This window comes from Nostoc sp. DedQUE07 (assembly GCF_034530975.2).
In the GTDB taxonomy this organism is placed as follows: Bacteria; Cyanobacteriota; Cyanobacteriia; order Cyanobacteriales; family Nostocaceae; genus Nostoc.
Map to the genome: position 1 here is coordinate 1 of NZ_JAVRCC020000013.1, position 57,671 is coordinate 57,671.

Annotated in this window: 36 protein-coding genes and 2 pseudogenes; 21 read left to right on the forward strand and 17 right to left on the reverse strand. The window is 43.4% G+C overall.

Annotation, left to right across the window (positions count from 1 at the left end):
* Positions 1-351: 351 nt before the first annotated feature.
* On the forward strand, positions 352-972 hold the full coding sequence (locus RMZ95_RS12750; protein ID WP_322675076.1) for a TMEM165/GDT1 family protein: 621 nt from the start codon (positions 352-354) through the stop codon (positions 970-972).
* Positions 973-1,140: 168 nt separating this feature from the next.
* On the opposite strand, the gene RMZ95_RS12755 is transcribed toward RMZ95_RS12750, so the two are convergent.
* Positions 1,141-2,034 carry a tetratricopeptide repeat protein gene (locus tag RMZ95_RS12755; RefSeq protein WP_322684075.1) on the reverse strand — a complete coding sequence of 298 codons (894 nt, stop codon included), beginning with the start codon at positions 2,032-2,034 and terminating at the stop codon, positions 1,141-1,143.
* 378 nt (positions 2,035-2,412) lie between these two features.
* Between RMZ95_RS12755 and RMZ95_RS12760 the strand changes: the two genes are divergently transcribed.
* The gene (locus RMZ95_RS12760) at positions 2,413-3,435 is read left to right on the forward strand and encodes a hypothetical protein (protein ID WP_322675074.1); all 1,023 of its coding nucleotides are present in this window, start codon (positions 2,413-2,415) and stop codon (positions 3,433-3,435) included.
* A gap of 146 nt (positions 3,436-3,581) precedes the next feature.
* On the opposite strand, the gene RMZ95_RS12765 is transcribed toward RMZ95_RS12760, so the two are convergent.
* The 5 genes from RMZ95_RS12765 to RMZ95_RS12785 form a co-directional block, all read right to left on the reverse strand.
* Complete coding sequence (locus tag RMZ95_RS12765) at positions 3,582-4,751, reverse strand: homocysteine biosynthesis protein (protein ID WP_322675073.1); 1,170 nt, start codon at positions 4,749-4,751, stop codon at positions 3,582-3,584.
* Between the two features lie 881 nt (positions 4,752-5,632).
* Positions 5,633-6,379, reverse strand: coding sequence for a hypothetical protein (locus RMZ95_RS12770; RefSeq protein ID WP_322675072.1), 747 nt, complete (start codon positions 6,377-6,379; stop codon positions 5,633-5,635).
* A gap of 207 nt (positions 6,380-6,586) precedes the next feature.
* Positions 6,587-7,738 (reverse strand): AI-2E family transporter, encoded by a 1,152-nt coding sequence (locus RMZ95_RS12775; RefSeq protein WP_322684076.1) that lies wholly within the window; start codon positions 7,736-7,738, stop codon positions 6,587-6,589.
* Positions 7,739-7,828: 90 nt separating this feature from the next.
* Complete coding sequence (locus RMZ95_RS12780) at positions 7,829-8,020, reverse strand: hypothetical protein (RefSeq protein WP_322675070.1); 192 nt, start codon at positions 8,018-8,020, stop codon at positions 7,829-7,831.
* Between the two features lie 284 nt (positions 8,021-8,304).
* The gene (locus RMZ95_RS12785) at positions 8,305-9,297 is read right to left on the reverse strand and encodes a hypothetical protein (RefSeq protein WP_322684077.1); all 993 of its coding nucleotides are present in this window, start codon (positions 9,295-9,297) and stop codon (positions 8,305-8,307) included.
* Positions 9,298-9,720: 423 nt separating this feature from the next.
* Between RMZ95_RS12785 and RMZ95_RS12790 the strand changes: the two genes are divergently transcribed.
* The 6 genes from RMZ95_RS12790 to RMZ95_RS12815 all read left to right on the forward strand — a co-directional run bounded on the left by RMZ95_RS12790 (position 9,721) and on the right by RMZ95_RS12815 (position 17,223).
* Entirely contained in the window at positions 9,721-10,890 is a 1,170-nt protein-coding gene (locus RMZ95_RS12790; protein ID WP_322684078.1) for a pyridoxal phosphate-dependent aminotransferase, read from the forward strand.
* 73 nt (positions 10,891-10,963) lie between these two features.
* Positions 10,964-11,401: a secondary thiamine-phosphate synthase enzyme YjbQ gene (locus RMZ95_RS12795; protein WP_322675067.1), complete on the forward strand. Its 438-nt coding sequence runs from the start codon at positions 10,964-10,966 to the stop codon at positions 11,399-11,401.
* A 183-nt stretch (positions 11,402-11,584) separates the two neighbouring features.
* A complete protein-coding gene (locus RMZ95_RS12800; RefSeq protein WP_322684079.1) occupies positions 11,585-12,637 on the forward strand; it encodes an aromatic ring-hydroxylating dioxygenase subunit alpha in 1,053 nt (350 codons plus the stop codon).
* A gap of 769 nt (positions 12,638-13,406) precedes the next feature.
* Entirely contained in the window at positions 13,407-14,120 is a 714-nt protein-coding gene (locus tag RMZ95_RS12805; protein WP_409882550.1) for a 2Fe-2S iron-sulfur cluster-binding protein, read from the forward strand.
* Complete coding sequence (locus RMZ95_RS12810; RefSeq protein WP_322684080.1) at positions 14,117-15,112, forward strand: xanthine dehydrogenase family protein subunit M; 996 nt, start codon at positions 14,117-14,119, stop codon at positions 15,110-15,112. The genes RMZ95_RS12805 and RMZ95_RS12810 overlap by 4 nt, the downstream gene beginning before the upstream one ends.
* Complete coding sequence (locus RMZ95_RS12815) at positions 15,109-17,223, forward strand: xanthine dehydrogenase family protein molybdopterin-binding subunit (RefSeq protein WP_322684081.1); 2,115 nt, start codon at positions 15,109-15,111, stop codon at positions 17,221-17,223. Before RMZ95_RS12810 ends, RMZ95_RS12815 begins: the two co-directional genes overlap by 4 nt.
* A gap of 57 nt (positions 17,224-17,280) precedes the next feature.
* Here RMZ95_RS12815 and RMZ95_RS12820 read toward each other — a convergent pair whose 3' ends face one another.
* Both RMZ95_RS12820 and RMZ95_RS12825 read right to left on the reverse strand, forming a co-directional pair.
* Complete coding sequence (locus tag RMZ95_RS12820; RefSeq protein WP_322684082.1) at positions 17,281-17,958, reverse strand: SDR family oxidoreductase; 678 nt, start codon at positions 17,956-17,958, stop codon at positions 17,281-17,283.
* Between the two features lie 11 nt (positions 17,959-17,969).
* A complete protein-coding gene (locus RMZ95_RS12825; RefSeq protein ID WP_322684083.1) occupies positions 17,970-18,950 on the reverse strand; it encodes a dienelactone hydrolase in 981 nt (326 codons plus the stop codon).
* Between the two features lie 209 nt (positions 18,951-19,159).
* On the opposite strand from RMZ95_RS12825, the gene RMZ95_RS12830 reads away from it, so the two are divergent.
* Both RMZ95_RS12830 and RMZ95_RS12835 read left to right on the forward strand, forming a co-directional pair.
* Complete coding sequence (locus RMZ95_RS12830; protein ID WP_322684084.1) at positions 19,160-19,555, forward strand: hypothetical protein; 396 nt, start codon at positions 19,160-19,162, stop codon at positions 19,553-19,555.
* A gap of 411 nt (positions 19,556-19,966) precedes the next feature.
* The gene (locus RMZ95_RS12835; RefSeq protein ID WP_322684085.1) at positions 19,967-21,730 is read left to right on the forward strand and encodes a WD40 repeat domain-containing protein; all 1,764 of its coding nucleotides are present in this window, start codon (positions 19,967-19,969) and stop codon (positions 21,728-21,730) included.
* A gap of 527 nt (positions 21,731-22,257) precedes the next feature.
* Here RMZ95_RS12835 and RMZ95_RS12840 read toward each other — a convergent pair.
* The 3 genes and pseudogenes from RMZ95_RS12840 to nrdJ (RMZ95_RS12850) form a co-directional block, all read right to left on the reverse strand.
* Complete coding sequence (locus RMZ95_RS12840; RefSeq protein WP_322675059.1) at positions 22,258-22,476, reverse strand: hypothetical protein; 219 nt, start codon at positions 22,474-22,476, stop codon at positions 22,258-22,260.
* 254 nt (positions 22,477-22,730) lie between these two features.
* Positions 22,731-23,804: pseudogene (nrdJ, locus tag RMZ95_RS12845) on the reverse strand (ribonucleoside-triphosphate reductase, adenosylcobalamin-dependent); the annotation flags it as partial.
* 310 nt (positions 23,805-24,114) lie between these two features.
* Positions 24,115-25,344 (reverse strand): annotated as a pseudogene (gene nrdJ / locus RMZ95_RS12850) (ribonucleoside-triphosphate reductase, adenosylcobalamin-dependent); the annotation flags it as partial.
* A 525-nt stretch (positions 25,345-25,869) separates the two neighbouring features.
* On the opposite strand from nrdJ (RMZ95_RS12850), the gene RMZ95_RS12855 reads away from it, so the two are divergent.
* The 3 genes from RMZ95_RS12855 (at position 25,870) to RMZ95_RS12865 (ending at position 28,257) form a co-directional block, all read left to right on the forward strand.
* Entirely contained in the window at positions 25,870-26,211 is a 342-nt protein-coding gene (locus RMZ95_RS12855; protein WP_322684086.1) for a KGK domain-containing protein, read from the forward strand.
* Between the two features lie 66 nt (positions 26,212-26,277).
* The gene (gene tilS / locus RMZ95_RS12860; RefSeq protein ID WP_322684087.1) at positions 26,278-27,276 is read left to right on the forward strand and encodes a tRNA lysidine(34) synthetase TilS; all 999 of its coding nucleotides are present in this window, start codon (positions 26,278-26,280) and stop codon (positions 27,274-27,276) included.
* Between the two features lie 240 nt (positions 27,277-27,516).
* Positions 27,517-28,257 (forward strand): Uma2 family endonuclease, encoded by a 741-nt coding sequence (locus tag RMZ95_RS12865; protein WP_322684088.1) that lies wholly within the window; start codon positions 27,517-27,519, stop codon positions 28,255-28,257.
* A gap of 355 nt (positions 28,258-28,612) precedes the next feature.
* Here RMZ95_RS12865 and RMZ95_RS12870 read toward each other — a convergent pair whose 3' ends face one another.
* Both RMZ95_RS12870 and hmpF read right to left on the reverse strand, forming a co-directional pair.
* Positions 28,613-29,728, reverse strand: a complete 1,116-nt coding sequence (locus RMZ95_RS12870) for a tetratricopeptide repeat protein (protein WP_409882555.1) — start codon at positions 29,726-29,728, stop codon at positions 28,613-28,615.
* Positions 29,729-30,185: 457 nt separating this feature from the next.
* Complete coding sequence (gene hmpF / locus RMZ95_RS12875) at positions 30,186-31,946, reverse strand: pilus motility taxis protein HmpF (protein WP_322684090.1); 1,761 nt, start codon at positions 31,944-31,946, stop codon at positions 30,186-30,188.
* A gap of 385 nt (positions 31,947-32,331) precedes the next feature.
* On the opposite strand from hmpF, the gene RMZ95_RS12880 reads away from it, so the two are divergent.
* From RMZ95_RS12880 to RMZ95_RS12905, 6 genes are all read left to right on the forward strand, one after another.
* Positions 32,332-33,510, forward strand: a complete 1,179-nt coding sequence (locus tag RMZ95_RS12880) for a response regulator (RefSeq protein WP_322675051.1) — start codon at positions 32,332-32,334, stop codon at positions 33,508-33,510.
* Positions 33,511-33,797: 287 nt separating this feature from the next.
* A complete protein-coding gene (locus RMZ95_RS12885; RefSeq protein ID WP_069073698.1) occupies positions 33,798-34,163 on the forward strand; it encodes a response regulator transcription factor in 366 nt (121 codons plus the stop codon).
* 13 nt (positions 34,164-34,176) lie between these two features.
* Positions 34,177-34,707 carry a chemotaxis protein CheW gene (locus tag RMZ95_RS12890; protein WP_094352320.1) on the forward strand — a complete coding sequence of 177 codons (531 nt, stop codon included), beginning with the start codon at positions 34,177-34,179 and terminating at the stop codon, positions 34,705-34,707.
* A 14-nt stretch (positions 34,708-34,721) separates the two neighbouring features.
* Entirely contained in the window at positions 34,722-37,661 is a 2,940-nt protein-coding gene (locus RMZ95_RS12895; RefSeq protein ID WP_322675077.1) for a methyl-accepting chemotaxis protein, read from the forward strand.
* Positions 37,662-37,783: 122 nt separating this feature from the next.
* Positions 37,784-43,468 (forward strand): response regulator, encoded by a 5,685-nt coding sequence (locus RMZ95_RS12900; RefSeq protein WP_409882559.1) that lies wholly within the window; start codon positions 37,784-37,786, stop codon positions 43,466-43,468.
* A 309-nt stretch (positions 43,469-43,777) separates the two neighbouring features.
* Positions 43,778-45,844, forward strand: a complete 2,067-nt coding sequence (locus RMZ95_RS12905; protein WP_322684092.1) for a prolyl oligopeptidase family protein — start codon at positions 43,778-43,780, stop codon at positions 45,842-45,844.
* 28 nt (positions 45,845-45,872) lie between these two features.
* Here the strand turns inward: RMZ95_RS12905 and RMZ95_RS12910 are convergent, their stop codons facing one another.
* Together RMZ95_RS12910 and RMZ95_RS12915 are read right to left on the reverse strand one after the other, a co-directional pair.
* Positions 45,873-49,664 carry a YlcI/YnfO family protein gene (locus tag RMZ95_RS12910; protein ID WP_322675605.1) on the reverse strand — a complete coding sequence of 1,264 codons (3,792 nt, stop codon included), beginning with the start codon at positions 49,662-49,664 and terminating at the stop codon, positions 45,873-45,875.
* Between the two features lie 523 nt (positions 49,665-50,187).
* A complete protein-coding gene (locus tag RMZ95_RS12915) occupies positions 50,188-50,655 on the reverse strand; it encodes a hypothetical protein (protein WP_322675606.1) in 468 nt (155 codons plus the stop codon).
* A gap of 385 nt (positions 50,656-51,040) precedes the next feature.
* Between RMZ95_RS12915 and RMZ95_RS12920 the strand changes: the two genes are divergently transcribed.
* Entirely contained in the window at positions 51,041-53,860 is a 2,820-nt protein-coding gene (locus RMZ95_RS12920) for a pitrilysin family protein (protein WP_322684093.1), read from the forward strand.
* Between the two features lie 178 nt (positions 53,861-54,038).
* On the opposite strand, the gene RMZ95_RS12925 is transcribed toward RMZ95_RS12920, so the two are convergent.
* Together RMZ95_RS12925 and yidD are read right to left on the reverse strand one after the other, a co-directional pair.
* Positions 54,039-55,055, reverse strand: a complete 1,017-nt coding sequence (locus RMZ95_RS12925) for a sulfate/molybdate ABC transporter ATP-binding protein (protein ID WP_322684094.1) — start codon at positions 55,053-55,055, stop codon at positions 54,039-54,041.
* A gap of 95 nt (positions 55,056-55,150) precedes the next feature.
* Positions 55,151-55,657, reverse strand: a complete 507-nt coding sequence (gene yidD / locus RMZ95_RS12930; protein WP_322684095.1) for a membrane protein insertion efficiency factor YidD — start codon at positions 55,655-55,657, stop codon at positions 55,151-55,153.
* 369 nt (positions 55,658-56,026) lie between these two features.
* Here yidD and chlP point away from each other — a divergent pair, with 369 nt between their 5' ends.
* Positions 56,027-57,247, forward strand: a complete 1,221-nt coding sequence (gene chlP / locus RMZ95_RS12935) for a geranylgeranyl reductase (RefSeq protein WP_322684096.1) — start codon at positions 56,027-56,029, stop codon at positions 57,245-57,247.
* Positions 57,248-57,671: the final 424 nt, after the last annotated feature.

Here is a 57,671-nt window from a genome sequence, read left to right on the forward strand (position 1 = left end):
CTCTTCCGATCTGTCCCTAGTCCCTACGATTAATTCAGAAATCAAATCGGATTGCTATATGTGCTGTTTCACTCTCAAGTTATACCTCTATATGTCTACTCTCTTGACTTGATACATAGAAAATATGTATGATTGCGATCGCATAGAAGGGGAGTAGCTGCTGGTATAAAAACATAAAAGCCAGTACATCTGAATCAACATACTGGCGATGAGCCTGGTTCAGATGGCAAATAATCAATATTTGAAAGCGAGACCTTCACTAAGTTCACACCGAAAAGTGTAAACTTGGTGAGGTCTTTTGGTTCTCATCAAGCTTCACATCGGTAAACGATTCTTCAGGAGCTTGAGAGAGTGTTAACAGCTTTTACCGCAGGTTTATTACTAATCACGGTTTCAGAGTTAGGCGATAAAACATTTTTTATTGCTGTGATTTTGGCAATGCACCACCCACGGCGGCTGGTATTTATCGGTGTGACAGCTGCTTTAGCCGCGATGACAATCCTTTCGGTGATATTTGGACAAGCAGTATCTTTGTTGCCAAAAGTTTATATTCATTACGCCGAAATAGCTTTATTTATTGCCTTCGGTATCAAGCTGTTGTATGACGCTAGTAAGATGTCCAATGCTGCTTGTGATACAGAAGTTGTACAAGAAGCTGAAACTGCGGTAAAACAAGCAGATTTGCAGTTACCAAAGCAAAAGACTGGTTTGGCAATTATCATAGAAGCCTTTGCGTTGACATTTATGGCAGAGTGGGGCGATCGCACCCAAATTGCCACCATTGCTTTAGCAGCAGGTAATAATCCCATTGGAGTGACAATAGGTGCAATTTTAGGACATGCCATTTGTGCTGCGATCGCAGTTATCGGCGGCAAAATGATTGCCGGACGCATTTCTGAGCGTCAACTCACCCTGATTGGCGGATGTCTGTTTTTAGTCTTTGGTGTAGTTGCAGCCATTGAAGGAGCATGAGGGGAAGAAGCAGGGGAGCAGAGGATCAGGGAAGGCAAGGGGACAAGGGGACAAGGTGACAAAAGTTAGAACTTGCAACAAGTCTTTCCCTTCCCCTTATCCCCAAATCTCTTCCTCATGCCCCATACTTCGGCTTCGCTCAGTACAAATGCCCAATGCCCAATACCCTTACTTGGGCGTACTTTCCGGTGAAGGCGCGGGAGATGCAACAGGATTAGGTGTGGGGGAAGCCGTTGCTGCCTTTTTAATTCCGTCTTTGTACTGAGCAGGTGCTAAAGCTACAGCACTATCAAACAAATGTTTTGCATCTGCGTCTTTGCCCTGTTGTTTCAGGAGCATCGCTTTTGCCACGACGGGGCGAAAATCCTTGGGATCTTTCTTAATTGCCTGGTCATATACAGAGCTAGCTTGAGCGTAGCGTTTCTGGGAAGCATGAACAGAACCTAACAGCACCTGCACCGCTACTATATCTACACTTCCAGGCTGAATTGTATTTGCTTGGGCTGCATTAGAGAGGGTTTCTTGCAACAAACCAATGGCTGCTTCGGGGCGTTGCTGACTGATTAACAGAGCCACCATTCCTCGCAAAGCATTCAAATCGCCCGGTTTAGTGGACAAAATCGAACGATAAGCTTGAGCGGCTCCTTCGCGATCGCCAATTTGCTGTTTGGCTTGAGCTAGTAGCACTGAATATTCTGATTGTTCGGGATTCAGCTTCGCTAGCTTTTCTAAGGGTTCAATGACAACTTGGATATCCGCTGGTTTAACCTCACTTTTATCTTTTTGACTCAGTAATTGCAGCCGCGCCTGTAACAGACCCTTAAGCGCAGTCTGATTTTCTGGTTCCCGTTGCAAAACCTGTTCATAACCCCGTGCTTCGTCTTCCAGTTTTGATTTTTGGTCAGCAGAGGGCGAACTACCTCTGGTGCTAGCGGTATTCTGACTTGAGGGTGGCGTATTATTAAATGCTCCAATTATGGGAATCACCGAAACACCCACAAAAGCAAGAATTGCCACCGCTAAGACGACTTGAACTATCCAACGATTGCGCGGTTGAGACACGGTTTTGTCTTTCTCCTAAATTTTAATGACATTATCATTTACACAAATCGTAAAGTTAAAAATTTCCAAAACTTTGCGGAATACCGCCAATTGCCTGTGAATTTTATAACAATTAACTATCCACACTGCTAAAGTAAGTGATGACTTTAGGAGGAGCCGTCAGAATTGTAGCTATGATATGCTTCCGAAACTAGTGTAAAGCCGCTAAATTAGACATTTAGTGTTTATACATTAAATTTAGCGCCTTTAGGATTGTATAGAGTACCCTAGTGTGATTTTGTGAAAAGCCAATATACTTTCATCAGTCGCACAAATGCTCTTTCCAGCTGCCTTTGTAAAATCCCACAATGGGATGTGTCTGTGCCGCAAGGAGTTTTTATGAATTCCGACCTGATGCCGTTGCCTGAATCTTCCAATTCTTCTGCCTCTAACCAGGGCCCAACTAACGTAGAGGCAGGCGCTAATGTTCGCATAGCAGCCCAGTCCTCTAAACAAGTTGACAATTTGCCTGTCAACACCAGCGAGACTGACTCAAATGGAAACTTGATTAATCGCCAGCAACCGATTCCACCTCCCAGCGAACCGATGCAGTATCGAGCGATCGGCTTAGTCCGGGGTCGCTATCATGCTAGCAGCGAACAATTTACTCAAGGTACGCTGTTAACCGCAGATGGTGTAGAACTCAATGCCGTCCTCCTAGGCCGGATTATGAGCTTAGTCAAGAATCATCTAGACTTAGAAAAAGAACACTTGTGGGTAGTATACCCACGTACCAGACAAGAAAATGATACCTTGCACATCCAAATCGTCGGAGTTTGGGAGCCAGAAAATCTGGCTAAAAACTCAACAGATGAGGACGAATCGGATTTGGAGTTGCAATTACAGACACTCGATGATGGCTTATCCGAGAACTCTGAACTAAATACAACTGCCCCCAGACCTTCATCAGAAGTTACTGATGGTGGTTTTTCTGTTCGTGGTGAAGTAGTATACCAATCTTTTGATGCTAAAAGCTTGGTAGTCAAAATTAGGCAGGCTCCACGTAAATCAACTGACAAACCCAAATATTTTAAGTTGAAATTGAGGGGTGTGCTAACTACCAAAGCAGTGGGAAAATTCTGGGACTTCCAAGCCAAGCGGGAAGCAGACGTTTTAGTAGTAGAAAAAGCTGAGGCGATCGCTGATTTACCCAAAAAACGCAAACCACCATTTAAAGGTGGGCCTCGTGCTGGCATTGGTGGTGCTGGTGGTAGAAAACCATTCCCCCCCAGACGCACTGGCGAAACCCCTCGTCCCATCAAGAAAACAAGTACAGGTGGCGACCCTTCAGTGGTGTCAAAACCTATACCAAGAACACCCGCTCCTAAACCGATCAAGCGACCGAAACCGACTCAAGAGTAGGGAATGGGGCATTGGGCATTGGGCATGAGGCATGGGACAAGGTAGACAAGGAAGATGAGAGAGATTTGGGAGAGATTTGTTCAATAATTTCCCCTTGTCCCCCTTGTCCCCCTTGTCCCCCTTGTCTCCCTCCTCCCCTGCTCCAATCAAAAATCCGTCCGCCGGTCTTGGGGTAGAAAAGATCGCTCCATCGGAATTGGAGAAACTGGTTCTGTCAGGGTAAACGTACCTGCTTCGATCCACTTTTTCAACTCTAAGGCGACTTGCCTAGAAAAAAACAAACTCGCTAAGGGGGCAGAGCGTACTGCTTTGCCCTCTATGGCGATCCACCCAGATTTGAGTTGGGCGTAACTCACTAAACCAAAGGTGGGACGGACGCGCCGGGGAATGGAAAAATCTACTATTGGGGCTACTAAGTCTCTATCTTGGACAGCGCAGTGTTCAATTACTTGTTCATTTAATACAGGTAGTGGTACCCCAACCCCTAACATTAATGAGGGGCCATAACTTTTGAAGTAACACCCCCGCACCCAATGAGCATCCATTTGTTTGGCATCACCAATTAAAGCTAAAGTGGCGGAAGGCCCGATCGGTGTACGATTAGCTAAACGCTTTTGTAAGGGGAAGTGCTGAGTGCCTTCCCAAGCGACATAGCCAATACCGCCGCCTAAAAAAATTCGAGTACCTATACCAACGAGTTGCAAATCGGGGTCGTTGAGTAAGGGGGAAATCGCACCGGGGTTAGAATAAACAGCATTCCCCAAACGCGGCTGTAAAGGGCCGAGATAGGTGAAAAGGGGGCGATCGCCACCATTTACACCAACAATAAAATTTTGATAAAGATTGCGCGGATTAAATAAATAAAACTGATTAATTGTGTCACTGGTAATTGTAGTTTCAAAATTTGCTCTGGGGTAACAATCTGTTACTTGCCCTTGCGCTTTCACGTGTATAGATTTACCAGCAATCAAATCTTCGATTACATGACCACCACCACGTTCTCGCACTTCTTCCCCATCCGTCGTCTCCACAGCGCAACTCGCACCCAAATATAAATCTACTGCCCCAAAACCAGAGTATGCTGGCACGCCATCTAACCAACAACGGCGAATTTTTATTGGGGGATCGGTATGTCCCAGATTGATAATTGCACCACTTGATTCCATCGGCTCAAAAGTACCAGTGGTAATTACATCAACTTCTTTCGCAGCTTTAATAACACCGATTTCTACAACTCGTGCTTTTAATTCTTCAGTTGTCAACACTACCGCCCGTTGGCGACTAATTTTCTCGTTAATTTCTGCAATTGTTCGCATCTTATCAGTGCTTGCGCTTCCTGGTGAATGGGGATGGTGGGGCCCCCTCTGGGGATAAGGGGTAATGGGGAGTAGCGTAAATTAGACACTTAGTATAATTAAATACATTTATCTAGAACCTTTGTAGAGATGTAGCATGACTACGTTTTGACATTCATTTTTACTCATACCTCTATTCATCTCGAAACATTTGCCAGCAATATCTGCGTGACAGCTTAACACCCTGGATAAGGTTAAAATTCCAAAAAAACAATTCAAATATTGCAAAGTCCAAATTGTACATTTTTTGGGGGAAGCAAGCTCTATCTGTCTAAAATATTTTTTATCACTACGTAAAATTACTATAAATAAAGCCTTGCATTATCAATCAAAATCAGTTAATTAATTTTGGATTTTAGATTTAGCCGCATTGCAAAATCCTCAATTTTTTAAGAAGCTGAGGATTTTGTTGTTCATGAATAATTTTAACGAACCTCTTCCAATTAAAATCCCCCAGGCAATGTCCATGTCTGGGGGTTGGTACCAAAAGTTTACAGCTTTCAGTATGTTTTCACAATTTCTGCCTAGTTAATTTCCGGTTTCTGCAAATTTAATCTTTAAGTCGTGGTGTTTTACCGCTAAACTACCAGGTCAAGATTTTGGAGACCCGGACGAGATTTGAACCCATGTCCCACTGACATTAATTCGCAGAGGTTGATACAGAACGTGAATTTTTAACCTTAGCTTGGAGCAATAGCCTAAGACTAAATATAAGGTTGATTGTGTCGAGGAGTACCTTTACCCTTTGGCTATCCCTCGGTTTAATTAAGTCGAGGGAGTAGGACTCGAACCTACATATTCTCCTATAGACACTGAAACTAAACTTGCGCTCCAAAACTATTTTACCTAAATGTTGAGGGTGAAAACAAGTAGCCGAAAATTGAGCGGGCAACTTGATTTTGTTGAGTAACTTCTAAACTATTTGCTTGTTCTCTAGCAAAAACCACTTCTTGCATGAGCCTATCTACCCGCCGCAGCAATTCATTTTGTCTTGCTTGAGAAATTGCTCCAGAAAACTTGACTGTTCGCCAAGTTCCTTCTGGCACGTCTTCTGAAGACTCTTTTACCTGCGCGGGATGCTCTTTTGTGGCTTCATACAGCACCACAGGTTTAACTATTTTTTTGGTTTTGGTGGTATGTTTCGGTTCAGTGGCAAAACATTCTTGCTGCTGATCGTAAACCCAAGATTCGCTAGTATCTAGAACAGGCAGTGTTGAGATGAACGTTTTAACATCAACTAACTGCTTTTCCAAAAACAAGAGGTAAGAAACGGGTACTTCTCGTAAAATGGTGGTTCCGTCAACTACTATATCTGCTTTAGCCTGGGCATTAGCCCAATCTTGGGTGGCACATAAGTTAAATAATTCTGCACAAGCTTGCTCAAATTGACTCAGCAAATCTTCTGCTTTCATTTGCAGTGTCTGATTTTCTGGAGGATATACGAAGCCATCTTCAGCCACTGGCTGAAATGTCCGCGAAATCCCTTGAAACATTGCACTTTTTTGAATCAGATGATATATGCCTGTTTTTGCTTTTGTGGTGTTAGCTTTAACGGTTTGTAAAATCGCAATAACTTGATTTAGTTTCAAAGCTTACCCTCCAATATATGAATTGATTATTTTCCCCCTATTGTCTGCTTGATTTTTAGTAGCGTCCACCTAGCAGGTGAGTTTTACAAAGATGATAGGCGATTGTGATGTCTATCGGAGATTGGATATCCACCATATACTTGTTTGCGATCGCTTATTATCAAACCCCAAAGCGATCGCCTTTTTCTGCAATCAAAAATTGAGTGACTAATCTTCTGGTTTCAAAATATCATCATCAATCGATGACTTATTATTAATATCTACATTTTTTGCATTCCAATTCTCATCGGCTTCTGGAGATTGAGAAACTATCACAAACTCAGTCTCTTGTGTATGATTATTTCCCCATTCATCCAAAACATCTTTAATTAATACTTCTTGCAACCAAATCTTAGCGACAACAGTCAGGGGTAGGGCTAGAAATAATCCTAAAAAGCCAAAGAAAGTGACGAAAAATAGCTGGGCAATTAAGGTTATGGCTGGCAGCAATGAGACTTGATGCGCCATGACAACAGGCGTGATGAAATTACTCTCAATCTGTTGAATAATAAAGTAGAGAATTAAGACAGCGATCGCTTTCCAAGGTTCATCTAAGAAGGCGATCGCCATTGCTGGGATTACACTCATCGTTGGCCCCAGATTGGGAATCAAGTTAAAAAATCCCGCTAAAACCGCTAAAGCAAGTGCTGCCTTGACATGCAAAATTGATAAGCCAATCAGACTCATCACGCCCACTACAAAGATGGCAATGAAAGCGCCTGTAATCCATCCCTCTAAAGAGACTTCACACTTATCTAAAATTCCATCTACCCGCCGCCGATAAAATGAGGGAAAAAGCCGTACAAACACTTTGCGATAAGCCACGGGGTCGGCTAACATCATTCCTGTTAAAACCAACACTAGCAAAATCTTGAGGACGACTTCTAAAGAACCAGATACAAAAGCAAAGGAGTTTCCCAGTAGCCGATTGGCGAAGGGCTGTACTTGTTGGATGAGACTATTGATATCTGGGATGTAAGGAACTAACTGGTCAGGAATACGAGTTCTCAGGGCATCAAGCCAACTATTAAAGCGTCCAAACCCTCTAGGAACTTGATAGGTTAGTTCTTGAAACTGCTGGGCAAATGGCGGCACAATTAGCCAGAAAAAACCCACAACACCTGCGAAAAAGATAGCTACTGCTAGGAGGACGGCGAATCCGCGCCTCATCCCAAAGCTTTGGAAGCGTTTCGCTAGCCGATTTAAGGTGGTGGCTAACACAACTGCGGCAAACATCAGCAAAAGCACTTCCCGAATTTGCCACAAGATGTATAAAGAAAGAACTATGGCGATTAAGCCGATCCATTGACCGAGGTTCACAGGCTAACTCCCAACCGTTGGCAAGATGCAATTTTCTTGTAATTAAGCTAGGTTAGCTGATTTTAGGAACTTGTGCGTAAATGATTTGAGTTAATTTTGTTTTTCTGCTTGAAATCGCCACAGTAGAGCGATCGCTACGATCGCAATCGGCAAAAATACTATAATCAGCGCGTTGGTTGCTGTCGCCGGAATTGGTAGACTTGGCCCTGCATACTTAATCAATACTGATAACAAAGCCGAAAGTAAAAGCAGTTTTAGAATTAATCCTAGTTGATTTTCCATAAAAGTACGGCAATACAGATTTTTGTGGTACATACAAATTTGTGCTGTACCGTGTAGTTTCTAGAATAAACCCACAGATACAATCCTTGTGGTTTTCACAAAAATATAATTTTTAGTACCTATCAGCAACGAAGAATGTGAGACGCGATCGCTATTACACTTTGTTAGTGGTGTCTGAACCCCAGACAGCACCTTATAGACTCTTAAAGCTTGACATAAAGTAACCAAAACAGCCTTTGAGTAATTTAAATTAAACACAAAGGAATGCAGAGTTTTAGCAAACTTTATTTGCTCTGAACTGCCTCAATTCTATATTTAGTTTTAATCAACTCAGACAGTTGTATCAAAAGTTTTTTCACTCTAGCTTGAATATATTGAGGATTTTTAGGTACACGTTTAGCTATATATCTTAATAGAGCAATCTGATAGCCAAACTTATATTGAATTGCGGAAAATATATTAAACTTGACCTGGTGGGCTGCACCTTTATCTAGGTTTTTTAACTTTCTTACTTCACGATGATATACGGGATGCTCTCCCCAAACGCAGGCAAAGTGTACAAGAGCCGGAGACACCACCTGATTGTATTTTTGAAAAGTAGATTTACCTTTAATAGCATCTATATTAAAAGAACCACGAAGACCAATAGGTGTTCGCATCATCAGACCATTATCTTCAAACATACTTTGATTGTGTAGCATCATAGCTAGACCAAAAATACGTTCATCATTAGGGCCATCACCACGAAATTCACTAATACCTAGCGTTTGCCAATCCCTTGCCAATTCTAGTGCTGTTTCAAAAAATGCCTTAGCAGTATCGTTTTTTTCAAAATAATAGAGACCTCCATTAAATCTAGGTAATTTTGTCAGATTAAATCGTTTGAGTGTGTCATCTACATTAATGAATGTATCTTTATCGCCTGCTTGAAGATATACATCACCTGCCACACTAAAACTTTTGCCTTTAAAATCATCAAAAATAAAATTAATATCCCTTACTGCTATGCAATCACTATCAATGCAAAGTGTATATTTAAATGGAGAATAATCATAAAGGTGAAATTTTTGCTTTACGTTAGAACCGTATTCTTTTCTAAGATTGATAACGCAATCATAAAGCTCTAGCAAATCTTTATCATCTTCACGATCGGTAACAATAGCACGCGGAATATTTGGTGAATGAAGACGTAGAGAACGTGCTAATGACTTGGCCATTTCTATATAATAAGATGCTCCGTAAGCATAGGTGATAATGCCACGTTGTGAAATAAACATATTTTGATTAATTAATAGTATGTAAGCTTTAACTTTCTAATGGCATTCTAACTTACACTCCAAAAGATAGATATCCACTAATATCAATCCAGTTTAAAATCTCTATAAATTTTCCGTAAAGTATAGTCTACAGGACTTACGCAACTGGCATATTATTTTCAGTTCGTAGTGAAGACTTTAGTCCTCTCTGCGAGACGCTCCGCGAACAAAATAAGGGCTAAAGCCCTTACTACAAACTAAAAATCCGATTTTTTGGTGACACTTGCGTAAGTCCTAGTCTAAATAAAATTTAGACCTGTTTAAGTATATCTGATTGCCTTTAAAAGAAAATTTTAAAGGTACAAATCGGTTAAAAACAAAAATATATGCAGCAAAAAACAACACAGTAAGAGATACTAAAAGCAGGTACATAGGCAAGAAAATATGGAATCCCTAACCTCTCGTATGCAGGCGGTACAATCGCCAATTATTCCTGTGGTTGGGGAACTGATTAAAAACTCTCCTGGAACCATTTCTCTAGGACAAGGTGTTGTTTCTTACAACCCACCACATGAAGCCATAGAATTTTTAGCCAAATTCTTAGCCGAACCAACTAATAATTTATACAAAGCAGTTGAGGGAATTCCCCCTCTACTGACAGCACTTGCAGGGAAATTGCAAGCCTTCAACAGGATTGAAATCAACGGGGAAAACTGCATTGTTGTGACAGCAGGGAGCAATATGGGATTTATGAATGCCATTCTTGCTATCACTAACCCAGGCGACGAAATTATTCTCAATACCCCCTACTATTTCAACCACGAAATGGCGATCGCAATGGCTGGTTGTCGTGCGGTATTAGTGGCGACGGATGAAAATTACCAATTGCGCCCAGATGCGATCGCTCAAGCAATTACTCCTAAAACACGGGCTGTGGTGACGATTTCACCAAATAATCCCACTGGAGTTGTCTATTCTGAAGCTGCATTGCGCCAAGTAAATCAAATTTGTGCTACTCACAGTATTTACCACATCAGCGATGAAGCTTATGAATACTTTACCTATAACGGTGTAAAACACGTTTCACCTGGCTCATTTAGTAATAGCAGCGAGTACACCATTTCTCTTTATAGCTTTTCTAAAGCATACGGTTTTGCGAGTTGGCGCATTGGCTACATGGTGATTCCCAAACACTTACTTGTCGCTGTTAAAAAAGTCCAAGATACAATTTTGATTTGTCCGCCAGTCATTTCTCAATATGCAGCTTTAGGGGCATTGCAGGCAAAAGAGGATTATTTGAAGAGTCATATAGGAGCTATAGCTCAGGTACGCCAACTAGTATTAGACTCCCTTAATCGTCTACAAGGCTTATGTAGCATTATCCCTGCCAATGGCGCTTTCTATTTTTTCCTCAAAGTTCATACCCAGATGGATGCTTTTGAGTTAGTCAAACAACTGATCCAGGAACATAAAGTCGCAGTTATTCCAGGTACAACTTTTGGCATAGATGACGGATGCTATCTACGCGTTGCCTATGGGGCATTACAAAAAGAGACAGCAAAAGAAGGTATAGAAAGATTAGTGCAGGGTTTGGAAACTATAGTTAGGAGTTAAAAGTCATCCATTCCTGCCCCCTGCCTCCTGCCTCCTGCCTCCTGCCTCCAATCCCAAATATAAAATTCAACAGATGCCAATTATTCATAAGTTAATTGAAATTGAAACTGAGCCAAAAATTAATATTCATAATATCACCCCACAAATTCAAGATTTTATTGCCTCAACATCAATTAAAAATGGACAAGCTTTAGTATTTTCTCAACACACTACAACAGCGTTATCTATCAATGAAAATGAAGTCAGATTATTAGAAGATATAAAAGTATTTTTGCAAAAAATCGCACCAGAATCAGACCGCTATTTGCATAATGATTTGCATTTAAGAGATGTCCCAGAAGATGAGCCGATTAATGCTCACTCTCATTTGATGGCAATGATGCTGACCACAAATGAGATAATTCCCATTGTGGATGGTAAATTAGCTTTGGGAACCTGGCAATCTGTATTGTTTTTTGAGTTAGATGGCCCGCGTAAAAGAACGGTATTTGTACAAATTTCTGGTGAATAATGCAACTTCACACCTGCAATGCTCTGAGAACAACCTAAATCTGAGAGAATTACGAACACAATCAAGAAGTACATCAGTTGAATTTATCTACAGCAATTAAAAACCTGAAAGAATGTTTTCCAGCATCACCTTCCTTTCCACAAACCAGGACTTTTGTTGTGTCAAAGGCAGACGCAATTAACTATGAAAAATAACGATAATTTTGTATTACGTAATACTTGGTACTATGCTCTGCCTAGCAATCAAATCAAGCCAGGCATGATGATTAGCCGCATTTTCTTAGGAGAACCGGTGCTGTTAGTTCGCAGCCAAGATGGTAAAGTGTCTGCAATAACGGACATTTGCCCCCATCGTGGTGTGCCCTTGAGTTGTGGGAGATTCAACGGGCAAGAAGTTGAATGTTGTTACCACGGTTGGCGCTTTAACTCTGCTGGGCGTTGTACTGCGATACCTTCTCTTGTGGAGGAACAGCAAATGGATTTGAGTCGCTTCGACGTGCAGTCATATAGTGTTCGCGAAGCCCAAGGGAATATCTGGATATATATGCCCGATCCCGATAACCCTCAACCTGCATCTGAAATGGAAATTCCGGTAATTCCAGGGTTTGATGGGCGATCGCACCAGTTTGTAGAAGTGGTAAAATTTCCTTGTTTTATAGATCATGCAGTGGTAGGTCTGATGGACCCGGCTCATTCACCCTACGTTCATCGCGCTTGGTGGTGGCGAAATGAGCAATTGCACGAAGAAGTAAAGCAATTTGATGCTTCGCCCTACGGCTTTACGATGCGACGACACCGATTACCTGCGAATGGGGGTCGATTATACTGGCTGATTGGCGGTGGTGTCCCGGAAACAGAAATTTCCTTTCGTTTACCTGGAGTCAGAATTGAAGAAACCACCATTGGTAATAATCGAGTCGTTAATTTGACGGCAGTTACACCAATTTCAGACACAGAAACGGAGGTAACTTTTGCTCTTTACTGGACACTTCCTTGGGTAGGATTTTTCAAGCCACTGTTACACGTGCTGGCGCGGACTTTCATTGGCCAAGACCGAACGGTGGTAGAAAAACAGCAAATTGGTTTGAAATATAATCCTGTGCTGCGGCTGATTAAAGACTCAGATATGCAGGCACAGTGGTACTACCAGTTAAAGCGGGAGTATGCTCGATCAGTCGCTGAAAGACGAGAATTTGTCAATCCTGTCAAGGGTCAAATACTCCGTTGGCGTGCTTAAAATTGAGATTTACAGCCTTGCTCCCTTTGCGGGATGATTTAGCAACTAAGGCTGATCTCTCCCCCTGCCTCCCCTGCTTGCCCAAATTACAGCAGAATTCAAGTATTTGAACCACATCTGTTGTAAGGGCGCAAGGCCTTGCGCCCCTACTGGGTGGTCTATTTACCTGAAAATAGCTGTAATCCCACTGTTCTGCAATGCCAGATTTACTTCTCTTGCCACGTCGTAGACATCGCCTAAAAACCAAAACTGAGAATTTAGCCTCAAATAGACATTGAGCATTTTTATCTCTTCTCTCTGTTTCGCGCCAGTTGCTTCTCCCAAGGGGAGACGCTGCGCGAACAAGTCGGGGAACCCGCAAGGGCGCACTGGCTTCTCTGCGCCTCTGCGGTAGCCTGCGGCAAGCCGTTCGCGTAGCGTCTCCGACAGGAGAAGCGTCTACGTTAAAAAAGTTGACTTTGATAAAGAGTTTTAGCCTTAACCCAAGCGTATTGCATTTTAACCCAATACAAAATATTTCGTTTTGTTAAGAAATACTCAGCGAACGATCGCTCTAGTCAATAGAGGTGGGACAAACAGCAATATTATGCTAAATCCACGGCTGAGAAGACGATCCAGCTATTTTGAGAAGCGTACTTTGTCTGATTTTTTCCTTATTTTCCCAGACTCTTACCTGCACTCAACCTTAATTATGTACACAATACTAAATAGCTATGCATATCCCTAAGTTTTCAGAATTACTGCATTATTCAATCTAGAAGTACGAATTATGGAAGACAAAAAAAGGGCAGAAATAACATCCCAACCCGGTTTTTTGGGACAGGCACTGACTGCTGCCGGAACGGCTATAGCCGCTCCCTCATTACTCAATCAGACAACTATAGCAAAGGAAGCTAGCCAAAGTAACCCAGGTGAGATGAATGTGAAACTTACTGTTAACGGCGAGCAGCAAACCCTCGACCTTGAGCCACGTGTCACACTCTTAGATGCGCTACGCGATCGCCTGGGGCTAGTGGGCAGCAAAAAGGGATGCGATCACGGACAATGTGGGGCTTGTACTGTTCTGATCGATGGTGAACGAGTTTATTCCTGCCTAGCTTTGGCAGTGATGCAGGAAGACAAGGCGATCGTCACCATTGAAGGGCTGGCGAAGGGCGATACTCTCCATCCAGTGCAAGCAGCATTCATTGATAACGATGGCTTCCAGTGCGGCTATTGTACCCCAGGACAGATTTGTGCTTCTGTTGCCTTACTTGATGAAGTCAAACGTGGCTGTGCCAGCGTTGTCACGCCAGATTTGGCTAGTCCCCCACAGTTAGCTGAACTCTCTGAAGCTGAAATCAAGGAGCGACTGAGTGGTAATCTCTGTCGATGTAGTGCTTACAACGGCATTGTGGCAGCAGTCCAGCAGGTAATCGGACAAAAACCGCCCTCTCCTGCTGCAACTGTGATGGTCAATGAACCCCAGGAGATGCTCAGATGAACAACTTCACTTACACCCGTGCTACCTCTGTGAAGGATGCGGTTCAACGGGCAACGAATGACCAAAATGCGATATTGATTGCGGGCGGTACGAATTTAGTTGACCGTCTCAAAGTTTTCCTAGATGAGCCATCGCAACTTATCGACATTTCTCGATTAGAGATGAAGCGCATTGAACGGACAAGTGAGGGTGGTCTGAGCCTTGGAGCGCTGGTAACTAACACAGCAGTGGCAGACCATCCTGATGTTCGCCGCGATTATCCAATCCTGTCTAGGGCGATTCTTTCTGGTGCGTCTCAGCAAATCCGCAATATGGCAACCGTAGGGGGCAACCTATTGCAACGTACTCGCTGTCCTTACTACTACGATACCGCCTTCCCTTGCAACAAACGGCAACCGGGAAGCGGCTGTCCAGCAGCAACGGGCATCAACCGGATGCACGCCATTTTTGGGGCTAGCGACCAATGCGTAGCAGTTCAACCCTCGGATATGTGTGTCCCTCTTGCGGCTCTGGATGCTGTTGTTGTTGTGGAAGGCCCCAAAGGTAAGCGGCAAATACAATTAACAGACTTTCACCGACTACCAGGGAACACACCCCAGCGAGATACCAATTTAGAGCCAGGTGAGTTGATTACCTCTGTAGTTCTGCCCCCAGTGCCGTTTGCCAAATCAGGGGTTTACTTAAAGTTACGCGATCGCACTTCCTATGCCTTTGCATTAGTCTCTGTGGCAGCTGCGATTGACTTGGCAGGCGAGCAGATTAAAGATGTACGCTTGGCAATGGGTGGCGTAGCCCATAAACCTTGGCGCTCAAAGGAAGCAGAAAAGTTTTTGATCGGCAAGAGTGCCAATACTGCAACGTTTCAACAGGCGGCAGAAATTGCACTTCAAGAAGCGAAACCATTAACTCATAACAGTTTCAAAGTTGACTTGGCAAAGCGGGCAATTCGTCGCGCACTCTCGGTGTCAGCTAAAGGAGGAGGCGTAGCATGAACAAAGTAATTGGGACTGCCATCAACCGCAAGGATGGACGGGCAAAGGTTACGGGCACGGCAACCTACGCCGCAGAACATCAAATTCCAGGTCTGGTTCACGGTTATCTTGTCACCGCCAGCATTGCCAATGGGCAAATTAAAAACATCGACACCAGTGTGGCAGAAAAGGCAGTAGGTGTGATAGATGTTTTCACGCATAAAAACTCGCCGAAAGTGTTTACGCCAGCCAACGACTTTACGACCTCGAAAATCTACGAGGCTCGTCTGCCGTTGTCGGATGACAAAATTCACTATGCTGGGCAAATTATCGGTTTGGTAGTAGCAGACACCTTCGAGCGGGCGCGTGATGCAGCGCATTTGGTCAAGGTGGAATACACAAGCCAAAAGCCAGTTGTGGAAGCTGCGAAAGCCACCTTCAAGGAGGCACCACCGCAGTTGGGTCAAGAGCTAAAGTTTGAAAAGGGGAATTTTGCGGCAGGGGTGGCGAGTGCAACAACGAAACTTACAGCCACCTACAAGACAGCCATCGAACTGCACGCGGCGATGGAACCTCATGCGACCATTGCCCACTGGCAAGATGCAAATTCTCTCACTGTTTACGAGCCGTCTCAGTGGGTGTTGGCAACTCAGCGCACCTATGCACAACTGTTTGGACTTTCAACTGAACAGGTTCGTCTCGTCACACCTTTTTTGGGTGGAGCTTTCGGCTCTAAAGCCTTTCCCTGGCCCCACGGTATTCTCTGTGCTGCGGCTGCCCGTGAACTTCAGCGTCCTCTCAGAGTCGTCCTCAGCCGACGGCAAATGACAGCGAACGCCGGACACCGCTCCGAAACCGAGCAAACTATGCGCTTGGGAGCAACTGCTGATGGTAGTTTAACTGCGATCGCCCATGAGGTAAAATCCTGTACCTCACCAGTGGATGTCTTTACAGAACCCTGTACCTCGGTCACGCCAGTTATGTACACAGCGCCGAATTTGCAACTGAAGCAGGAACTAGCGGTGCTGAACATCGGTACACCAACATTCATGCGCGGCCCAGGAGAGAATCCTGGGATGTGGGCGATGGAGTCAGCGATGGACGAACTGGCCTGGATGCTAAAGATTGACCCGGTAGAACTGCGCCTAAAAAACGAAACTAAAGAACACCAACGCCAAGGTCAGCCATTCTCAGCCAAACATTTTGCTGACTGTTTGCTCTTGGGTGCAGAGCAATTTGGCTGGAAAGACAGACCAAAACAGCCGCGTTCTTTGACACGCGATAGTAAACTCGTTGGTTGGGGGATGGCGGCAGCAACCTACCCTGGCAGGCGAGGTGCAGCATCAGTCAAGGTACGGCTGCTACCAGATGGTACTGCCCATGTTCTCAGCGCTGGGAATGACATGGGCACTGGCGCATATACCGTTGTTGCGGCCACAGCAGCAGACGCATTGGGGCTACCCGTCGAACAGATACAAGTAGAGTTGGGCGACTCCTTACTACCAGATGGAGGCATGGCGGGTGGTTCCATGATGACAGCATCTCTTTTGCCGGCGGTCATGTCAGCTTGTGAGCAAGTTCTGAAAACTGCTAATGCTAAGACCGCACAAGAGGCGTTTGCAACTCTGAGTCAGTCTGGCCAAGCGGCAATTGAGGCCACAGCATCCTCCGCTCCTGGCGATGAAACCAAGGAATGGGCGTTCCAATCTTGGGGCGCACATTTTTGCGAAGTCAGCGTGGATGAAGAAATCGGACGTTTGCGGGTGACGCGCTGGGTGTCAGTCATGGATATCGGGCGAATTATCAACTCTAAGACAGTAGCCAGTCAAGTCCGTGGTGGCGTGATTATGGGTATTGGGCAAGCCTTAATGGAGGAGTGCCAAGTCGATCCAAACATCGGCTATCCCGTGGTTTATGACCTTGCTACCTATCACTTCCCAGCCCATGCAGATATTCCTCGCATTCAGGTGGCCTTCGTCGGCGAACCTGACTTCAACTTCAACCCAGCAGGTGTACGAGGTGTAGGCGAAATTGGGATCACAGGTGTTTCAGCTGCGATCGCCAATGCAGTTTACCATGCCACAGGTAAGCGCATCCGTGATTTACCCATTACACCTGACAAGTTGATCTAAAAGGGCATTGGGCATTGGGCATGGGGCATTGGGCATTGAGAAGAAGCTTTTGGGGCACTAACCCAAACTAAATTCTGCAAATTCTCTTTGCCCAAACAGCATATTTCGGTCTACGGCTGACAATATTTTATTATTGGCGCGATCGCTATTTAAACTGCGACCAACTAACTGCGCGACATCTGCACGATTGATGCTACCAATAATGTGCGGATCTTCGGTTAAAACGCCATTACCCGTTGCTGGTTCTGACTTTAGTCCACCAGGACGGATGATTGTATAGGTGAGTCCACTGGCAATTAAGTGTTGTTCGGCTTTGTCTTTTTCAGCTAAAACTTTTCCCAGTACCTCTAAAACTTGGGGTGAGGCAGCAACAACACTATTGCCAGCACCTATGGAAGATACAAGAATAAAGTTTTGCACTCCAGCTTTAACTGCTGCATCGATCAGATTTCTGTTACCAGGATAATCCGGCCTTTCTACATCTGATGGTAAACCGCCAATTGTACTGATAACAGTGTGAATAGGTGCATCTGTTACCATTGCGCGTTCGACATCGCCAAGATTCAAGGCATCTCCCTGAACTATTTCAATACCCATTGCTTCTAGTTCACTAGCAACTGTTGCTGTTCTCAGGAGTGCTTTAACCTTTAGCTGTTGTGCTGTGAGATATTGAGCAATTTCTCGACCAACCCCGCGACTTGCTCCAGCTAGAAAAATATAAGATGCACTTGTCATAATAAATTTAATTATTTACGCTCAAAGGATTTTATCAGAGGATTGGCAGTATTTAATAATTGCTCAAGCGACCGAGATGCTTCTGGTTGATGGCGAACATGAGTGTCAATAAACAAACTAATGATTTCACTTATCAGCAAACGGAAGCTTTCTTGGGGTTGGGTGGCGGGAAAGTCCAACAAGGGTGTCTTTAAGGTGGAGTCTAGCCGATCAACTATCGAAAAGTGATTTGCCCCTTCCAAAAGTAGTAGATAGCTATCATTTCGTCCGCCAGTAATTGCTTCTTGGAATGTACGGATGACTGGGGTGGTAGCATTTCCAGGACTTATACCATAGCGATCGCTGCCGTTCGCAATTATTCCATCGCGGGTTCCTCCCATCAGTAGAAGTGGTAGGGAATCTGGTAAAGGTAAGATAGTATCTGCCTCGTACCCCTGTAATAACGTTCCCGCAGTGTGTAAACCATAGCCAAAAGATCCTGCAATTTGAGGGAAAAAATCAGGATCGGCATTTTCGATTGCTACTCTACCACCTGCGGAGTGTCCACCTAAAATTATTCGTTGTAGATCGAGCATTCCAGCTAAAATCCCCTCGGACTGTAACTGTTCTACTTTCGCTAGCAGTGCAGGCAAAGCCGAAGCAGTCGGAACAGTACGATAAATTGTTGGTTTCCTCTTTTCAAAATCAATCCCTGGAGTCAGACTAATTATTCCTGGCATAACTTCTGCAATCCAGTTAAAGAGAATCACCACTAATCCACGTTCAGCGAGTTTAACCGCCAACCATTGATATTGTTGAGCATCACAGTTAAAGCCGTTGAAGAAAATCACTACTGGAAAAGGTGCCTTTTCTAAATCAACTGGCAAAATTTCCCTATTTATTTCTACCTGACTCGGCATCTGTGCTGGATAGAAAATTTTCAGGTGAATGGTATCGTAAGGAGACTGAAAACCCTCAATTTTAGCAGCTTGGAAAAAATTATCAACTGTCATCTGGTTTTTCCTAATATCATTTTCCGAAAATTATTCTATTGCCCAGGTACAACTACTCCCAGCCATCCTAATCTTGCGATCGCAAATAACTGAGTAATCATAATTACAAAAATAATATTAGGATAGCAATTATACCTAACCCCATTGTAGGAAGTAATTTAGTAAACATTTGTGCAAATGTAGCAAATAACTTTTCTGTGGATAAACTTATGGCTAAAAAATCTCAACCCAATCTCGAACAATACCAAGATGTCAGATTATCTGCCACCACAAGAATTTGGGTAATTACAGTTGCCATTCTGGGAGTTTGCGTGCCACTGTCAGCCGTTACTAGAAGCGGTGCTATTCTTCCTTTAGTTGCTATTGGTGGCGCAGCTGTTGGTACAGTTGCTGTTTGGCGTTCTGATGAGCAAAAATCCAAAACTAACTATTTGCAACAGCAGCAAATAGAACTGTTAGAACGGAGATTAGCGAATTTAGAAACAATTGTTAGCAGCGATGACTTGAACTTACAAATGAAAATTAAACAAATAGAAGCAAGGGATACTTTTGGCGACTCATCTAATGTAAGTACTACACCCAAACAACCAAAACGCAAAGGTTAAAATTAGCCAATCTTCACCATTTATTTCGATTTCAGAGGATATTTCCGAGAATTATCGTTACTAGGTGATTTTTATGTAGCTATTTGCTGACTTAACGTGACTGCAATCTTTAAATCCGTCTCAAATTTAACTTTCCTTTGCAGCTAGAAGTGTTTCTCTAGAAACAGTATCTCGATCTCTATCTCCGTTAGAATTGACTGATATCATTTAATTCTATATACTTCAACTGCATCAGTTCATGAAATGTCTAAGTGCTATCCATCTATCTCTTTCCCGGAAACATTTGTCAATGGCTGTGTTTTATTAGACTGTTAATATTACTGAATTTTTAATTAACTAAGGTTATAAACTTGAGTAATTGCGTTTGTATAGCTTACCGTAGGTATGCAATAGTTTGCCGCAGGAATGTAGATGGATTGGATTAGCTTACTCAAAGCTCAACAAATTGACTTCCTTCAACGTGTGAAAAAACCTAAAACTTATGACTTATCTTTGCTGGAAAGTCAAGTTAAAGGTTGTCACACTGAAGTTATAGCCTTTTGGGGCGAGCCATTGGCTAGACTCCAAGAACTTTCTCGTCAACAAGCAGAAGTTCTCGCCAAAAATCCGCCGCCGACGCCGCCGGAATATCCTGAGCCTCCTGACTGGACGATACCTTTTCCCAAATACTTCCAACAACAAGCCCAAGATTATCTTTTCCGGGAGCATATTGTTGACAGGGTAATAAGCGAACGCTTGGGCAAGTTAGTAAAAAAGGTGTCACAAGATACTTTGCAAAACATGATTTTAGATGATGAGGGAAATTTGGGTGGCGAAAGTAAATTTCCTTATATACTCAAAGATCATCCTCAGCTAAGTGTTCAAGTTTACGTTGCTGATGGAGAAAGTTTTAATGGTATTAAAAAAGACAAAATTAGGTGGTCAGTTACTCAAGAAGATTTAAAAAATCACCAAGTATTAATTTTTCTCTGTTTATTTTATCCATTTACAGGTAATTTAGGTTACGAAAAGCAAAGTATTATAACAGGGTTTTTACCTACAAATCAACTTGAATTTAGCGAACCAAAACTGTATGTGACTCCGAGTAATTTGTTATATGCAGGGGGGTTAAGTTGGTATTTAGAATCACTGATGGGTAAAAAAGACACGTCGCCAGTAATTAATGAGAGAGCGATCGCAGATACAATACAGACTCTACCATCAGAACATTGTCTCAAAGCTATAATCGGTGACTGGGAATGCTGGCAGACTTTGCAAGGACACACCAGAGGGATTAATTGCCTAGCTTTCAGTTCCGGGTGTAATAATGGCAAAGCCTTACCCATTTTGGCAAGTGGTAGTCGTGGAGAGACGAAACTCTGGGATTTAAGCAAGGGCGAATTAATAGAGACATTATCAGAGTATCCTTGGGTAATATCTGGGCTGGTGGATGAAGTGAATTCCCTAGCTTTTAGTTCAGATGGACAGACTTTAGTAAGTTGCGGTGCAGATTCGACAATTAAGCTTTGGCACGTAGGCGCTTTAGACTTGATAGATATTTTGCACAAACACAATGGGGTAGTGCGGTGTGCTGCTTTCACCCCAGATGGCAGAATGTTAGCGACAGGGGGAGATGACAGAAAAATTCTCTTTTGGGATTTGATGCATCGTCAGGTTGCGATCGCACTTTCCTTAGATGATACAGCTGCTCATTCCCTAGTTTTAAGTCGAGATGGCGAAACTCTCGTTACAGGTAGCTACCGCAAAATCAAAGTTTGGCGAACCTCACCCCAAACGGGGATCAAAAGTTTAAAAGATGCACAACCACTGCATACCCTCATGGGTCATTCTCACATCGTTTGTTCCTTAGCAATCAGTGCAGATGCTAAACTGCTTGTGAGTGGTAGTTGGGATCAAACGATTAAAGTTTGGCAATTGGAGACTGGAGAATTACTTCATACCCTTAAAGGACATAGAGATAGGGTATATGCGATCGCTTTAAGTCCCGATGGACAAATTATCGCTAGCGGTAGTGCTGATAAAACCATCAAGTTGTGGCATTTACAAACCGGGGAATTGCTGGCTACGTTTACAGGTCATGGGAATATAGTCACAGCATTAGCCTTCACAGCTTCCGGCGAAATGTTAGTCAGTGGCAGTTTGGATAAGACAATTAAAATTTGGCAACGCAGTTAATCGTAGTTATACCAATTCTGTATGAAGATGCGCTAAACCATATAAAGAAAAACGAACTGCATACCCCTTCGGGGATCTTGCTACGCGCAGCGTCTCGTTAGAGAAGGCGCAAAGGAGAGGCAGCGCGGTCTTGGGGGTTTCCCCCATGAGCGACTGCCGTCACAAAGAAAGAAAATTTGGCGCAGCCTCACAAATAAATGGTATTAGTAATTCATCATCACACTTTCTACGTAGCTTGCTTCTTTGCAGGAGTACAATAGACACCTTGCAAAAGTAACAAATGCCAAGATGTTGATTGTAATATCATGTCCGCTTAATTACTTACTAAACCCCAAGAACCCCACCCCGCCAAAGCTACGCTTCGTCTCCCCTCCCCGCAGGCGGGGAGGGGCTGGGGGTGGGGTGCAATGACTCTGGAAATCATAACTAATTACCCGAACTTGATATAAAAAGTAAAAGTCAGCGCTGCCATCGGCAGCACTGACTCCTTATTTTGTAGTAAATTAAACTATGTCAGGTTGGAGTTTTTAGTCAATCGAAATCTGCTGAGGACCACTGGCTTTGCCGTTATGTGCATCCGTTGTGATGCTGGTGTAACTATTTGAGCGGATCTGTTTATCTAACCAGCTTTTAACTGGATCGTCTGCAAGATTGAGTCGAAGCACACCAGAGAAAAACCCACCTACAAATGAGACTGGATGCTGAGTAAATTCTCTGAATATAGGTGACAATTCATTAATGAACATAAAAAGACTCCTGGCACTGCCGTAAAAAATTATTACTTCTTAATTGATCGTAACGTGTTAAAGGATTGGGCATTGGGCATGGGGCATTGGGCAAAACAGTGTTGAGTAATGAGTAATGAGTAATGAGTGCTGAGTTAGGAGTTAGGAGTTAGGAGTTAAGAGTTAGAAGTTTTGTTTATCTCCTTGTCCCCCTTGTCCTCCTTGTCCTCCTTGTCCTCCTTGTCCCCCACTCCCTACTCCCCGATCATTTCGCGTTACGAGCTTGGTTCCCGATCGGGAAACATACACTTATCAGAATCACAACCACTAGGGCCAGCCTCTGTCATTTCGCCTAAATCGTAGCGGCTTAGTACTGCACAGAAATCATCTGTTTTGCGTCGCGCTTTCACCTCTTGAGTTAAGCGATCGTAGGTTGATTTATTTATTGGTTCAAATGGCAAACGTGGGAATGATTGCAAATCGTCAAAACGAGCTAAAAGGGCTGCTGAAATATATCCTTCATCATTCTGAATGGTTTCGTAAATGCGCTGTCCTAAAGGTTCAATTTCATCAGAGCGAAGTTCCAAAGTAGCTGATGTGTTGTGAGTCACGTACCAACGTTGAACCTGGAGGACAAAATCAAATTGGGCTGAGACTGAAAACTTAGAAACATCAATTTTATCAGCCCCTGGTAAATCAGCCCAAGTTACAGAAACAGGGATTTCCACTAGCCATTCACTCACCCGCGGATCGAAGGGATCGTTGAGCAAATTGCCTTGTTCATCTTTATCAGATTGAGAGGGAATGACGTTGTAACCATAGTCAATACAAGCTAAAGCTACTGGGTCATTTTTGCCGAAGGTGATCCGACGAATGAATCTTTGCGCTTTAGGAGGATGCCACCCCGAACTAGCATTAGTTAATAAAGCCTTAGTACCACTCGGTTGCACTGTGGTACAACGATTTGGGCGCTTGAGATTGTGGCGATCGCAGTAATCCCAAACTACGCGATGTACAATATCTCTCCAAGAACTGAGATATTTCTCTTCCTCGCGCTTGAAAGCTAATCCTTGTGGAGTTGCAGGTCTTCCTGCTTCCCACCAGCGCAGCCAATCAACACCAAAAGCATGGACAAAGAAATCAAATAAACCTGTAAAAGAAACTCCCACAATCGGGTCTAATTCACGGCTGTATTGATAGCGTGGTTCCAGGAATTTGTGATTTAAAAGTGCTGCTACAGATAGCGCTCCAGCAGTGAAAGCTTCTTCTTGTTCTTTATAGTTACGTGGGTCGATTTGATTAAGGTGAACCTCAGACAAATTGCAGTGAAAATTACTGCCGATGATTTCCTTTCTTTGTTACCCTAAAGGCTTTTTATCCCCTAGTTCTACTGCTTGATTATTTGCAGTAGCTCCGCGTACATTTTGCAAATGTGACTTGAGATTATAAAAGTGTTTCGGCTCCGCTCAACACAAGTGTTTTTCACATCCACCCCCGCACTCTTGGAGAGATTATATTCTAGACACCAATTTCTCATACAATCTAGTTTCACTCTCTACGCTGTACGGTGTCAAAGGCTTTTTAGTTCCTTTGATTACCACGGGATTAGCATCTCAGCTTTCCCCGTTTTTGCGAGGTTTTTAACGTGAGGCAAAATCATTTACCACACGGATTTAGCCCATAGCGAGCTAAACGATGTTCTAACTCATTAGCATCCAGATTTGAATGACGTTCCTGTAACCATTGTTTTGCTGTTCCTTGTTCATAAGCTTGTAAAAACTCAACTTTGTCAGATTGTGTTGGCAGCAAATCAATGTTCGATCGCGCTACAGCTTCACCAGCCCATTGAATCGCTCCCTCACCACTGTAATATTGTTTGCGGACAGCACCAACACATTCTTCTAAGGTCGGCTTGCGGTGAAAAACTCTGGTATGGTTTGCCATCCTGAGCGCATCACGCTCAGGATCGATTCGCCAGTTGCCATTTTCATCTTGCTGCCATAAGTTATCTTTGGCGGTGGCTCCTTGTTCATCGTCAGCAATAAACTGACGCATCCCCGCACTTCTTCGTATGTTACCGGCAACAATTGTGACAGCAGCTTGATCGATTAATAGACAGCATTCAACTGAATTTAATTGTCGTCCTAAAGCTTTATTGAGAATAGATGCACACCCTTGATACAGTACAGGTAATTTTACAGGATTAGCAACTCCTCCAAAGCCGTTGAGAGTTTCTCCTGCTTTTCGGACATCACTGATATCAACTAATACTTCAACTTCTTTTGAGAATTGTTCGTTACTGGAAAGTTCTAATAGGGTTTGATATGATTCAACCCAACCTTCACGGCTATCTCCAACGTGAATAGTGACGTTATTTCCTTGTATATGAGTTTGAGTATATTCACGTCGCTGTTGCACAGGAGTGCTGCCAATTTCACCTTGTACAGTGACATTCAGTTGATTACGGATGGGGGGCAACTGGTTAATAAATTGTGGTTCTAAGACGGCTCCAGTACCACAGCCCATCATTGCCAGATCCATCATTAACCCGAAGGCACTCCAGTCTTCGAGATTGGTAGAGGTGCAATTATAAGCGCCGGAAAAGTTCTTGGGCTTGGTTATCCAGTCTGTACCACCAACCCATAGCCAGCGCCCACTGGGCATAGCTTTCAAGTTACGCTGCATCTTATCCAGTGTGGCAGCTTCTTCTTGAGTTAGCTTTCCCAACTCGACTAAGCCGAGTATAGTGCGATCGCATACCTCATCCCATGTTTCCCTAAGTCCCGCCTTTGTACGGCGGCTATAGGTTCTAAAAAATACGGGATTAGCAGCCGGTGCAGTTTCTGGAAACCTTGCACTCTGGCGTGTTCTTTCGAGATTCTGAACCATATATTAAGTGTCTTACGTTCTTCTTGCGTGCGGACAGATTATGACTATACGCCAAGTGGTTTGAGTATTAAAGATTGTCAAATTGTCCACTTTACGCTAGCTCTACCCAGCACTAATTACAACAGAAATTTATGATGTATAATGTCCCTCACCCTTGGATGGGAAAAATATACTCGGTTATAGTTAACACCATTATTTGTAAGTAAATTATCTCTATCGCCTCATCTTCAGTCCGATTATCATTACTCAGCATGGGCTAAACGCTCCGCTACCGCTAACTGTACTCAGGATCTCTTCATTACTTTCCCACAACTAAGTAAGTTGGCACAATAAAACCAAACTATGTGAAGAAAGATAAACTAAACTAAAACCCTTTTTCCTCCTGCTTCTTGCCTTATCCCAACAATAAATTTTTACACCGACCTACTTAGCAGTGATAGTTAAATAAGTTGCAGTTATAAGTCAAATCCAAACAATTAATTCCGAACTCTTGGGAACTATAAATTTAGTTACAGGAAATTGATTATGAATGATGAATGGGAACCTCTAAATTCTGATGATGACGTTGTGCATTTTCATCAAGAAGCATTTGAAAATTTACCCCGCACTCAAATAGTGTTTCAGTTATTCAAGGAAATCAAAAAAATTTGGGCAGAACACTTTACATCGTCAGGATCGAGAGTATTTGGAGAAGGGTTTGAATGTTGTATTTTAATACCCGGTCAACAATGGCGAACAGGTAAAATTAGAGTGTGCTTAGAATTTTGCCCTGATGAAACTGAAATCGAAGATAATCGATTAGACATCAAACACGAAAACTCTCCCCTTGACGACCTTCGACAGCAATTGAATGAAGGTAAAAACTAATACCCAAGTTGATATATACAGATATAATAGAAAATTATCTGTGTCTGTGTGCGCTGAAAACATAAAATGGTATGGACTCCCTTACATGCAAAAATCCATCGCACAATCCGATCGCGCCACTTATTTGAGCGAAACCAGCGGCTATTAATCGCTGTCTCTGGCGGACAAGATTCTCTGTGTTTAATAAAATTACTTTTAGATTTACAATCCAAATGGGGATGGGATTTAGGTATCGCTCACTGCGATCATCGCTGGCGTTCTGACTCCGAAGCTAATGCTAACCACGTCGAAAACTTAGCAAAAACTTGGGGTATATCTTTTTATTTAGAAACAGCAAACAAACCGATAAATAGTGAAGCTGCTGCACGCAATTGGCGCTATCAAGCTTTAAGTGCGATCGCCAAAGCAAATAAATATCAATATATAGTTACAGGACACACGAAGAGCGATCGCGCCGAAACTCTCCTCTACAACTTAATTCGCGGTACTGGTGCTGATGGTTTGCAAGCCCTAACTTGGCAACGCCCTCTAAGTACAGGCATTGTGTTAGTACGTCCACTTTTAGAAATTACTCGGATACAAACAGAGCAATTTTGTCAAGAATTTAAATTACCAATTTGGGAAGATTCCACCAATCAAGATTTGCAATACGCTCGTAACCGCATTCGCCAAGAATTAACACCATATTTACGGGAAAATTTCAATCCCCAAGTAGAATCAGCCCTAGCCCAAACAGCAGAACTTCTCCAAGCGGAAGTGGAATATTTAGAAAAAGCTGCCCAGGAGTTGCGTGAAAAGGCTATGGAAACGGGCATTGGGGATGAAGAAGATTCCCTTACTCTTCTTCCCTTAAGGTTAAATCGTCGGGTATTGCAGAAAGCACCATTGGCACTGCAACGTCGGGTGATGCGTCAGGTGTTGCAGCAAATACTAACTGATGCTCCCAGTTTTGAACACATTGAAAAATTAACGGCTTTAATTATAGCGCCCAACCGATCGCAAACCGATCCATTTCCTGGTGGTGCGATCGCTCAAGTACAAGGCGATTGGATTTGTTTGAAATAGTTTTGAGTATTGCTATTGCAAAGCAGGGAGAGATTTATCGAATTCACGTTAAATCACACTCTCGCGTTCTTCTAAATTGCTATCAAAATTTATTAATAAAATAAAGATGTACTAAGCTGTTGCGCCTTTAATTTGTACTAATATTTTTTCAATATGATTGTGGGTTGGGCCGAAAAGCCCGCCCTGATAATGTAAGTTGTATGCGTAACAGCTTAATCACCGAAAAACAGTCAGCCCATCATGCTAAATTACGATCCATTAGCTTGTTTGCCCTCATCAGAGGAACTACCAGACTCTGACGACACCCCAGTGGATAACGAATTACAAGATTTGATTCCCGGTTTACTGAAAGTACTTTTGGCAATGGCTTGGCCTGAACGCATGGATTGGTTTTTTGGCGTAGATATGGGTATTTATTATGACCCAGACTTACCGCCAATAGTACCAGATGGGTTTTTGAGTCTGGGCGTAGAGCGATTTTATGATGAAAACCTCCGCCCCAGTTACGTGCTTTGGGAAGAGAAGAAACTACCGATATTAGTTTTGGAGGTAGTATCTAAAACATACCGTGGTGAGTACTCGACCAAAAAAGCAGAGTATGCAAGATTGGGAATTTTGTATTATGTAGTTTACAACCCATTTCGTCGCCGTAAGCCACGTTTAGAAGTTTACAAATTAGTTAACAATACTTATGAATTACATGATGGAAATCCAGTTTGGTTGCCAGAAATAGGTTTAGGAATTGGCATCGAACGAGGAATTTATCTAGGCATACCACGGGAGTGGATGTATTGGTATAACCAACAAGGACAAAGGTTTTTAACACCAGAAGAAGACAAAAAACTTGCTCAACTAGAAGTTCAGCAGGCAAAACAAAAAGCTCAACAAGCAGAACAAAAAGCTCAACAAGCACAGCGAGAAACCCAATTATTACGAGAACGGTTGCGATCGCTCGGCATAGATCCTGATTCTCTCACCTAAATTACTGTAAAGACTCGTCCGCGAGTATAAAAGACTCATCCACGAGTATAAAAGGCTCGTCCGCGAGTATAAAAGACTCATCCACGAGTATAAAAGGCTCGTCCGCGAGTATAAAAGACTCATTCACGAGTATAAAAGACTCATTCACAAGTATCAAAGACTCGTCCACGAGTATCAAAGACTCATTCACGAGTATAAAAGACTCGTCCACGAGTATAAAAGACTCGTCCGCGAGTATTAAACACTCGTTAACGAGTATCAAAGACTCATTACAGCAATTTTCATTTATTTATAAAACACTCTCGCGTTCTTCTCTACGCCTCTGCGTGAGACAAAAAATCTTTCCGTACTGTAATTACGAATTACGAATTATCCTATCAAGACTTGCACTCACACTTTCAGCGTGTGGTGACTGCAATCGCTGCAAAATCTCTGAAGCTGGTTGCAAATAGGATATCGCTTTAGTGTATTCACCCTGCTGTTGTGCCAAATCTCCTAACCTCCGCAGAGTCATTGTTTGAGTTCGGACAGCACCAATGCGTTGACTTATTTCTAAAGACAGGTTGTAGAGTGCGATCGCTTGATCCACTTCCCCTTTGTTAGCGTAGAGAATTCTCAGTTCGTGCAACGTCCCCGCTATGCCTTGGACATTTCCAATGCGTTCATCTATTTCCAAAGACTGATTGAAAAGTGCGATCGCTTGATCCACTTCCCCTTTGTTGGCGTAGAGAATTCTCAGTTCGTGCAACGTCCCCGCTATGCCTTGGACATTTCCAATGCGTTCATCTATTTCCAAAGACTGATTGAAAAGTGCGATCGCTTGATCCACTTCCCCTTTGTTGGCGTAGAGAATTCTCAGTTCGTGCAACGTCCCCGCTATGCCTTGGACATTTCCAATGCGTTCATCTATTTCCAAAGACTGATTGAAAAGTGCGATCGCTTCTTTTATTTCCCCTTTCTTGGCATAGATATGTCCCAGACAGTACAACGTTGCTGCTTTGCCTTGGACATTATCAGTGCGGTCATTTATTTCCAAAGACTGATTGTAGAGTGCGAGCGCTTTTTCCACTTCCCCTTTCTTGGCATAGATATTTGCTAGGCTATGCAAAGCATCTGCTTGGCTTTTAATATAACCAATGCGTTCAAATATTTCCAAAGACTGATTGAAAAGTGCGATCGCTTGATCCACTTCCCCTTTGTTGGCGTAGAGAATTCTCAGTTCGTGCAACGTCCCCGCTATGCCTTGGACATTTCCAATGCGTTCATCTATTTCCAAAGACTGATTGAAAAGTGCGATCGCTTGATCCACTTCCCCTTTGTTGGTGTAGATAATTGCCAATTGGTGCAACGTCGCCGCTATGCCTTGGACATTTCCAATGCGTTCATTAATTTCCAAAGACTGATTGTAGAGTGCGATCGCTTGATCCACTTCCCCTTTGTTGGCGTAAAGAATTCCCAATTGGTGCAACACCGCCGCTTTGCATTGGACATCTCCAATGCATTCATAACTTACCTGCGAATTTATACAAGATTCTGTATATTATCCGTAAATAATGAAGCTGCTGCACGTAGGCGCTATCAAACTTTAAGTGCGATCGCTCAAGTAGAAGGCGACTGGATCTGTTTTAAGTAGTTATTTAAAATCTTTTTGTTATTAGGGACGATGCACATTATTAGTTTTAGAATCTTAAGAGAATATGCAGAAACCCATGCAGATTGTCAGGAAGCATTAAGCAATTGGTATAAGCTCGCTACTAAAGCAAAATGGTCTACAGACTTTTGTAAAAACACACCTGCCTTGGCGAATAGAATTCGCGGCTATACAGACTTGTGTTGAGCGGAGTCGAAATACAAAACCCACCTCCGTGGGTTTCAAATTCTTTGAGTTTGCGTAGCTGCGATTTCTAATCGCCTAGTATATTTGCTTTTTAAGAAGCTAGTAATTCCGGCTGAGGCATTAAACTCTGGAGAGTATGACGCAACTGAGCGATCGCTTGGACTTGATAATCACCAGTTTCCTGGAATTGATCCAAAGATTCTGCAATTCCTTGCAGCTTTTGCCGTAATCCATCTAGAGAATCCTGAATTGGTTGCAGTGCTTCTTGATAAAGATTCACTCGACCAGATAATTCAGCGGTTGTTCTTCGTAGGGATAGCAAATTTTCCTCGATCGCTTTCAGTTCTTGCCGCTTTTCATCTAGATCGTGAGTTTGATTGTCAATCATTCCCTGATTTAGCTCAACACCAGAACGAATCTGCTCAATTTCACGTTCCAGCTTTTGGATTTCTTGTGAATATTGTTGTCGCTGATTTTCAATTTGTAACAGAATCGGTTCTAAATTAATTTTGTTGTTACTTTCTTCCTCAGTAATAGTATGTCCTTGCCGCCGTAGCAGTACAGTTTGATGTTGCTTGAGAAACTTCTGATGCTGTAACATATTGCGGCGTTGTCCCACCAAACTGGAATTTAGCATCTGATAAAGGTCTTTTTCATCAGTTAGTTCTAGTTCCAAATTGATGTGGTCATGGTCAGATGCGTGATTTAATTTAGTTTGAAGTTCTTCTATAGCTTCTTGTTTATATTTCAGTTCTTGTTCTTGATCGTGAACAAAGCTAGCGTCGATTTCTAACTTATGCTGCAAGTCTTGCACTATCTTTTGTAGTTCTTCTAAAGGCATTTTTTCCAAAGCCTCCACATCAGCTTCCTTGCCAAGAACTACATCACCAGATGTTGCAGCTAAAGAGTGCATCTGTTGATATAACTCTTCGGCGTTTCGTAACTGCTCTTTGACGAGCTGAGCATACTCTTGCTTACTGGTAAGGTCTGCTGTATTTATTTGCAATTGCGCTCTTTGCTGAACTAGAGAATTTTGCGCTTCTTGCAACGCATTTTGGCGATCGCTAAAGGTTTGTGACAAGCGCTCAACTTCTTCTTGCTGTTGTGCGATCGCACTTTTATGCTCCTCCAGTTTTTGCCAGTGTGGGGTAAGAGTCGCTTGCTGCTTTTCGACTAATTCAAAGGCTAGATGCAGGTGTTCTCTAACTGTTTCCGTAGGAGTAATACGACTAGACAAGCGATCGAGTAACTCACTCATTACTCGACTTTGCTCCTCATCCAAAACCGTCCCTTGTTGAAAATCCGCTTGGCGTTCCTCCAGGCGACGCTGCTCACCCCGTAAATGCTCCCAAGCGCCTTCCAACTCTTGGCGGTTGCGCTCAATTTCTCCTTGTAATCGTTCAATTTCCTGGCGGGAGGTGTCAACTTCCTGTTTTTGCTCCTCTAGATGTTGTACCTCATCCTCCAATTGCTGCAACTGTTCTGCTCTTACCTCCATGTCCATTTCACGGCGATTCAACTCTTGCGCCTGAAATGTTAGTGACTGTTTCCACTGATCGATCTCATCTTCCTTGAGCTTAAATTTCTCCAACTGGCGGGAAAAATTCTGCAAAATGTTGACGAGTGGACGCCCTGCTTCTTGAATCCGCTGCACTTGACGATTCGGATTCAATTCAGCCAATACCAAAGCACCATCATTTAATTTGCTTGCGTCCTCAGCGGCAATCACCTCTTCCGACACAGTACTCCAATTCTGGTCAGTTCGCTGACAAGCTAGCAGTTTCAGTTCGGTTTTGCCACCGCCACTGAGTAAACCACCTTTCTGTTTTTGTACTTCTGCTAAATACAGCACACCGTTAGTCCTTTATTGATGCACTTAAACTTCGTGTTTTGAGATATACCTTAAATAATTCTGTTAACTTGTCTCACTGAACTAAGGTTTAGAAGAACAAGACAGACAAAACTATAGACGCAAGATGTTACGTCTTGATACTTATAGAAGCGATCTGGTCGCGCCTTTATATTTTGTACTGATGACAGTGATGATGACTTCCGTGTTAACACTAGCTTTGTCAAAGTGTATTACGAAAGATAAAGGTTTATAGTTTAATGTATTCCCTAATGACAATCAGACATAGAGTAAAAATCTTTTCAATACTCCATAATCAATACTTAAAGAATAAGTCATAATTCACGATTCAGAATTCAGCAATACTTAAGGAGTACTTTTTAGCTAAATGCAGGGAAATTTAAATGAAATTGATATTTGCAGTATCCTGCAATTGATTGAATTGGGACAGCGAACTGGGCAACTATGGGTAGAAGCTTATAGCTCTCACCATAACAATAAACTGGGTGGAGATGGAGCAAACATTTATCGCCCTAAACAACAGTCTTGGTTCGTTTTTTTCCTAAATGGTCAAATTATCTATTGCCAAGAAGGCGAGAGTAGTTTATCCAGAATTAGTGATTATTTACGTCATTATCGAGTTGAAATGCGACTCACCGACAAACAAATTGCCACCCTACCACCAACCGATGCGCCAGAGTATGCCTATCTTTGGGCACTCTTGGAGCGGAATATCATCAACCCTAAGATAGCTGGTAGTATCATTTACGGTTTGGTGCATGAAACTCTCTTTGATTTGCTGAGTTTACGCCAAGGTAACTTCATTTTCCATCAGGGTGCAGCACTTGCCCCGCAATTAAACACTTATGAGATTGCTCCATTGGTGACAAAAATCACCAAGCAGCTGCAACAGTGGAAGCAACTCTATCCACACATTCAGTCTCCAGAGCAATTGCCAGTGCTATCTGACAAAGTTCAGCTACAATCTTCTTTACCAGAAGCAACCGTGAATAAGCTACAACATTGGGCTGATGGTAAAACATCCTTGCGACAACTAGCTCGCCATCTCAACCGAGACATTTTGACAGTCGCTAAGGCAATATATCCTTATGTGCAACAAAGTTGGCTACAACTAGTATACTCAGAGACTAATCACCCAGATACACACACGGATAACAGGGAATTGAAAGAAAAACCGATGGGGCGGATAGTATGTATTGACGATGCGATCGCCATCGGTGAGACTATAAATTCCATCTTACAACCACAAGGTTATGAAGCGATCGCTCTCACCAATCCTTTAGAGGCACTGAGTCTGGTTTTTCAACTCAAACCAGATTTAATTTTATGCGACATTGCTATGTCGGAATTGGAAGGATACGAGGTTTGCGCGATGCTGCGACATTCAACAGCATTTAGGCTCACGCCGATTATCATGCTTACTGGGAAAGATGGGTTTATGGATAGAGTCAAAGCTAGGATGGTCGGGGCAACAGATTATTTGACAAAACCGTTTACAGACACTGAGTTACTGATGCTCGTAGAGAAATATATTAACAACCAATGAAAATAGGGCACTGGGTATTGGGCATGGGGGAGCCACTGCGGTCTTGGGGTCTCCCCAAGTGGAGCAAGTGGCGTCATGGGGCATTGGGCAAATAAACAGATCCAAGATTTGTTGATCTATTAAAAGATGAGTAAAAAGATGTTATCACAGAGTCAGTTAACTGAGTGAAACGTCAATATCCAGGAAAATAGTGAGAACCTAAAATTAATTTATACAGTTAATACTTGCGGAGGAATCAGGGAATGTTCCAATTAGGAACGTCTAAATCAGGAGGTAAATAGACAATTATGAGCACAGTTCTGATTGTGGAAGACAGTATAGCGCAAAGGGAGATGATTACAGACCTCCTGAAAGCAACTGGCCTAACAGTTACCCATGCTAGTGATGGATTAGAAGCATTAGAGGCAATTCAAATAGCACCTCCAGATTTAGTGGTATTAGATATTGTCATGCCCCGAATGAACGGCTACGAAGTTTGTCGGCGGTTAAAATCCGATCCAAAAACCCAAAATGTCCCAGTGGTTATGTGTTCTTCCAAAGGCGAAGAATTCGATCGCTATTGGGGCATGAAACAGGGTGCAGACGCTTACATAGCCAAACCGTTTCAACCAACCGAGTTGGTAGGAACAGTCAAACAACTGCTGCGAGGATAAGGATAAAAACAACATGGTCAGCAAACCGGACTTTTTAAGTGGCAGCGGTCAAGACCACTTTCGACCAGAATTACAAGTAGAAAGTCCTGAAGGTGAGTTACATTTGAGGTTTTACATTCCCTCGCATCAGGAGTTTGCACTACAAGCAACTGGCATCCGGGAGGTAATTGAACTAAGTCCTGACAGAATCACCCCGATTCCTAATGCTTCTCCTTTACTTTTGGGTACTCTAAATTTACGAGGTCGAGTTATTTGGGTGGCCGATTTGGGTCAATTTCTGGGGGAAGCAGGTGCATTAAACACGGATAGAGCTGAAATTTCGGTGATTGCCATTGAAGAGCAAGACACAATAGTGGGTTTAGCAGTAGAGGAAATCGGTGGTATGGACTGGTTGGATGTCCAGAATCTCATGCCACCAACTAGTGTTCCAGATACGATGGCTCCCTTTTTACGTGGAGAGTGGTCATTAGGTGCTAAAAATAATCAGTGTCTCCGATTGCTCGATCAAATGGCAATTGTACGAAGTGCTAGGTGGGCAGGATGAAATTGGAGGAGGAAATGGCAGCAAGTATTGATAATTACGAGCCAACATATCAACAGGCGATGACCGCCTATGTTCAAAGAAATTATGAGGTTGCGGCCACTTTAATTGACCAAGTGGTGCAAAATTTACCAGATGACCCCAATACCCATTTGTTGAGGGGTCACATCTACTATGTTTTACAACACTATGATGTAGCAAAAGAAGAATATCAGCAGGTGTTAGGCTTGACTAACGATCGAGAAATTATTGGTTTTGCCAAGAATGGAATTGACAATATCAATCAATATTTAGAATCATTTAGTGGACAGCTCGATCCATCAGAAAGTCAAGAAGAAATAAACTCTTCAGAGATATCCGATCCACTGGCATATAGCGAATCAGAATTAGAAGATTTAAGCGCTAATCAAGAGTTTGACAGCGACAATCTTGATTTGAACTTTTTTGGAGAGCATCAAGAAAGTCTGAATGGCGTTGAAGATACATCTTCAAAAAGTCCATTCGAACTGCCCACAGAAGATAGTATTGGAACAGAAAAAATATCAGATTCTTCTATAGCTTTTGGTGATGACCCTTTTGCCATGAATGAAGAATCACAGGAACAAGAGCCAAATAAAAACTGGGAGGAAAACACAGAATTAGAGTTGCCTGCTTTTTGGCAGGAAAGTATCTCAGAAGATATTTCTGAAGAATCATTAGCAAATAGTCAATTCTCAGATAATGGGATAAATTCTCCTTACGGAAATTCAACTATTGATAATAATAACTCTTCATCTTCTAATTCACAAACTGATAATAACGAAAATCATTTCCCTGATTTGTTGAGTGAGCCAAAGTCTCCAGATCAGAGTATGGGAAATTTAGAATATAAAAAATCTAATTTTGGAGACGAAACTTTACTGATTGTTGCAGAAGAACCGAGAAATGATTCGCCAACAACAAATAACTTGGAATACGGCAGTCAAAATAACTTATCTGAAACCGAATCCCATAGCTGGTTAACACCAAAAAAAATTGAAGCAAAATCAGATTCTCAGTCGAATTTACCCGATAACGAATCAGCTTTTAATAGTAATTTACCTCGAAAAGAAAAGCATTTTAAATCAGGTGAATTCAGTGGTAAAAATAGCTTCGATGATGATGAAAATTTTGATATGGAAGCATTTGAGTCTGCCTTTGGCTCAGATGGTTTAAACTCTTATGAAGACTCAAGCAATATACTGAATGGAGAAAATTCTAAGAGCAATATCGAGTTTTTAGATGACTTTGAGGAATTTGACGATTTAGGCAATATTCCAGGGTTTGACCTCATCGAAGGAGATTCTAACTTCGGTAATGTCACAATGCATTCTGCTCCAGCAGAAACTAGTGACACTGGACGCCCTCAAGTAGCAGAGGCTTTTGCAAGTAATTCAGCCGATCGCGAAGAAGAACTTTTCTCAATGACTGGTTCCCATGAAGCCGTTCCAGTCTTTAGCCAAACAGATATCTCCAAACTAGAACCCAACGTCAGCATCGAGCAGGGATGGTTAGCACCATTAGAAAATGCCTCCATTGAACGAAAACAATGGCTAATTGCTGGAAGTGTGGGCATAGTCTCGGCGCTGGTTGTAGCCACAGTTAGTTTTGTCGCTACCACATTTTCGCCACCCCAACAACGAGAATCAGTACGAAACACAGGTTGGGCAATGTCACTAGCCGCTGGGATTGCAGGTTTTGCTACCGCAGGCTTCATGGGGAATCTGGCGCTTAAACAAATTCGGCGCACAACTGATGACCTCCAAGCTCAGTTTGAGGCTGTACGTCAAGGAAATCTGAATGCTCAAGCCACAGTGTTTTCCGAAGATGAATTGGGGCATTTAGCCACTGGCTTTAATGAAATGGCGCGGGTAATTTTCACAACCACAAGTGAAGCCCAACGCAAAGCCGATGAACAAGAAGAAGCCAAAGAAAACCTTCAACGTCAGGTGATTCGGCTCTTGGATGATGTGGAAGGAGCTGCTAGAGGCGATTTAACAGTCCAAGCGGAAGTGACAGCCGACGTACTAGGAGCCGTAGCTGATGCCTTTAACCTGACAATTCAAAACTTGCGGGATATTGTGCAACAGGTAAAAGTGGCGGCGAAGGATGTGACAAAAGGTGCAACCAACTCTGAAACCTTTGCGAGAGCTTTATCTAGTGATGCTTTGCGGCAAGCAGAAGAGTTGGCAGTAACGCTGAATTCTGTACAGGTGATGACCGACTCGATTCAACGGGTAGCAGAGGCAGCGCGGGAAGCCGAAACCGTTGCTCGTGATGCTAGTACGATCGCCTTGAAAGGTGGCGAAGCAGTAGAAAATACCGTAGCAGGGATTTTAGAAATTCGAGAAACCGTTGCCGAAACCACTCGCAAAGTGAAGCGGTTGGCGGAATCTTCCCAAGAAATTTCTAAAATTGTGGCGTTGATTTCTCAAATTGCTTCCAGAACAAACTTGTTAGCACTCAATGCTAGTATTGAGGCGGCAAGAGCCGGAGAAGCGGGACGCGGGTTTGCGATCGTTGCAGATGAAGTGCGCCAGCTAGCAGATAAATCTGCCAAATCCCTGAAAGAAATTGAACAAATTGTGATGCAAATCCAAAGCGAAACAGGCTCTGTAATGACCGCGATGGAAGAAGGCACACAACAAGTAATTAAAGGTACAAAATTGGCAGAAGATGCCAAGCGATCGCTCGAAAACATTATTCAAGTGGCGAATCGCATCGATATTCTTGTGCGATCTATTACTAGCGACACTGTGGAACAAACGGAAACCTCCCGCGCCGTTGCTCATGTAATGCAATCAGTAGAACTGACCGCTCAAGAAACTTCCCAAGAAGCACAGCGAGTTTCAGGTGCCCTACAACACTTAGTAGGTGTATCCCGTGACTTGATCGCCTCCGTTGAACGTTTCCGAGTGGAAACTATGGAAACCAGATAAATTGTCATTTGTCCTTTGTTCTTTGTTATTTGCTAATGACCAATACTTCGGCAACGCTCAGTACAAGTGACTAATGACTAATGCCTAATAACTAATGACTAATGACTCTTGACTAAAAAACTATGCTGCCGGAACAACAACAGCGGATTTTGGGTTACTTTATCGAAGAAGCCAGGGATCACCTGAATACCATTGAGCAGGGCTTGCTGAATTTAGAGGGTACCCTGAACGATCCGGAAATGATCAGTGAGGTCTTCCGGGCGGCTCACTCCATCAAAGGAGGAGCGGCGATGCTTGGATTGACTAGCATCCAGCATACCTCCCACCGTCTGGAAGATTGTTTCAAAATTCTCAAAGATAATCCGGTTCAGATTGACCAAAAGTTAGAGTCTTTATTTCTTGGTGTCTCAGATACCCTAAAATCGCTTTTAGAGCATTTGAGTGGGCCTTATGGTCTTTCTGAAGATGCAGCTAATACTTTGATGTCAGAAACTGAGCCAGTTTTTCAATGGCTGTATCAGCATCTGGAACTACTTGTAGAACAAGCAAAGAGTGGAGTAGCCAGCAGTTCTGACGCAACAGAACTTACAACCTCTATAGAGAATGTCTCCACACTTACAGGAATTTTCATGCGGCCAGATATTCCCGATCTGGCAGAAGAAGACACCCATCAGGAATCTCCAGACTCGGTAGCACCCCACGAGATCCTAGACACTCGCGGACTCGCTAACGCTGCGCTATCGCCAGTCACCGCTAAAGAAAATAATAACTGGAGCGAGTTTCAAGCCCAAGTGCTGCAAACACTACGGGAAATGTTGCAATTATTTAAGCAAACTACAACACCTTCAACTCGGCAAAACCTCCAGCAATGCTGTCACCAGTTAGTCAAACTTGGTGAAACTTGGAATTTGCCCAACTGGTGTGGTTTGTGTCAAGCAGCAGCCAGTGCGATCGGCAATCCCGAAAATACTTATCTGACTTTAGCTAAAATTGTCATTACCGAAATCAAACAAGCTCAAGAATTAGTTCTGCAAGGTAGAGAAGCCGAAATTGCAATTAGTCAGCAACTAGAGGCACTTTTAAGCTTTGCAGAAATTGAGTTATTAGAAATTACCCCTGATTTATTTGATGAACAATCTCCGGTTCTGACAGAATCAGAGCCAATTCTATCTGGTGACACCAAGGTGTTAGCCCAGACAACTGAAGAACTGAATCTAGACAAAGATAGTAGCGATAGCTACGCCAACGTCTCCGACGAACGCCCCTCCCTTCAGTTACAAGGAATACCACTAAACGAAAATAGAAACACTAGTCTTACTTTCACCACACATGACGAAGCACACCCAATCAGTAACAATCTCGATCCCAATGGTCCAGAGGTAGGAATAGCTGAGTTAAATACCCTTGCCGATTTATTTGACGGTGAGACTCCCGAACTAGATGAAAGCTGGCATCAAGAAGAAACCTTAGATATTGTTACTATCGATGACTTTGGAATTGATTTGAGCAGCACTGAGGCTGAAGACGCTCATAACGATTTATCTGACTTACTCTCCTTTAATGAGGATATAAGCAACGCGCTACACCCAACAACCACCGCGAAAACAGAAGATTTATCCTTGTTATTTGGCGACCATTTCCTAGAAAAAGATAATTCAGAACCGCAAAATCAACAAACATCTGCTACGCCTTTAGAGTTGAGCGATATTAACGAATTTGAGATAAATTTAGACTCATCTTCTTACGAAATTTTACAAGAGTTTATTGATATTTCTAGTGATACAAACCAGACTAATAGCGAGATTGTCCAAAATAGTGTAGTCGAAGATTTATTGACACTGGGGTTAGATGATGATGAACTATTGCCAACTAGCAATGTCACTCAACCAGAAACTGAGCCGTTCGCCAGTGTAGAACTATCTACTAACCAAGAAAATAATTTTGATAACTTATTCTTAGAAACTAAAAATGCAAATTGGGTAGAAGAAATTACGCCTAGTGACTACATAGAATTACCCCAGCCAACAGACTTGTCTTTGGACAACTTGTTTGCTGAAATGGAAGAACAGCCACAACTATCGACAAGTGAACCAGAAATCAGTGATTTATTTGATACGCCTCCAGTAACAGAACCTGAGTTTTCTCAATCAGAAAACGATCTGAGCAACTTCTGGAACCAGGAAACCACAGAGGAAAAGAACGAATTCGATTCCTTAATTGAGCAGAATGTAGAAAGGGCGTTAGATGAAAGTTTGTTTACTGCGGCGGCTGATGACATTTTTGCTGATAATCAGCAGTCCATACCTTCTCCTATAGCCAGTTTTGATATAGAAGAAGATTTTGATATTAATTTGCAGGAGCAAGAACAGCTAGATTTAATATTATCATCAGACTCTGGAGATAATTTATTTGATGAATTAACATCAAGTAACTTAACTATTTCTCCTATAATCAACAATACCTCCACGCCTGAAACGCCTTTGTTCGCGCAGCATCCTGGAGAAGAAATTCTCAGGCCACAACAACCAGAATCTTTAGATTTTGTTCCAGAATTTACTAATGGAAGCCCAGATATATCTGCTGTCGATCTGGAAGTTAATTCATTAGACTCTTTTGAGGAGAATCCGCAACTTTTGTTTGAAGATGTCGCAACAAATGAATTGACCTATATTCAAATGGAAACCACAGAGAATACTGTGGACGAACTATCAGAAACCATTAGTTTTGGGGAAACTTCAGAATCAGCATTATCCGAAGCACAGCCAGGTGATTTGTTCGGCTCTCTCGATGAAAATCCGCAACTGCTGTTTGAAGATGTCACGACAAATGAATTGACCTATATTCAGATGGAAACCACAGAGAATACTGTGGATGAACTATCAGAAACTATTAGTTTTGAGGAAAATTCAGAATCAGCATTATCCGAAGCACAGCCAGGTGATTTGTTCGGCTCTCTCGATGAAAATCCGCAACTGCTGTTTGAAGATGTCACGACAAATGAATTGACCTATATTCAGATGGAAACCACAGAGAATACTGTGGATGAACTATCAGAAACTATTAGTTTTGGGGAAACTTCAGAATCAGCATTATCCGAAGCACAGCCAGGTGATTTGTTCGGCTCTCTCGATGAAAATCCGCAACTGCTGTTTGAAGATGTCACGACAAATGAATTGACCTATATTCAGATGGAAACCACAGAGAATACTGTGGATGAACTATCAGAAACTATTAGTTTTGAGGAAAATTCAGAATCAGCATTATCCGAAGCACAGCCAGGTGATTTGTTCGGCTCTCTCGATGAAAATCCGCAACTGCTGTTTGAAGATGTCACGACAAATGAATTGACCTATATTCAGATGGAAACCACAGAGAATACTGTGGATGAACTATCAGAAACTATTAGTTTTGAGGAAAATTCAGATTCAGCCCAGACAAGCCCAGAACTTTTAGAGACTGAGGAAAATAATAATTTAGAAACTACCTTTGATACAAGAGAAAACACAGTTGTTGAAAATAATTTATTGTTTACAGAAACCACTGAAATAGTTGCTCAAGAAGATGAATTTGCAGACTTGGCAGCATTATTAGGAGAGGACGTAGCACCCATCCCTAAAGTTAAGAAGATACCAGAAGTAGATTTTGCTGCCTTGGAAGACTTGCTAAGTACAGATAACAACAACGATGTCTACGACGGTCTACGCCAACGCCAGCCCTTCAACACTCAACCAGTCTCAGCTAAAAATGCTACTCCATCACCAGCCATAAAAGATGAATTTGGTGACTTAGAGAAATTGCTGGCAGAAGCGAATCAAACAATATCCCATTCTACTGTAGTAAAATCGAACACCAGCCAAGCTACCCGTCCCTCTAGTCGTCGGGCTGCGAGATTTGAAGAAACGATGAAGGTTCCAGTTAAGCAACTGGACGATATGAGTAATTTAGTTGGGGAGTTGGTGGTAAACCGCAATACTTTAGAGCAGGATCATGAACGACTGCGACAGTCATTAGATAACTTGCTAATTCAGGTACAACAACTCTCAGATGTAGGCGCAAGGATGCAGGAGTTGTACGAGCGATCGCTACTGGAAGCTTCTCTATTAGCTGGACGTAAAAAGAAAGACCCTGGGTTACAAACGTCTGATTCCAATGCCGACAGGGGTTTTAGCGAACTAGAAATGGATCGTTTTACTCCCTTTCACACACTCTCACAGCAGATGATTGAGCGCATTGTACGAGTACGTGAGTCGGCTAGTGACATTGATTTTGTTACCGAAGAAACCGAGCGCGTAGCAAGGCAGTTCCGCCAAGTAACCACCCAGTTACAAGAGGGATTAACGAGAGCGCGAATGGTGCCTTTTGCTCAAACTATCGATCGCTGGCGGCGAGGAGTGCGCGACAACGCCATCAAGTGTGGCAAACAAGTAGAGTTGGTGATCGAAGGTGGCGATACCTTAATTGACAAGATGATTTTGGATCATCTGACCGATCCGTTGACTCACATGCTGAATAATGCGATCGCTCACGGTATTGAAACGCCAGAAGAAAGGCAAACTGCTGGTAAACCACCTGCGGGAATCATTACTATCCGTGCCTTCCACCAAGGGAACCAAACGATCATTTCTGTCGGCGATGATGGTGCAGGCATCGATTCGGCAAAGGTTAAGGCTAAGGCTGTGAAGATTGGTATGATTACAGAAGCGCAGGCAAAAGCGATGTCTCGCCTGGAAGTCTACGATCTGCTGTTCCAGTCTGGTTTTACGATTAAAGACCAAGCCGATGAAATTTCTGGTCGTGGTGTGGGTATGGACGTGGTGCGCTCCGAGATTAGCGAAATTCGGGGAACAGTTAACACCGATTCTGCGATCGGCAAAGGAACCACCTTCACCATTCGTTTACCACTGACTCTAAGTATTTGTAAAGCTCTCTGTTGCGTCTCCGATCGCTCCAGGATCGCCTTCCCGATGGATGGTGTAGAAGATACGCTGGATATCCCAGTCAAAAATATTCAGCACGATGCCAATGGGCAATCATTTATTTCCTGGCGCGATACGGTGCTACCATTCCGACCCCTGAAGGAACTTTTAACCTTCAATCGCCAAATCAGTCGCGGTAATGTCTATGGCGGCACCAGAGATGATGATATGGTTTCTGTGGTTGTGGTGCGATCGGCAAATACCCTGATTGCTCTACAGATTGATCTGGTGTTAAGCGAACAAGAAATTGTAATTAAGCAATTTGAAGGCCCAGCACCTAAACCCATTGGTGTAGCTGGTGCTACAGTCCTGGGTGATGGTCGGATTATGCCGATTGCTGACGTACTGGAAATAATTGACATCTTCCAGGGACGGATTTCTACACAAACTGGTGGCAATTCTTGGCAACAGAAACTCACTCCTCCAGATACCTCTCCCACGAAGATTGACCCGACAGTGCTGATTGTCGATGACTCAATTACAGTTCGAGAATTGCTATCCCTGACATTTAACAAAGCAGGTTATCGCGTAGAACAGGCACGTGACGGACAGGAAGCTTGGGATAAACTCCGCTCCGGTTTGCCTTGTGATATTGTATTTTGCGATATTGAAATGCCCCGTTGCGATGGTCTGGAATTACTCTCTCGTATCCAGAAAGACTCTAACCTGAACCACTTACCGATCGCAATGCTCACCTCGCGCGGTGCAGACAAGCATAGACAAATTGCCGCTCAACTCGGTGCCAGTGGCTACTTTACCAAGCCCTATCTCGAAGAAGCTCTACTTGAAGCCGCAGCGCGGATGCTCAAAGGAGAGAAACTCGTTAACTAAATCAACAAAAAGACTTCGATTTTAGGGAAAACTCTACACGCTTCTATCTCGATAAAAGCTAATACTATTTTTTAGTAGTACAATTGTTCTATACAAAAATAGCACGTATTGCCCCGTCAGAAGCCGGGGCTTTCTGTTTGAGAACAATTAAAGTGTATACCCCAAGTCTCAATACTTGCCGTTTAACCTTTCCCCTTTAACCTTTTCCCCAAACCCAATTCTGAGTTCAAAATCCAAAAACCTAGTACTATTGTCCCAAGTCTTGGGTCTATCTTTGTAGTATGTAAAGAAGCACTTTGACCTAAGACTATGCCTTCTTCTGAAAATCTCACTTACCCAACCAGCCATAAGAGCAATCAAGCTGATAATTACCACGGTACTTCAGTTGCAGATCCTTACCGTTGGTTAGAAGATCCTGACTCTGAAGAAACAAGAACTTGGATTGAGGCACAAAATAAAGTTACGTTTGGCTACTTGAGTGAAATTCCTGCTAGAGAAAAAATTAAACAGCGCCTCACCAAACTTTGGGATTATGAAAAATACGGTATTCCTTTTAAAGAAGGCGATCGCTACTTTTATTTTAAAAATGATGGACTGCAAAACCAAAGTGTCCTTTACACCTTGAAAACCCTCGACGATCAACCCCAAGTTTTACTCGATCCCAATAAACTCTCAGAAGATGGCACTGTTGCTCTTTCGGGATTGTCGATTAGCGAGGATGGTAAACTTTTAGCTTATGGTCTATCCTCCTCCGGTTCTGATTGGCAAGAGTGGAAAGTACGCAATGTTGAAACTGGTGAAGACCTCCAAGACCACTTGAAGTGGATTAAATTTTCTGGTGCATCTTGGACACACGATAATCAAGGTTTTTTCTATAGTCGCTACGATGAACCAAATGAAAAAACTCGATTAGAAGATGTCAATTATTATCAAAAGCTTTACTATCATCAACTAGGTAAACCTCAATCAGAAGACGTTTTAATTTATCATCGTCCTGACCAAAAGGAATGGGGTTTTAGTGGTGGCGTTACTGAAGATGGACGCTATTTAATAATTTCAATTTGGCTAGGTACTGACTCTAAAAACTTGGTTTTTTCTAAAGATTTAACTAACCCTAATGCGGAAGTCGTAGAACTAATTAACCAATTTGAGGCAGATTACAGCTTTATCGACAATGATGATAGCGTTTTTTATTTTCGCACAGATTTAAATGCACCAAGGGGAAGAGTGATTGCGATTGACACGAAAAACTCTGCACCAGAAAATTGGCAAGAAATTATTCCCCAATCAGCAGAAACTTTGGAAAGTGTCGGTATACTTAATAATCAGTTCGTTGCAGATTACCTCAAAGATGCTCACAGTCAAATCAAAATTTTTGACCTCAAAGGTGCGTTTATTCGAGAGGTAGAACTACCCGGACTCGCTTCAGCCGGGGGCTTTGGGGGTAAGCGTTATGATACTGAAACTTTTTATAGTTTTACCAGCTTTACCATACCAGGCACTATTTATCGCTACGACATGGTAACAGGAAAAAGTGAGGTTTTCCGTCAACCACAGGTAGATTTTAATCCTGATGAGTACGAGACAAAACAAGTCTTTTATCACAGCCAAGATGGTACTAGAGTACCAATGTTTATTACCCATAAAAAGGGCATTAAATTAGATGGAAATAACCCTACTTATCTTTATGCTTATGGTGGTTTTAATGCTTCAATGACACCTGGCTTTTCTGTGAGTTTGTTGGTATGGATGGAAATGGGTGGTGTCTATGCTATGGCTAATATCCGCGGCGGTGGCGAATACGGCGAAGAATGGCATCAAGCAGGAATAAAGGATCAAAAGCAGAATGTCTTTGATGATTTTATTGCCGCTGCTGAGTGGTTGATTGCTAACAAGTATACTAAAACTGAGAAGCTAGCGATCGCAGGTGGTAGTAACGGCGGTTTATTAGTGGGTGCTTGTATAACGCAACGTCCCGATTTGTTTGGTGCAGCGTTACCAGCAGTCAGCGTCATGGATATGTTGCGGTTCCACAAATTTACCATCGGTTGGGCTTGGACTTCCGAATATGGTTCTGCGGATAATCCAGAAGAGTTTCCGGCGCTGTATGCTTATTCGCCATTACATAACATCAAACCAAACACAGCTTACCCAGCAACCTTAATTACCACAGCCGATCATGACGATCGCGTTGTCCCTGCTCATAGTTTCAAATTTGCTGCGGCTTTGCAAGAGGCTCACGCAGGTGATGCGCCAACGCTAATTAGAATTGAGACAAAAGCAGGACATGGTGCGGGTAAACCCACGGCTAAAATTATCGAAGAAGCCGCCGATAAATGGGCTTTTTTGGTACGTGCTTTAGATGTGAAATTTTAGTAACTTTGTCGGGTGGGCATTGCCTACCCTACGAGACTAAACTAACTACTGCCCTGACTAACTTCTCTGGCTCTACAGGTTTTGTAATGTGAGTTTGAAATCCTACCTGAAGCGCTCTTTGCCGGTCAATTTCTGCGGCATAAGCGGTTAGTGCGATCGCCCGAATATTTCCTCCCTGATTCGGTGGACGAGATCGAATCTGCTGCATCAGCATATAGCCGTCCATCTCAGGCATACCGATGTCACTCACTAGCACGTCAAAACTGAACTGCTCTAAAGCTTGCAAAGCTTCTAAGCCAGAAGCGACGGCTGTCACATTTGCCCCGCTTTGTGACAGCACAAATGCCTGAAATTCACGGGTATCTGGCTCATCATCCACCAGCAAAATTTGAACGCCGTCTAAAGGCACTTCTGCTTCTGTCTGGGTGTGGATTGGCTCGGATGCGTTGAGCTTTGCTCTTGCCTGCTGCATGAGGGGCAATTGGATGATGAAAGTTGCGCCTTGATTCTCACCCGGACTTTCTGCTGTCACCGTGCCCCCGTGCATTTCGACAATTTGCCGCACGATCGCTAGCCCCAATCCCAACCCGCCAAATTTGCGTGTGGTTGAGCCGTCTTCTTGGCGAAAATACTCAAATACATGAGGCAAAAACTGGGGATTGATGCCCTTGCCAGTATCGATTACCCGAATCTGAGCTAGCCCGTCGAGTTGCCGCAGTTTAATGGTCACTTGTCCGCTGTTGGGTGTAAACTTAACTGCATTGGTAAGCAAATTCCACATCACTTGTTGTAAGCGGGCTACATCGCCAGAAATCAAAGCGATCTCAGAGTCAAGATCGAGAGCGATCGCAATATTTTTTGCTTCTGCTGCCAAACGCACCGTTTCAACGGCGGCAGAAATCACAAAAGTCAAACTGACCGGAGCCGCTGTTAAGTTGAGTTTGCCCTGCATGATACGGGAGATGTCGAGCAAATCTTCGATTAGTTGCGTCTGTAGATTGGCATTGCGCTCAATAATTTTCAAGGCTTCAGCTCTACGAGCTTCGCTCAGTTTGCCGTTTTGTAGTAATTGCGTCCAGCCCAAGATCGGGTTGAGAGGCGATCGCAATTCATGGGACAGCACCGCCAAAAATTCATCTTTGATTCGGTTGGCGCGATCGGCTGCCTCTCTTGCGGCTTGTTCTTGCGCCAGCAATCGTTCCCGTTCAGTTTCAGCTTGCTTTTGCTTGGTGATATCACGTGAAATTGCCACAAGTTGGGTCACTTGCCCAGCAGTGTTCCGCACGGGCGTGATGATGCTATCCCACCACTTCGGTGTGCCCTTGTAAGTGGGAAGATAGCCTTGAAAATGGCCTGTATTGCCTGCTTTGGCGGCTGCGATCGCTGTTTTGGCATTTTCATAATCTTCACCTTGCCAAATATCTTGCCAGCAGGTGTTTAGAACGAGCGTCGGATCATCGACTTCCAATAAACATAACCCGCCTGTGCTGATATAGATAATTTCGCTATCGAGTGTCAAAACTTTAATGCAATCCTTGCTGCTTTCCAGAATGCGTTGCTTTAGCTCCTCACTGTCGCGCAAGGCTGCTTCAGCGCGGGCGCGTTCGATCAGCGGAGCGACACGCGCTGCAACGTTTTCCAGCAACAACATCTCATCCGCCGTCCAATGGCGCGGCTTGTCGGAACTGACTCCGATCGAAGCCACCCAACGCCCTTCACGGACAAACGGTGCAATGACGTAGGATTGCAGATTGATGAGCGTGTAATTGTCGGCGAAATCCTTTGTCCACGGATGTGTGTTCACGTCGTCAATCCCGAACGGTTGACTTGCCGCTGTTTCCCACCATTCCTTCGCACCGAAAAGGGTAAGGTCGTAAGTTCCGGCAAGGTCTGATCCGTCGAGCCGCCAATCGGGTAGAACCGTTACCTGTCTGCCGTCTGGCGTGACATCGAGATAGTAGCAGCGATGCCCGTTCAAAAACGTTCCGACTTCGCGCGTGACGATGCGGTTGATTTCCACTGCATCCGTCACCGTGCCGAGTCTTCGGCTTAACTCGGTCAAAAACTCCACTTGCCGTTCGGCTTGAATTTGCTCGGTAACATTCCTGAAATAAACGGTGATGCCGTTTGGGGCGGGGTAGGTGCGAACTTCGTACCAGCGATTATGATCTGGGTAAAACGCGGTAATTGACCCAGCCAGACGATGGTTCCGCCCGCCGTAGGCATCGCGCATGGTGCTCAAGTAGACCTGTGCCAACTCATTGCCAATCAGTCCTGGATACTCTTCCCACAAATTCTTGCCAACTAAATCGCCTGGAGTGCGATCGAGTAGTATTTCGGCAGATGGATTTATATAGGTAAACTGCCAATTCTCATCCAGTGCAAAGAAGGCTTCAGCGATACTCTCCAGAATATTCCGAGTCTGCTCCTCGCTTTGGCGCAAGGCTTGCTCTACCTGTTTGCGCTCAGTGATATCTCGCGTCACGCCTGCCACTGCTTCTACTGCGCCATTTATGTCCAAAAGTGGCACGAAAATATATTCATAGGTGCGTGTGCCGATTGCGCTAGTGTAGGGCGTTTCATCCTTGAGCAGCTGACGCGTGGCGATCGCCTGTTGAATCTGTTGCTGAAGTCGAGTTGCTAAATCGGTTGGATAATCTAGCTCAAAAAAGTTCTTTCCCAAAGCTTCATCCGAAGTTTTCTGCCAAAGATTGAGCAACGCTGGGCTGACATAGGTGAACCTTCCCGCCAAATCAAAGGTGTAAATAAAATCGGGAATTGCCGCAACAAGCGCGTCGAACTTCCGCAGTTGCCGTTCGAGTTCGGTGCGGCTGTCGCGTAATGCTGCTTCAGCACGGGCACGCTCGACGGCTGCCCACGTCTGCTCTGCTGTTTCCTCGACTCGTTTCACCTCGTCTTCCGTCCACTGGCGAGGGTTTGCCTGATGCACCGCCAGCAGAGCGACAAATCGATCTTTCTTAATTAGCGGCACATCAATATGCGCGGCAATATCGATTGATCGATACCTTGCCCGATCGCTGGCTGAGTATTTAGGGTAGTTTGCCACATCAGGAACGATCGCCGTTCGCCCTGTTCGATGATCGTCTGTCAGGTTGCGCCCAAAGTCTTCCAGATGGTACAGCCCGCTCAGTTCGGCAACGCCGTTCGTGTAGTTTTTATGAACGATAACCTCTTTGCCGCTCGGTAACACTTCAATGTAAATAACGCGGTTTGCGCCTAGAAACTCGCCCAGAACAAAGGCAGCGATCGCCTGAATCTCATTAGCGTCAGTCAGCAGGCGTAGCGCATTGGTGAGCTTGACTCGAAACGCATCGGCTTGGGCAGCTTGAGGCAAGGCATCTGTTGATGTGCGCTCCAGCAGATCGGATTCTAGCTGCTGGACTCGATCTAGTTCTGTTAACAGGATCTGCACAGCCGTTTTTAGACTGTCCGACCAAGTTTCGATGACCCCTAGTGGCGTTTGCGACCAATCGTGCGATCGCAACAATGCACCGATCTCGCCGCCACCAACAAAGAGGTTTTCAGCCTTGGTGCGATCGCTAGCCCATCCCTGGCGCTGTTGCATTTCCCGTTCTAAAGCCTTAACGATTAAATCATTAAATGATTCGCTACCTTCCTTGAGTTTCCTGGCTTTTGCAAGCAAGTCAGGCGGAAAACAGATTGTTAAGGCTTCGCGTTCCATAGCAATGAGTGTAACCAGATATGGATACCATTTATTGTATTCTGCCCATAGAATAGTACGACTGAGTTTGCTTCCACTCTCCTTATTTGCAATCAGGGGATGAGTTTTAATATTCATAGATGAGTTAAAATTCAATCACTCACTCTAGACAGATATTAACTATGAGATGGGAAGAAGTTTGCGAACACAAACAATTACAAGATTTACCCTTAAAAATTGAATTAAATCCTAAACAAATTAAACGGTAATTGTAGAGAATAGGGAAAAGAGCGATCGCCTAAATTACTTATTTTTAAAATATCTCTTAAAAGTATTGATAATTTTTAATTAAAGATTGAACAAAAATGAACTTTACTTAATTTAAATTATTATCTATTTCATAACTAATGCAATATCAAACTTAACAAAAGGTTAAGCGATAATGGTGAAGGCAAAAAATTATTTACCTTCACCCTCAATACGTTCGATTAAGGTTTTTTAATGAAAATTCTAGATTATTAAAGACGCGATAAATCACCCTCTCTACGAAGGAATAATTATTGTAGAGACGGCGATTCATCGCGTCTTGTCTTAACCGAACAGTATTACCGCTTTTCTCGATGCAAGCAAGAAGTTTAATATTTTTATCCTTCTTGTGTACTTAAAACGCGACAGCTTGAGCTGTACCAGTCAAATGGATTGTCGTATAAGTTTGTCTTTGCCCTTGGTTGAATTTAGGAATCACAGAAAACAGGTTTGTTGTTGTGATTCCCTTAGTTTCTACTGCGGCTGAGTTGCTTTTTCCAAGGTTTACACGGGGTAAGATCAAAGTAAACACGGTATTGCCAGTATCTACTGTCCTACGGATAGTTACAGTTACGAGTGTACCAATCTCTGTTTCTACAGTACGGATCTGATCGGTACCTTGAAAATTTAATGTCTGTTGCTTATCTTTATAGGTAAAAAGGGGCTTGCCAGTAAAGCTTGTCGTTGAGTAACTAATGCTGATATTCTTACCTTGAAACTGGTATAAGTTTGGTACTACTTCTGAGGCATTAGCTGATAATACAGGTATTGCTGTTAACAGCATACCTAATGTGAACGATCCAATCAAGTTTCTTGTTTGCATATCTAAAAAAGTTTTTGCTAGTTTGACCGAGATACTTACCCGAATGGGATGACAACAGGTATCAAACCAATTTTAAAAGTAGATATTACTACAATCGTGTAAAAAGAAACACATTGCAATGCTTGTTAATCTATTTGCAATAATTTCTAATATTCTGTAAAAGTTTTATCGCCGCACCTAATAACCCTTGGGTAGTTTTAAAAAATACACCCAGATATGCTATGGGCAAAAAAGTAGTACAGCAATAAGTTTATATATCATCTCCTTTGAGGGGATTTGATTTCATTTTCGTCTTATTCCCTCAATAACTAGCAACTTGAGTTAGATTTAAATTTTGAAATACCCTTTGGGGTTTTATTTTAAAATTGGAAATTTTGTATTGCTTATGAAACGGCGATCGTACATGATGCTTTTAGGATTTTTCCTCAGCCTTATTTTAACTATCGTGCCAATGGCTGGCAATTTCACTAATGCTGCAACGCCAACAGCAGTCACACCTGTCTCTGCTCTCTCATTCACCCAAGGAGTGCAAAAAACAGTATTAGACAACGGTTTAACGGTATTAACCAAGGAAGTTCATACTGCTCCCGTGGTGAGCGTGCAAGTTTGGTATAAAGTTGGTTCGCGCAACGAGGTTAAGGGAGAGAATGGTATTTCTCACCAGCTAGAACATTTAATGTTCAAAGGTACAAATGACCGTCCTGTACAGTTTGGACGGTTGTTTAGTGCTTTGGGTAGCCAGTTCAATGCTTTTACTAGTTATGACGAAACAGCTTACTTTGGCACAGTGCAGCGAGACAAATTAGAAGCACTGCTGACACTAGAAGCCGATCGCATGGAAAACTCCTTAATTGGGCCTGAACAACTCACCAGTGAAAAGCGGGTGGTGATCTCCGAGTTACAGGGATACGAAAATTCACCAGGTTATCGTCTGAGTCGGGCAGTGATGCGGGCTGCTTTCCCCAATCGAGCTTATGGTTTATCAGTGGGAGGCACAAAAGCCGATGTCGAGAAATTCACGCTGGAGCAGGTACGGAATTATTACCAAACCTACTACAGCCCAGAAAATGCCACGTTGGTGATTACCGGAGATTTTGCCACAAAACCTGCACTCAAAGTTGTCCAAGAAACTTTTGGAAAGTTATCGCAACGACCAAAAAAGAATACGGCAGTTGATAATGCAACCAGAGCACTCGATCGTTTCTTAGCATCTAATTCTATCGCTGACGCTTCCTCGTCTACCCCTGTTGCGAAAAAAGCACCGATTGTCCTCAAGCAACCTGGAAGTACAGCACTATTGCAAGTGGTGTATCCTTTGCCAGATATCAAACATCCTGATGTCCCGGCAATTGATTTGATGGATGCCATTCTTACAGGTGGACGTAGTTCTCGACTTTATCAGGCTTTGGTGGAATCTGGACTTGCTAGTTCAGTGAGTGGTGGTGCTGCTGAACTGATCGAACCGGGTTGGTATGAAATTGATGCTACGGCAGCTCCCGGTCAAGAGTTGGGGAAAATTGCCCAGGTACTCCAGGAATCTTTAGTAAAATTGCAACAGCAGCCTGTTACCTCAGAAGAGTTGAAGCGGGCGAAGACGCAACTGCAAGCCTCATATATTTTGGGTAATCAAGATATCACGAGTCAAGCTAATCAACTGGGATATAACCAAACGATCGCAGGGGATTATCATTTTATTGAAAGGTATCTGGCTGCGATCGCGAAAGTGACTCCTGCTCAAGTCCAGAAAGCAGCGAAAACTTACCTTAATCCGGCTCAACAAACCATCGGTTTCTTTGAGCCGACTCAACCAGATGGTAAACCAGGAACTTCTAGTGCTGGTTCTAGTCGCACGGTGGAAAATTTCAGCCCTGGTAAGCCTGTAGATCCAGCAGAACTAGCAAAATATTTGCCACCTGCCACATCAGAGACAGATTCAGCTAAACAATCACTACCAGAAGAGTTTACCTTAAAGAATGGTTTGAAGGTTCTGCTGTTGAGCGATCGCAATCTTCCCACTATTAACCTGAGCGGACAAATTGACGCTGGTGCTGAATTTGATGGCAATCAAAAAGCTGGATTAGCGAATCTAACTGCAAGCAACTTAATGAATGGGACGCAGACTAAAAATGCTCTGACCCTAGCAAAAACCTTAGAAGACCTGGGAGCCGGTTTGAGCTTCGGTGCTAGCCGTGAGGGAGTTAACGTCAGCGGTGAGGGACTTTCAGCAAATTTGCCAATATTAATTCAAACTCTGGCAGATGTGTTAGAAAACGCCACTTTCCCCGCAGATCAGTTAGAACTAAGTCGCCAAAGGGCATTGACAAGTCTGAAAGTTCAACTGGATGACCCTAGAGGTTTGGGAAGGCAAGTATTCCAACAGGCAATTTACCCTGAAAATCATCCATTCCACAGCTTTCCCACAGCCGATAGTTTAAAGACTATTACTCGTGATGATTTGCTTGGTTTCTACCAGACACACTACCGACCAGATACCACGACGATCGCTTTGGTGGGAGACTTTGATTCAGTTAAGGTAAAAGCTTTGCTAAATGAAGTGTTTGGTAAATGGCAAGCCACAGGTAAGCCACCTGTTCTCAAAATACCAACCGTACCATTTCCGCAAACTTTGACACAACTAAATAAAGTAATTCCCGGTAAAGCTGAGGCTGTCACCTACATCGGCTACAACGGCATCTCTCGGAAAGATCCGCGTTATTATGCGGCACTGGTGCTAAATCAAATTTTGGGTGGTGATACCTTAGCCAGCCGCTTGGGTACGGAAGTGCGCGATCGCCAAGGTTTAACCTACGGTATATATAGTGGTTTTGCCGCCGGGATTAATCCGGGGCCCTTCTTGATTCAAATGCAGACTGCTCCTCTTGATGCCCAAAAAGCGATCGCCAGTACTCTCGCTTTACTAAAACAGTTACGCGAGCAAGGAGTAACTGAGGCTGAATTAAACACGGCAAAACGCTCAATTACCAATAGCTACCCCGTGGATTTAGCTAATCCTAGTGATGTATCAAGCATCATTTTGGATAATGCTGTTTTAGGGCTTTCACGGTCAGAAATCCGAGAGTTTCCTCGACGGATTCAAGCAGTCACTATGGCTAATATGCAACAGGCAATTGAAGATTTAATTAAGCCAGAAAATCTGGTGATTGTCACCGCCGGGCCTGGAGATAGTGTAACCAAGGGTAGCTAATTATTTCAGAGAAATAACAATCCTATCTAATTGGTAAAAATCGCAATAACAAGATCCCCAACTTCTTTAAGAAGTCGGGGATTTCATTGTTTACGAATGATTTAGTAGGATGGCTAATATCACCTTCTTACTTTCTGCCTCCTGCCTCCTGCCCCCTGCCTTCTGCCTCCTGCCTCATTCAAATTGAATAAGACACTGGAAAGGACTTTGCATCCTTTGGCTTCACATACACTCGCTGTAGAGGTTCTAACTTTAAGTCATTAAAGCGATCGCGTGTTAAATGCGCCATCACTACTTGCCCGTCATCGAAAGTTAATTCCACCTGAATTTCCCAACCCAAATGTATTAATCGGCTTACTGTTGCAGCCGTAGTCGTACCGTTAGCAGTCTTTTCTAAAATCACATCTTGCGGACGCAAAAAGACTTGTGGGTGTGGCGCATCAAACCCGCTACTTTGAAAAATCTTTGAAGAGCTGGGTAATACATTCACCGGGCCGATGAAGCTCATTACAAATGCGGTGGCGGGATTATCATAAATTTCTGCTGGTGTCCCTACCTGTTCCACACGTCCTTTATTCATCACCACAACCTCATCGGAGACTTCCATTGCTTCCTCTTGGTCATGTGTAACGAAAACTGTGGTAACATGAACCTCATCATGGAGGCGGCGTAACCATGCCCGTAAGTCTTTGCGAACTTTAGCATCAAGTGCGCCAAAGGGTTCATCTAGCAATAAAACTTCCGGTTCTACTGCCAATGCCCTTGCTAAAGCTACCCGTTGTCTTTGACCACCAGAAAGTTGTGATGGATAGCGATCGCCTAATCCAGTCAATTGCACCAATTCGAGTAACTGTTCTACCCGTCCTTTAATCCTCTTTGGCTGTGCCTTACGAATTTCTAAGCCAAAGGCAATATTTTGCTTAACTGTCAGATGCTTGAATAGGGCGTAGTGCTGAAATACAAACCCAATATTTCGCTGTTGCACACTTTGGTATGTAGCGTCCTTACCGGTAAGCAGGATTTTGCCGCTATCTGGCATTTCTAAACCTGAAATTAACCGTAGTAGCGTAGATTTACCCGATCCCGATGGCCCAAGTAATGCAACTAGCGAACCACTCTTAATTTCTAGGTTAACCTCATCAACTGCCTTGAAACTCCCGAATTGTTTGGAGACGTTCTCAACTACTATACCCACTGCTACTATAACCTCTGCAACTAAATCTACAGATCCTTGGTAGGATTACTGTGTCCTACATATACCATACATTGTTATTTATGGATGAACAAGATTTAGCTACCGCAACTGCCGCAATCGAGGAAGCTACAGTCAGCACCACTGCAATCTAGGGAACTACAATCAGCAGCACCACAATCTAGGGAACCACAATCGGGTGTTATGCTAACGATCTCGACACAATTACAGCCCAAATCGGCACAATCAAAACAGTTGGTATTGTCGCTACTAATAAATGAAGATTTTTGAGCAACTTTACCAGATGCTTGTCGTTGTTGTATGTCTGCTTCATCCTGTATGGATTCTTCTGAGTTCTCGCTCTGCATTCGCAAAATTTGGTTGGCTTGCTTGCAAGCTTGAAATCGTTCGCGGGAATTAACAAAAGCTGCTTTTAACCCTTTCTTGGCAACTACCTGCTTAATGTGTTGAGAGCAAGATTCGCCGCCATATAGTATTCTGTGGGCACAAGCAAAACCTTTGTGTGGAGAAATATGTTTTTGATATCCATTAATTGCGGCAGTACTAAGTTGTCTAGTAAAAGAATCGAATAAGGAAATTTGCATATTTTATAACTGGGGCATTGGGCATTGGCACTAACCAATATTCTTTAGTACTTAGGCAAAAGCTTTCTAAAACTCTTATTTTTGTGCGTTCTACCCTGCGGGAAGCCGCTCTGCATCTATGCAGTTCGTTTTTCATGATTTTACGTAAGTCCTGTTCTTCATTCTTCCCAATACTCAATACCAAATACTCAATACCCCAATGCCCCATGCCCCATGCCCCATGCCCAATGCCCAATCCCCCAGGTTCAATTCGTATCGAAACATTAAGGAATATTGCATTTAAGCAGAAACCTGGAGGTAAAGCGCCAAATCACCCAAAAGACCGTGGTAGTATGCTCTCGGTAAATGTGAAGATTGGGAGAAAGACCTTTGACACTACGGGTTGCTGTTATTGGGTCAGGCCCTGCTGGTTCATCTGCCGCTGAAACACTGGCAGCCTCTGGGATTGAAACCTACCTGTTTGAGCGGAAGCTAGACAATGCAAAGCCTTGTGGGGGCGCAATTCCCCTGTGTATGGTGAGTGAATTTGACTTACCACCAGAGATTATCGATCGCCGGGTACGGAAGATGAAAATGATTTCGCCTTCCAATCGCGAGGTTGATATCAATCTGGTAAATGAAGATGAATATATAGGAATGTGCCGCCGGGAAGTGCTAGATGGCTTTTTGCGCGATCGCGCGGCAAAAGTCGGCGCAAATTTAATTAATGCAACTGTTCATAAACTCGATATACCAGGAAACAATACCGATCCCTATACGATTCATTACATTGACCACACAGATGGTATATCACAGGGTATTGCCAAAACTCTGAAAGTGGATCTGATTATTGGGGCAGATGGGGCTAATTCCCGCGTTGCCAAAGAAATGGACGCTGGAGATTACAATTATGCGATCGCCTTCCAAGAGCGGATTCGCTTACCCGAAGACAAAATGGCCTACTATAACGACCTCGCCGAAATGTATGTCGGTGATGACGTTTCTACTGACTTCTACGCTTGGGTTTTCCCCAAATATGACCACGTAGCTGTCGGTACTGGCACAATGCACATCAATAAAGCCAGCATCAAACAGTTACAAGCTGGTATCCGCGCCCGTGCTTCCGAGAAGCTAGCTGGCGGTAAAATCATCAAAGTCGAAGCCCACCCAATTCCCGAACATCCCCGTCCCCGTCGTGTCGTCGGTCGCATTGCTTTGGTGGGAGATGCTGCTGGTTATGTTACCAAGTCCTCTGGTGAAGGTATTTATTTTGCCGCTAAGTCTGGGCGGATGTGTGCCGAAACCATTGTGGAAGCATCTAACAGTGGTAGCCGTATTCCTACAGAAGGCGACCTCAAGGTTTACCTAAAACGTTGGGATAAAAGATACGGACTCACTTACAAGGTGCTGGACATTCTGCAAACCGTATTCTATCGTTCTGACGCCACCCGCGAAGCCTTTGTGGAAATGTGCGATGACCTCGATGTACAACGGCTAACATTTGATAGCTATCTGTATAAGACTGTTGTCCCAGCTAATCCCATCACCCAATTGAAGATTACTGCTAAAACCATTGGTAGTCTAATTCGGGGTAATGCCCTTGCACCTTAATTGAGTGGCACTTCCAACAAAGAAATTACTCAATTTTGTGGGGTGGACATCCTGCACGCTCATGAATCAGGGCGGGCAAGATGCCCACCCCACAATATATGTTTCCGAAGGGTAGCAACTGGCGCAACCCAGAGAGAAAAAAGAGATTTTACGAGTCACCTTGAAAGGGTTAGTTTTCAATGTTCTAGATAGCACAACTCTTTACTTAGTACAGTTTTGCGTAAAGTGTAGCGTTTTTAATGCAAGCCGACGCATTAACAATGCAAGCCGACGCATTAACAATACAAGCCGATGTATTAACAAGGCGGCCGACGCATTAACAATGCAAGCCGATGTATTAACAAGGCGGCCGACGCATTAACAATACAAGCCGATGTATAAGCCGACGCATTAACAAGGCGGCCGACGCATTGTCATTGGAGGG

Coding starts and splice junctions, on each gene's coding strand:
- RMZ95_RS12760 (WP_322675074.1), top strand. CDS start 2,413: ATGAATTCCGACCTGATGCCGTTGCCTGAATCTTCCAATTCTTCTGCC.
- RMZ95_RS12765 (WP_322675073.1), bottom strand. CDS start 4,751: ATGCGAACAATTGCAGAAATTAACGAGAAAATTAGTCGCCAACGGGCG.
- RMZ95_RS12780 (WP_322675070.1), bottom strand. CDS start 8,020: ATGGAAAATCAACTAGGATTAATTCTAAAACTGCTTTTACTTTCGGCT.
- RMZ95_RS12785 (WP_322684077.1), bottom strand. CDS start 9,297: ATGTTTATTTCACAACGTGGCATTATCACCTATGCTTACGGAGCATCT.
- RMZ95_RS12790 (WP_322684078.1), top strand. CDS start 9,721: ATGGAATCCCTAACCTCTCGTATGCAGGCGGTACAATCGCCAATTATT.
- RMZ95_RS12795 (WP_322675067.1), top strand. CDS start 10,964: ATGCCAATTATTCATAAGTTAATTGAAATTGAAACTGAGCCAAAAATT.
- RMZ95_RS12800 (WP_322684079.1), top strand. CDS start 11,585: ATGAAAAATAACGATAATTTTGTATTACGTAATACTTGGTACTATGCT.
- RMZ95_RS12805 (WP_409882550.1), top strand. CDS start 13,407: ATGGAAGACAAAAAAAGGGCAGAAATAACATCCCAACCCGGTTTTTTG.
- RMZ95_RS12810 (WP_322684080.1), top strand. CDS start 14,117: ATGAACAACTTCACTTACACCCGTGCTACCTCTGTGAAGGATGCGGTT.
- RMZ95_RS12815 (WP_322684081.1), top strand. CDS start 15,109: ATGAACAAAGTAATTGGGACTGCCATCAACCGCAAGGATGGACGGGCA.
- RMZ95_RS12820 (WP_322684082.1), bottom strand. CDS start 17,958: ATGACAAGTGCATCTTATATTTTTCTAGCTGGAGCAAGTCGCGGGGTT.
- RMZ95_RS12825 (WP_322684083.1), bottom strand. CDS start 18,950: ATGACAGTTGATAATTTTTTCCAAGCTGCTAAAATTGAGGGTTTTCAG.
- RMZ95_RS12830 (WP_322684084.1), top strand. CDS start 19,160: ATGGCTAAAAAATCTCAACCCAATCTCGAACAATACCAAGATGTCAGA.
- RMZ95_RS12835 (WP_322684085.1), top strand. CDS start 19,967: ATGGATTGGATTAGCTTACTCAAAGCTCAACAAATTGACTTCCTTCAA.
- RMZ95_RS12840 (WP_322675059.1), bottom strand. CDS start 22,476: ATGTTCATTAATGAATTGTCACCTATATTCAGAGAATTTACTCAGCAT.
- RMZ95_RS12855 (WP_322684086.1), top strand. CDS start 25,870: ATGAATGATGAATGGGAACCTCTAAATTCTGATGATGACGTTGTGCAT.
- tilS (WP_322684087.1), top strand. CDS start 26,278: ATGGTATGGACTCCCTTACATGCAAAAATCCATCGCACAATCCGATCG.
- RMZ95_RS12865 (WP_322684088.1), top strand. CDS start 27,517: ATGCTAAATTACGATCCATTAGCTTGTTTGCCCTCATCAGAGGAACTA.
- RMZ95_RS12880 (WP_322675051.1), top strand. CDS start 32,332: ATGCAGGGAAATTTAAATGAAATTGATATTTGCAGTATCCTGCAATTG.
- RMZ95_RS12885 (WP_069073698.1), top strand. CDS start 33,798: ATGAGCACAGTTCTGATTGTGGAAGACAGTATAGCGCAAAGGGAGATG.
- RMZ95_RS12890 (WP_094352320.1), top strand. CDS start 34,177: ATGGTCAGCAAACCGGACTTTTTAAGTGGCAGCGGTCAAGACCACTTT.
- RMZ95_RS12895 (WP_322675077.1), top strand. CDS start 34,722: ATGGCAGCAAGTATTGATAATTACGAGCCAACATATCAACAGGCGATG.
- RMZ95_RS12900 (WP_409882559.1), top strand. CDS start 37,784: ATGCTGCCGGAACAACAACAGCGGATTTTGGGTTACTTTATCGAAGAA.
- RMZ95_RS12905 (WP_322684092.1), top strand. CDS start 43,778: ATGCCTTCTTCTGAAAATCTCACTTACCCAACCAGCCATAAGAGCAAT.
- RMZ95_RS12910 (WP_322675605.1), bottom strand. CDS start 49,664: ATGAATATTAAAACTCATCCCCTGATTGCAAATAAGGAGAGTGGAAGC.
- RMZ95_RS12915 (WP_322675606.1), bottom strand. CDS start 50,655: ATGCAAACAAGAAACTTGATTGGATCGTTCACATTAGGTATGCTGTTA.
- RMZ95_RS12920 (WP_322684093.1), top strand. CDS start 51,041: ATGAAACGGCGATCGTACATGATGCTTTTAGGATTTTTCCTCAGCCTT.
- yidD (WP_322684095.1), bottom strand. CDS start 55,657: ATGCAAATTTCCTTATTCGATTCTTTTACTAGACAACTTAGTACTGCC.